General features: G+C 47.9%; 56 protein-coding genes (2 of these 56 only partly in view). 48 read left to right on the top strand and 8 right to left on the bottom strand.

Features of this window, described 5'->3' with window-relative positions:
* Together fliS and ACKKE8_RS28895 are read left to right on the top strand one after the other, a co-directional pair.
* Positions 1 to 273: the 3' portion of a flagellar export chaperone FliS gene (gene fliS, locus ACKKE8_RS28900; RefSeq protein WP_017252268.1), read on the top strand. It extends 105 nt beyond the left edge of the window; 273 of the gene's 378 nt are visible here — the last part of the coding sequence; its start codon lies off the left edge, out of view; the stop codon is at positions 271 to 273.
* Between the two features lie 5 nt (positions 274 to 278).
* Positions 279 to 638: a flagellar protein FliT gene (locus ACKKE8_RS28895; RefSeq protein WP_409176028.1), complete on the top strand. Its 360-nt coding sequence runs from the start codon at positions 279 to 281 to the stop codon at positions 636 to 638.
* A gap of 68 nt (positions 639 to 706) precedes the next feature.
* Here ACKKE8_RS28895 and ACKKE8_RS28890 read toward each other — a convergent pair whose 3' ends face one another.
* Both ACKKE8_RS28890 and ACKKE8_RS28885 read right to left on the bottom strand, forming a co-directional pair.
* Positions 707 to 1,795, bottom strand: coding sequence for a DUF2920 family protein (locus tag ACKKE8_RS28890; protein ID WP_409176027.1), 1,089 nt, complete (start codon positions 1,793 to 1,795; stop codon positions 707 to 709).
* Positions 1,796 to 1,852: 57 nt separating this feature from the next.
* Positions 1,853 to 2,029 (bottom strand): hypothetical protein, encoded by a 177-nt coding sequence (locus ACKKE8_RS28885; protein ID WP_409176026.1) that lies wholly within the window; start codon positions 2,027 to 2,029, stop codon positions 1,853 to 1,855.
* 157 nt (positions 2,030 to 2,186) lie between these two features.
* On the opposite strand from ACKKE8_RS28885, the gene ACKKE8_RS28880 reads away from it, so the two are divergent.
* From ACKKE8_RS28880 to ACKKE8_RS28860, 5 genes are all read left to right on the top strand, one after another.
* Entirely contained in the window at positions 2,187 to 2,996 is an 810-nt protein-coding gene (locus ACKKE8_RS28880) for a motility protein A (protein WP_409176025.1), read from the top strand.
* Positions 2,989 to 3,774, top strand: coding sequence for an OmpA family protein (locus ACKKE8_RS28875; protein ID WP_409176024.1), 786 nt, complete (start codon positions 2,989 to 2,991; stop codon positions 3,772 to 3,774). The genes ACKKE8_RS28880 and ACKKE8_RS28875 overlap by 8 nt, the downstream gene beginning before the upstream one ends.
* 289 nt (positions 3,775 to 4,063) lie before the next feature.
* Positions 4,064 to 4,867 carry a basic amino acid ABC transporter substrate-binding protein gene (locus tag ACKKE8_RS28870; RefSeq protein WP_069850833.1) on the top strand — a complete coding sequence of 268 codons (804 nt, stop codon included), beginning with the start codon at positions 4,064 to 4,066 and terminating at the stop codon, positions 4,865 to 4,867.
* An 88-nt stretch (positions 4,868 to 4,955) separates the two neighbouring features.
* Positions 4,956 to 5,630, top strand: coding sequence for an amino acid ABC transporter permease (locus ACKKE8_RS28865; protein ID WP_047069746.1), 675 nt, complete (start codon positions 4,956 to 4,958; stop codon positions 5,628 to 5,630).
* Between the two features lie 85 nt (positions 5,631 to 5,715).
* The gene (locus tag ACKKE8_RS28860) at positions 5,716 to 5,913 is read left to right on the top strand and encodes a cold shock domain-containing protein (protein WP_409176023.1); all 198 of its coding nucleotides are present in this window, start codon (positions 5,716 to 5,718) and stop codon (positions 5,911 to 5,913) included.
* Positions 5,914 to 5,978: 65 nt separating this feature from the next.
* On the opposite strand, the gene ACKKE8_RS28855 is transcribed toward ACKKE8_RS28860, so the two are convergent.
* Positions 5,979 to 7,031 carry an HD-GYP domain-containing protein gene (locus tag ACKKE8_RS28855; protein ID WP_409176022.1) on the bottom strand — a complete coding sequence of 351 codons (1,053 nt, stop codon included), beginning with the start codon at positions 7,029 to 7,031 and terminating at the stop codon, positions 5,979 to 5,981.
* A gap of 209 nt (positions 7,032 to 7,240) precedes the next feature.
* On the opposite strand from ACKKE8_RS28855, the gene hpf reads away from it, so the two are divergent.
* The 4 genes from hpf (at position 7,241) to prfB (ending at position 12,454) form a co-directional block, all read left to right on the top strand.
* On the top strand, positions 7,241 to 7,798 hold the full coding sequence (hpf, locus tag ACKKE8_RS28850) for a ribosome hibernation-promoting factor, HPF/YfiA family (protein ID WP_409176021.1): 558 nt from the start codon (positions 7,241 to 7,243) through the stop codon (positions 7,796 to 7,798).
* A gap of 199 nt (positions 7,799 to 7,997) precedes the next feature.
* A complete protein-coding gene (gene secA, locus ACKKE8_RS28845) occupies positions 7,998 to 10,517 on the top strand; it encodes a preprotein translocase subunit SecA (protein WP_409176020.1) in 2,520 nt (839 codons plus the stop codon).
* Positions 10,518 to 10,764: 247 nt separating this feature from the next.
* Entirely contained in the window at positions 10,765 to 11,226 is a 462-nt protein-coding gene (locus ACKKE8_RS28840; RefSeq protein ID WP_409176019.1) for a hypothetical protein, read from the top strand.
* A 114-nt stretch (positions 11,227 to 11,340) separates the two neighbouring features.
* A protein-coding gene (prfB, locus tag ACKKE8_RS28835; RefSeq protein WP_409176018.1) for a peptide chain release factor 2 occupies positions 11,341 to 12,454 on the top strand; the annotation gives its coding sequence in 2 pieces (ribosomal slippage) (positions 11,341 to 11,421 and positions 11,423 to 12,454; 1,113 coding nt in all).
* Here prfB and ACKKE8_RS28830 read toward each other — a convergent pair.
* Positions 12,444 to 13,880: a PAS domain S-box protein gene (locus ACKKE8_RS28830; protein WP_409176017.1), complete on the bottom strand. Its 1,437-nt coding sequence runs from the start codon at positions 13,878 to 13,880 to the stop codon at positions 12,444 to 12,446. The genes prfB and ACKKE8_RS28830 overlap by 11 nt on opposite strands.
* 143 nt (positions 13,881 to 14,023) lie before the next feature.
* Between ACKKE8_RS28830 and ACKKE8_RS28825 the strand changes: the two genes are divergently transcribed.
* From ACKKE8_RS28825 to ACKKE8_RS28780, 10 genes are all read left to right on the top strand, one after another.
* On the top strand, positions 14,024 to 14,293 hold the full coding sequence (locus ACKKE8_RS28825; RefSeq protein ID WP_047069739.1) for a YciI family protein: 270 nt from the start codon (positions 14,024 to 14,026) through the stop codon (positions 14,291 to 14,293).
* Between the two features lie 76 nt (positions 14,294 to 14,369).
* Complete coding sequence (cccB, locus tag ACKKE8_RS28820; RefSeq protein ID WP_409176016.1) at positions 14,370 to 14,750, top strand: cytochrome c551; 381 nt, start codon at positions 14,370 to 14,372, stop codon at positions 14,748 to 14,750.
* A gap of 135 nt (positions 14,751 to 14,885) precedes the next feature.
* A complete protein-coding gene (gene argC / locus ACKKE8_RS28815; RefSeq protein ID WP_409176015.1) occupies positions 14,886 to 15,926 on the top strand; it encodes an N-acetyl-gamma-glutamyl-phosphate reductase in 1,041 nt (346 codons plus the stop codon).
* Positions 15,927 to 15,939: 13 nt separating this feature from the next.
* A complete protein-coding gene (argB, locus tag ACKKE8_RS28810) occupies positions 15,940 to 16,737 on the top strand; it encodes an acetylglutamate kinase (protein WP_409176014.1) in 798 nt (265 codons plus the stop codon).
* A gap of 18 nt (positions 16,738 to 16,755) precedes the next feature.
* Positions 16,756 to 17,937: an aspartate aminotransferase family protein gene (locus tag ACKKE8_RS28805; RefSeq protein ID WP_409176013.1), complete on the top strand. Its 1,182-nt coding sequence runs from the start codon at positions 16,756 to 16,758 to the stop codon at positions 17,935 to 17,937.
* Positions 17,938 to 18,086: 149 nt separating this feature from the next.
* Complete coding sequence (locus ACKKE8_RS28800) at positions 18,087 to 19,193, top strand: carbamoyl phosphate synthase small subunit (protein WP_409176012.1); 1,107 nt, start codon at positions 18,087 to 18,089, stop codon at positions 19,191 to 19,193.
* Positions 19,186 to 22,428 carry a carbamoyl-phosphate synthase (glutamine-hydrolyzing) large subunit gene (gene carB, locus ACKKE8_RS28795; protein WP_409176011.1) on the top strand — a complete coding sequence of 1,081 codons (3,243 nt, stop codon included), beginning with the start codon at positions 19,186 to 19,188 and terminating at the stop codon, positions 22,426 to 22,428. Before ACKKE8_RS28800 ends, carB begins: the two co-directional genes overlap by 8 nt.
* Positions 22,373 to 23,344, top strand: coding sequence for an ornithine carbamoyltransferase (gene argF / locus ACKKE8_RS28790; protein WP_409176010.1), 972 nt, complete (start codon positions 22,373 to 22,375; stop codon positions 23,342 to 23,344). The genes carB and argF overlap by 56 nt, the downstream gene beginning before the upstream one ends.
* Before the next feature lie 431 nt (positions 23,345 to 23,775).
* Complete coding sequence (locus ACKKE8_RS28785; RefSeq protein WP_409176009.1) at positions 23,776 to 24,327, top strand: DUF5317 family protein; 552 nt, start codon at positions 23,776 to 23,778, stop codon at positions 24,325 to 24,327.
* Positions 24,311 to 25,648 (top strand): HD-GYP domain-containing protein, encoded by a 1,338-nt coding sequence (locus ACKKE8_RS28780; RefSeq protein ID WP_409176008.1) that lies wholly within the window; start codon positions 24,311 to 24,313, stop codon positions 25,646 to 25,648. The genes ACKKE8_RS28785 and ACKKE8_RS28780 overlap by 17 nt, the downstream gene beginning before the upstream one ends.
* 28 nt (positions 25,649 to 25,676) lie before the next feature.
* Here the strand turns inward: ACKKE8_RS28780 and ACKKE8_RS28775 are convergent, their stop codons facing one another.
* Positions 25,677 to 26,216, bottom strand: coding sequence for a histidine phosphatase family protein (locus ACKKE8_RS28775; RefSeq protein ID WP_409176007.1), 540 nt, complete (start codon positions 26,214 to 26,216; stop codon positions 25,677 to 25,679).
* A 276-nt stretch (positions 26,217 to 26,492) separates the two neighbouring features.
* Between ACKKE8_RS28775 and ACKKE8_RS28770 the strand changes: the two genes are divergently transcribed.
* Together ACKKE8_RS28770 and argH are read left to right on the top strand one after the other, a co-directional pair.
* Positions 26,493 to 27,752, top strand: coding sequence for an argininosuccinate synthase (locus ACKKE8_RS28770; protein WP_409176006.1), 1,260 nt, complete (start codon positions 26,493 to 26,495; stop codon positions 27,750 to 27,752).
* The gene (gene argH, locus ACKKE8_RS28765; protein ID WP_409176005.1) at positions 27,749 to 29,194 is read left to right on the top strand and encodes an argininosuccinate lyase; all 1,446 of its coding nucleotides are present in this window, start codon (positions 27,749 to 27,751) and stop codon (positions 29,192 to 29,194) included. Before ACKKE8_RS28770 ends, argH begins: the two co-directional genes overlap by 4 nt.
* Before the next feature lie 60 nt (positions 29,195 to 29,254).
* Here argH and ACKKE8_RS28760 read toward each other — a convergent pair whose 3' ends face one another.
* A complete protein-coding gene (locus tag ACKKE8_RS28760) occupies positions 29,255 to 30,166 on the bottom strand; it encodes an acetamidase/formamidase family protein (RefSeq protein ID WP_409176004.1) in 912 nt (303 codons plus the stop codon).
* A 139-nt stretch (positions 30,167 to 30,305) separates the two neighbouring features.
* On the opposite strand from ACKKE8_RS28760, the gene ACKKE8_RS28755 reads away from it, so the two are divergent.
* From ACKKE8_RS28755 to ACKKE8_RS28745, 3 genes are all read left to right on the top strand, one after another.
* Positions 30,306 to 31,406 (top strand): endospore germination permease, encoded by a 1,101-nt coding sequence (locus tag ACKKE8_RS28755; RefSeq protein WP_409176003.1) that lies wholly within the window; start codon positions 30,306 to 30,308, stop codon positions 31,404 to 31,406.
* Between the two features lie 182 nt (positions 31,407 to 31,588).
* Positions 31,589 to 31,945, top strand: a complete 357-nt coding sequence (locus tag ACKKE8_RS28750) for a hypothetical protein (RefSeq protein ID WP_409176002.1) — start codon at positions 31,589 to 31,591, stop codon at positions 31,943 to 31,945.
* A gap of 19 nt (positions 31,946 to 31,964) precedes the next feature.
* On the top strand, positions 31,965 to 32,510 hold the full coding sequence (locus ACKKE8_RS28745) for a hypothetical protein (protein ID WP_409176001.1): 546 nt from the start codon (positions 31,965 to 31,967) through the stop codon (positions 32,508 to 32,510).
* A gap of 94 nt (positions 32,511 to 32,604) precedes the next feature.
* Here the strand turns inward: ACKKE8_RS28745 and ACKKE8_RS28740 are convergent, their stop codons facing one another.
* On the bottom strand, positions 32,605 to 33,762 hold the full coding sequence (locus ACKKE8_RS28740) for an iron-containing alcohol dehydrogenase (protein WP_409176000.1): 1,158 nt from the start codon (positions 33,760 to 33,762) through the stop codon (positions 32,605 to 32,607).
* 336 nt (positions 33,763 to 34,098) lie between these two features.
* Between ACKKE8_RS28740 and ftsE the strand changes: the two genes are divergently transcribed.
* From ftsE to ACKKE8_RS28710, 6 genes are all read left to right on the top strand, one after another.
* Positions 34,099 to 34,785, top strand: a complete 687-nt coding sequence (ftsE, locus tag ACKKE8_RS28735) for a cell division ATP-binding protein FtsE (RefSeq protein ID WP_015893511.1) — start codon at positions 34,099 to 34,101, stop codon at positions 34,783 to 34,785.
* Complete coding sequence (gene ftsX / locus ACKKE8_RS28730) at positions 34,775 to 35,671, top strand: permease-like cell division protein FtsX (protein ID WP_409175999.1); 897 nt, start codon at positions 34,775 to 34,777, stop codon at positions 35,669 to 35,671. Before ftsE ends, ftsX begins: the two co-directional genes overlap by 11 nt.
* Before the next feature lie 27 nt (positions 35,672 to 35,698).
* Positions 35,699 to 36,901, top strand: a complete 1,203-nt coding sequence (locus ACKKE8_RS28725; RefSeq protein ID WP_409175998.1) for a murein hydrolase activator EnvC family protein — start codon at positions 35,699 to 35,701, stop codon at positions 36,899 to 36,901.
* Positions 36,902 to 36,993: 92 nt separating this feature from the next.
* Complete coding sequence (locus ACKKE8_RS28720; protein WP_409175997.1) at positions 36,994 to 38,463, top strand: S41 family peptidase; 1,470 nt, start codon at positions 36,994 to 36,996, stop codon at positions 38,461 to 38,463.
* Positions 38,464 to 38,570: 107 nt separating this feature from the next.
* Complete coding sequence (locus ACKKE8_RS28715) at positions 38,571 to 39,839, top strand: PDZ domain-containing protein (RefSeq protein WP_409175996.1); 1,269 nt, start codon at positions 38,571 to 38,573, stop codon at positions 39,837 to 39,839.
* Between the two features lie 121 nt (positions 39,840 to 39,960).
* Positions 39,961 to 41,670 (top strand): hypothetical protein, encoded by a 1,710-nt coding sequence (locus ACKKE8_RS28710; protein ID WP_409175995.1) that lies wholly within the window; start codon positions 39,961 to 39,963, stop codon positions 41,668 to 41,670.
* A 64-nt stretch (positions 41,671 to 41,734) separates the two neighbouring features.
* Here the strand turns inward: ACKKE8_RS28710 and ACKKE8_RS28705 are convergent, their stop codons facing one another.
* On the bottom strand, positions 41,735 to 42,667 hold the full coding sequence (locus ACKKE8_RS28705; protein WP_409175994.1) for a flagellar hook assembly protein FlgD: 933 nt from the start codon (positions 42,665 to 42,667) through the stop codon (positions 41,735 to 41,737).
* 180 nt (positions 42,668 to 42,847) lie between these two features.
* Between ACKKE8_RS28705 and uvrB the strand changes: the two genes are divergently transcribed.
* The 16 genes from uvrB to ACKKE8_RS28625 form a co-directional block, all read left to right on the top strand.
* Positions 42,848 to 44,824, top strand: coding sequence for an excinuclease ABC subunit UvrB (gene uvrB / locus ACKKE8_RS28700; protein ID WP_409175993.1), 1,977 nt, complete (start codon positions 42,848 to 42,850; stop codon positions 44,822 to 44,824).
* 15 nt (positions 44,825 to 44,839) lie between these two features.
* Positions 44,840 to 47,707, top strand: a complete 2,868-nt coding sequence (gene uvrA / locus ACKKE8_RS28695; RefSeq protein ID WP_409175992.1) for an excinuclease ABC subunit UvrA — start codon at positions 44,840 to 44,842, stop codon at positions 47,705 to 47,707.
* A gap of 66 nt (positions 47,708 to 47,773) precedes the next feature.
* Positions 47,774 to 48,403, top strand: a complete 630-nt coding sequence (locus tag ACKKE8_RS28690) for an HD domain-containing protein (protein WP_409175991.1) — start codon at positions 47,774 to 47,776, stop codon at positions 48,401 to 48,403.
* Between the two features lie 39 nt (positions 48,404 to 48,442).
* Positions 48,443 to 48,811 carry a phage holin family protein gene (locus tag ACKKE8_RS28685; RefSeq protein ID WP_409175990.1) on the top strand — a complete coding sequence of 123 codons (369 nt, stop codon included), beginning with the start codon at positions 48,443 to 48,445 and terminating at the stop codon, positions 48,809 to 48,811.
* 154 nt (positions 48,812 to 48,965) lie between these two features.
* A complete protein-coding gene (hprK, locus tag ACKKE8_RS28680; RefSeq protein ID WP_409175989.1) occupies positions 48,966 to 49,901 on the top strand; it encodes an HPr(Ser) kinase/phosphatase in 936 nt (311 codons plus the stop codon).
* Between the two features lie 15 nt (positions 49,902 to 49,916).
* Entirely contained in the window at positions 49,917 to 50,420 is a 504-nt protein-coding gene (locus ACKKE8_RS28675; RefSeq protein WP_106838105.1) for a DapH/DapD/GlmU-related protein, read from the top strand.
* Positions 50,421 to 50,601: 181 nt separating this feature from the next.
* Positions 50,602 to 51,777 carry an ATP phosphoribosyltransferase regulatory subunit gene (locus ACKKE8_RS28670; protein ID WP_409175988.1) on the top strand — a complete coding sequence of 392 codons (1,176 nt, stop codon included), beginning with the start codon at positions 50,602 to 50,604 and terminating at the stop codon, positions 51,775 to 51,777.
* A gap of 3 nt (positions 51,778 to 51,780) precedes the next feature.
* Positions 51,781 to 52,428, top strand: coding sequence for an ATP phosphoribosyltransferase (hisG, locus tag ACKKE8_RS28665; protein ID WP_409175987.1), 648 nt, complete (start codon positions 51,781 to 51,783; stop codon positions 52,426 to 52,428).
* A 19-nt stretch (positions 52,429 to 52,447) separates the two neighbouring features.
* Positions 52,448 to 53,746 (top strand): histidinol dehydrogenase, encoded by a 1,299-nt coding sequence (gene hisD / locus ACKKE8_RS28660; RefSeq protein ID WP_409175986.1) that lies wholly within the window; start codon positions 52,448 to 52,450, stop codon positions 53,744 to 53,746.
* The gene (gene hisB / locus ACKKE8_RS28655; RefSeq protein ID WP_409175985.1) at positions 53,743 to 54,342 is read left to right on the top strand and encodes an imidazoleglycerol-phosphate dehydratase HisB; all 600 of its coding nucleotides are present in this window, start codon (positions 53,743 to 53,745) and stop codon (positions 54,340 to 54,342) included. Before hisD ends, hisB begins: the two co-directional genes overlap by 4 nt.
* A 1-nt stretch (position 54,343) precedes the next feature.
* Positions 54,344 to 54,958 (top strand): imidazole glycerol phosphate synthase subunit HisH, encoded by a 615-nt coding sequence (gene hisH / locus ACKKE8_RS28650; RefSeq protein ID WP_409175984.1) that lies wholly within the window; start codon positions 54,344 to 54,346, stop codon positions 54,956 to 54,958.
* Entirely contained in the window at positions 54,955 to 55,704 is a 750-nt protein-coding gene (gene hisA / locus ACKKE8_RS28645) for a 1-(5-phosphoribosyl)-5-[(5-phosphoribosylamino)methylideneamino]imidazole-4-carboxamide isomerase (RefSeq protein WP_409175983.1), read from the top strand. The genes hisH and hisA overlap by 4 nt, the downstream gene beginning before the upstream one ends.
* Positions 55,694 to 56,452: an imidazole glycerol phosphate synthase subunit HisF gene (hisF, locus tag ACKKE8_RS28640; protein ID WP_409175982.1), complete on the top strand. Its 759-nt coding sequence runs from the start codon at positions 55,694 to 55,696 to the stop codon at positions 56,450 to 56,452. Before hisA ends, hisF begins: the two co-directional genes overlap by 11 nt.
* Positions 56,449 to 57,093 carry a bifunctional phosphoribosyl-AMP cyclohydrolase/phosphoribosyl-ATP diphosphatase HisIE gene (hisIE, locus tag ACKKE8_RS28635; protein WP_409175981.1) on the top strand — a complete coding sequence of 215 codons (645 nt, stop codon included), beginning with the start codon at positions 56,449 to 56,451 and terminating at the stop codon, positions 57,091 to 57,093. Before hisF ends, hisIE begins: the two co-directional genes overlap by 4 nt.
* A 391-nt stretch (positions 57,094 to 57,484) precedes the next feature.
* Positions 57,485 to 57,610 carry a hypothetical protein gene (locus tag ACKKE8_RS28630; protein WP_409175980.1) on the top strand — a complete coding sequence of 42 codons (126 nt, stop codon included), beginning with the start codon at positions 57,485 to 57,487 and terminating at the stop codon, positions 57,608 to 57,610.
* Positions 57,611 to 57,651: 41 nt separating this feature from the next.
* On the top strand, positions 57,652 to 57,671 hold the 5' portion of the coding sequence (locus tag ACKKE8_RS28625; RefSeq protein WP_409175979.1) for a hypothetical protein. It continues 163 nt past the right edge of the window; only the first 20 of its 183 coding nucleotides appear in the window; the start codon lies at positions 57,652 to 57,654; its stop codon lies beyond the right edge, outside the window.

Here is a 57,671-nt window from a genome sequence, read left to right as displayed (position 1 = left end):
CAGGCAAAGGTAGCTTTAGAGGAAAAGGACGTAATAAAAGCTCATGAGGCCTCATTGAAAGTTCAGAATATCCTTTATGAGCTCATGTCCACCTTAAACAGCGACTACGAGATTTCCAAGGAATTTGCCAAACTCTACGAATATATGCTTCAACGTACGATTGAGGCGAACATGCATAAAGACGTTAACATTCTAATAGAAGTAGAAGACCTGTTCATTCAATTCCGAGACACTTGGAAAGAAGCCATGCTTTTGGCGAAGAAACAAGGGTAAGGTATATGGAAATGACAGTCGATGTTCTTCTAAATAGTCTGCTAGAAACAACATTACGCTTAGAGAAAGTAGTAAGTGAAAAGGATTTTGAACCGGGTACATGGTTGTCCTTATTGGACGAACGAGAAGAAGTGATTTCTAAAATTCAGCAGATGGGTATAGAGAATGAATCTCTATCTGCAATGCAAAAGCAACAGCTGGAGCAAATGTACGAGATTAACCAACGTCTTGTTCCATTAATAGATGGAAGAATGCAAGGCGTCCAGCAACAACTAAACAACTTCCAACGCAGCAAGCTCGCAATGAATACGTACAACGAAGTAGGCCCAAACGGCTACGGTGCCTTTTTCGACCGCAAAAAGTAAAACACAGAGAAGAATAAAACGGCTGCTGACAGAAATAAATGTCATTAGCCGTTTTAAACGTATATTGGTTATAAGTGGAGTAGGGGGATACCTGAATTGTAATCGAAATGATAATTGTGTGTTTGCGTTTTTAAATGAGTGGGATTTACGTGTAATTTATCAGACTGTTCAAAGGTCATATTTTTCATAACATAATCAAATAAAGCTAAAAAATCTGAATCCAAACCATGATTTGTTGATTGAAAGATTGTCCCGTCCAGCTTTTCATCAGAGATTTCATGGTATGTACAGTTTGCTAGTGAAGTGCAAAAGCGTTGTTTTTTAATATGACTAATCAAATTATCAGTTGTACCATGAAATGATTGAATTTCACATTGATTATTAAACTTTTTGTAAAGCGTAGGTAAGTGGAGGATTTCTGCATCATAATCGATTGTAGAAGCTATGTATTTGAAGGAAATGTCTAATAGCATATTACCTATGTTAATGTATAAATGACGATCACTTTTCAAGTAAACAGGGAATAACCATGATGAGTTATCAATTAATAAATTGAAAAGGCTGGGGGCAAATGCATTGCATAAATAGCTTAGATAGGCTCCATGAGAGTGCCCATAAGTAATAATTTTTTTAGAGTTAAACTTTAGGTTATTGTCTTTTAAAATTTGGATTACGTAGAAAACGGCAGTTAAGTTATCGATGGCTTGCATGATTCCCATATCATTAAAATTTTTCTTGCTTTCATTTAGTTTTTCATCCGCAGCTACTTGGATATTGTATTTGCTCGCTATGTTTAAAAATTGAGGTAGATTAAAACCTTCTTGATTAATCATTTTAATCTCATCAGGGGTAAACACTGACTTCATATCCTGCTGAGAAAGGTTAAATTGGAGAGTTTGATAACCCTGCATGAATTCTTGACCAAAATAATCGCATTGTACAGTAACAAGGTTATATTGATCTGCAAACACTCTTCGCATTTTCTTATAGACATTAGAATTAGCGTTACCACCAAATCCGGCTATTAGTAGCAATAAACCAGTTTCTGAATTTACTCCAGCTTCTGGTTCGGAAAAGTAAAAATTAAACGTTCTTTCACTATAATTGTTGTAGATGTTAGGGTGCGCAGACCAATTCACCTGATAATCCTTTGCCATAATGAACACTCCTATTTTTAAATATAAAGAAAGACCGGAGTAACCCGGTCTAGAGGCTTAAGCTTTAATATCCAATACTTTCCCTGACGTTGGATGACTAGCCTGAGCCGCTTGAACATTTTGCTGCGTCTTAGCAAAACCCTCCAACATGATGGAAGCCTGCGCTTGCGCAGTCTCCTGCACTTGCTTCGTCAAACTAATGGTAACAGCTTGCTTTAATTGTACGGCATTCACAGATGATCACCTCTTTGCTAGAATTACTTTCTTTATCATTATCGACATTTTTTATACCAAGCTTCACTATTACCATGACTCTATTCTCTCATCTTTTTTCCACCATCTGCTATACTTTAAGAACAACTTGTTGAAAAACTAGGAAGGTGAATCACTTTTGTCCACAAAACGCCGCTCTCTCGTCTTAATCGGAGCCGTCCTCCTCATCTTCATACACGCGGTCTACCTAAACGGAACCCTATCGGACCTCCTCAACGTAACCGCCATTGAGCTAGTCGCGCTCTCCGTAGTCATGTCCTACGCAGTCAAACGCAAGCATCTCGACTTGAAAAAAATCTGGCGCCTGCTCATCCACGGCCGGCAAAGTAACGTCGAAGAAACGATCAAGCGCTTTTACTACTACGCGCTCGTCCAGAAGGAACAAGGATATATCGCGCTCGAAAAGGAACTCCAGCAAGAACCCGATTCATTTGTCCAACGCGGCTGCTTGCTGGCGATCGAGGGTGTTCCCGAAGAAGAGCTGCGCCTAATCCTGGAGAACGAGCTCAAGGGCGAACAGTATCGCTACCAACAGTCAGCAGGCTTCTTCCGCCTCATTAGCTTGTTGGCGCCGGGGATGGGGCTGGTCGGTACGCTTCTGGGGATGACGGGCGTACTGAAGTCGCTCTCTGACATGGCACTGACCGGACACAGTCTGAGCGCAGCGGTCGTAGCGACGCTGTATGGCGCGCTCTTGGCGAATCTGTTCGCGCTGCCATGCTATTACCGCCTGATGGATCTGTACGACCGGGAAATGTTTGAAAAGCGTCTTTTTATCGAAGGTTGTATTGGTCTCCAGCGCATGGAGACACCACGCTTGTTGTTTGAAAAGCTGAACTCATTCTTGCCAGGTGACCAAAAGCTGGTGCTGATTAAAGAGGCAGGCAGCATGAAGGGCACGATTGAAAGGCAGGACCGCTATGCATGACGAACGGTTATACGACGAAAAAGAGCTAGAGAAAAGCTGGCTGCTCAGTTACAGTGACCTGATTACGCTGTTGTTTGTGATTGTGATTATTATCGCGGCGACGCAGACGAAGAGCATTCAGGCACAAAAAGAAGAGGTCCAAAAGGAAAAAGCGAGCTTGGAGCAGGTGCATGAGAGTCTCGACCTGCTCAACCTGCAAAAACTGGAGTTGCAGCGCGAAGTGTACCAATTGGAGGCTCGCCAGAAGGAGCTCAAGGGCGAAAAAGAAGAAGAAGGCTCCGAAGACACTGTAAACGTGCCGAAGCCGCCAATGGGCCTGTCTGACTCGAGTGAGCGCGATATGGAGACGGTGCGCAACCAGCTATCCTCCGCTTTGGCTGAGCTGAATCTCGACTACGAGGAGACCGAAGAAGGCCTGCGTATCCGTTTGCCGGAAACGATCTTGTTTACGAGTGGTTCGGCAGACCTACAGGCCCAAGGGAAGCAAGTCGTCGGGACGGTAGCAGGGGTGTTGAAGCGCTTTGAGCACAAGGTGCGAATCGAGGGTTATACAGATGATGTGCCGATATCGCGCAGTTCCTACCAGTCCAACTGGGAGCTATCCTCGGCGCGCGCGATCTCTGTCATGCGTGAAATGGTGGATGCTCACTCCTTACCAGCGTCTCGCTTTACAGTGGCAGGCTTGGGCGAATACAAGCCGCTTGTGGACAACTCCAACGCGGAGAATCGTGCGAAGAATCGTCGGGTAGAGATCGTGATTTTGGCGGAAAAAGAATAATTCATTATTTTCAGATAAAAGCAGGATTTTTATATGCAGGATAGAACTATATCCCGTATATATGAATCCTGTTTTTTTGCTGCTATACCCACTTATTTTCCCCATTCGTTCCCCTTACTTTCCTACTAAAGTGGCAGAATATACAGGAAAATAGTTATGCCCAGCTTGTGCACAAGGTCATGTGGATAATGTGGATAACTCTGTGGAGAACGCAAAAAATCCGTAATTTCCATGTGGACATTGCTGGGGACAAAATGGGCAGATAGAGAGACACAAGGGGGATTTCGAAATGCGTATCGGGACAAATTGGTTCAAATCGCTCGCGTTGGTCGTCGGTGTAGGGGTACTCCTCGCAGGCTGTGGATCGGGTGGTCAGCAAACGTCTGGTAGTGGCGGAGCGAGTGGTGGTTCGGGTGACAAGGTGTACGTAGTCGGTACAGATGCGGCATATCCACCGTTCCAAATGCTTGAGGCTGACAAGATTAGTGGCCACGACATCGATGTGATGAACGCGATCGCGGAAGCTGGCGGATTCAAGATCGAGTGGAAAAACACCGGGTGGGACCCGCTTTTTGATGGACTGGACAAAGGGACGGTTGATATTGGAATCTCGTCTATCACGATCACGGAGAAGCGCAAGGAGAAATACGATTTTTCGGACTCATACTTTGAAGCGAACCAACTCATTCTGGTAGCGGAAGATTCTCCAGTGACGAAGCTGGCAGATTTGAAAGGCAAGAAGATCGGGGTTCAAGCTGCGACCACGGGTGAAGAAGTGGTCAAAAAAGCGTTTGGAGATACGTACGAAGGCTTGAAAGGCTATGACGACATGCCATCCTCCGTCGATGACTTCTTTAATGGTCGAGTAGATGCAGTGATTGGCGACAATGGCGTCTTGTCCTACTACGTGAATAAAGTAAAAGATAAGAAGTTTAAGCTGATTAAAGATGATTCCTTTGAAAAGGAATTTTACGGAATTATCGTGAAAAAGGGCAATACCGATGCGATGAACAAAATCAACGACGGATTGAAAAAAATAAAAGAAAATGGAAAGCTGCAGGAAATTTACACCCAGTACTTTGGCAATAAGTAGGCAGCAAAATGGCCGGGTGCGTCCCTACGACGTAGCCGGCGTTTGTTCGCAACTTGGCTTGCTGACATGAAGAAGGGAGGATTAGCCATTGGATTGGAGTGTCATCTATGACTACCGTGAACTGTTTATTCGAGGAATTATTAATACGATTTTACTAACGGCAGTGGCTACGGTTTGCGGAACATTTTTGGGGTTGTTCATCAGCTTGGGCAAAATGTCCTCCAAGCGAATCTTGCGTTGGACATGTTCGATTTACGTAGAGCTGTTTCGGGGAACTCCGATGCTAGTCCAAATTTTGCTGATTCATTTTGCGGTGATTCCGTCGATTTGGGGTATTCTGTATCCGGGAGCGAGCAGCCCGGAAGCGATTTATTCAGGCTTCGTGGCGCTTTCGCTCAACGCGGCTGCCTATATGGCGGAAATCTTTCGGGCTGGCATCCAATCCATTGATCCAGGGCAAATGGAAGCGGCACGATCACTTGGCATGAACAAGGGCCTTGCCATGCGCCAGATTATACTTCCGCAAGCGTTTACACGAATGCTGCCCGCAATCGGAAATGAGTTTATTGCTCTTTTGAAAGATTCGTCCCTTCTGGCAGTAATCGCGACACCGGAATTAAACTACGCAGCTATGAACGTGGCGAAAAGTACATTTGAGCGCTACCCCCCGTATTTAACGGAGGCGGCGGTTTACCTGGTACTTACGTTGTTCTTGTCCCGTGTAGTCGTGAGAGGACTTGAGAAAAAATATTCCACACGGTAATGAGCGAGCGTGTGGAATGAATCGCCTGAATCGGGGAAAGCTAGGCTTGATTTTATTTTCACAAAAGAAAGGGTTGTGCTGTTTCATGCAAGGCAAAGTAAAATGGTTTAACGCAGAAAAAGGTTTTGGATTTATTGAACGAGAAGACGGTGATGACGTATTCGTCCATTTTTCGGCGATTCAGACGGAAGGGTTTCGTTCGTTAGATGAGGGACAGGCTGTAGAATTCGACATTGTGGAAGGGGACCGCGGTCCACAAGCGGCGAACGTCGTGAAGTTATAAACGAAACAATAGCAAAATCCCCCTGGTTCCTTGATCGGACAGGGGGATTCGTTTTTTCAACGTGTTTAACTGATCATTCTTTGAATGCTTAGGGAACGCTGCAGTCTCAGGTCAATAAAATCATTACCTCTACGAACGAGAGGGCGCATAGGCTCATCAGTATGAATCATAATGATTTCGACGTGGTCGCCATTGCTCAAAAGAGCATGGGAACCGATGTAAAGTAAGATAATGTAATGGATAAAACGGGAGACAATCATCGGATTTAATTTGCCGGAACAAGCTAACTCCCACAGAACATTCGCGGCTTCAAAGGGAGAGGTTCCCTTCCGATACACACGATCTGCGCATATTGCATCAAATACGTCTGCGACACTGATGATTTGGCATTCCAAAGGGATGCCATCTTTTTTTCGTCCAAGGGGATATCCACTTCCATCCCAACGTTCGTGGTGCATCAGAGCGCATTGTGCCAGCAAGTTGTCGGCATCGTCCATCTTGCGCAGGAGCTCGTAGCCGTATACGGTATGCTTTTTCATAATCGTATATTCTTCGTCTGTCAAACGCTCTGGCTTGGACAGCAGCTCATCGGGAATTTTCATCTTGCCGATGTCATGGAGAAGGCCTGCTACACCTAAAAAATGAACATCACGTTGCGGCAATCCTATGATTTTTCCGATTAAGGCTGCCACGATACCTACATGCAGGGAGTGACGATACGTATAACTTTCTGTTCCTTCATTCAAATAAATGAAGCGCAGAAATCTCATGTGATGAAGAACTTGATCGAGCATAGGATGAACAGCGTCGCTAAATTGTTGCAGTCGGGGAGTATCCCCATTTGCGAGCTGGTTAAATAAATACTCGGTTTTTTGTACGGCCACCATATAGGCCTTTGCAGCCTCTGTCTCACTCCAATGAAGGAGAGGAAAGGGCATTTCGGGTGCTTCCAAGCCAGTAGTAACGTGTACGGCTTCCACCTGGTGAGCCTCTAGCAGTCGAATATCACTAAGATGAAGGATTGCACCAGCGGGTAATAAAAGTAGGCCGTACTCATTGTATACGTCTTGAGCGAGCGTTGTTCCGATAAGTGAATGGGAAGGTTTTACCTCGGCCATGAGGATTCCTCCAGTGCGATGTACGACCGCGATATAGGATTGGATGACTACCTTTCCTATTATAGCATAGGGAATCTAGTAAGTATTGGTAAAATAATGTCGGATATTGATGGTTTGTAAAAGATTTGCAAAGATTTTTTTAAGCTGAGTGGAAGGATTATTTACAGAAGTGGCGAATACGTATGTATAGACGGAAGGAGGTTGGAACCATGAAATTTAACATTCGTGGAGAAAACATTCAAGTCACCGCTGCGCTTAGAGAATATGTCGAAAAGAAAGTCGGCCGTCTGGAAAAATATTTTGAAACTCCACAGCCTACAGAAGTACAAGTCACCATGCATGTACATCGCGGAGAGGGCACGATCGAGGTAACTATCCCACTGAGTGGGGTCATTATCCGAGCGGAGGAAACGCACGAAGATATGTATGCTGCTATCGATCTGGTAGTAGAAAAGCTGGAACGTCAGATTCGCAAGCACAAAACGAAACTGATGCGGAAGCTTCGAGTGGATTCGACAGGAAGACTCGCACAGCGTGAGAGTCAGCCAGTAGCAGTCATGATCCCGGATGAGGATGATATCGACATAGACATCGATATCGTTCGAACCAAACGCTTCGATCTGAAGCCGATGGATGCCCAGGAAGCGGTCATGCAAATGGATATGCTGGGACACAGCTTCTTCGTTTTCCAAAACAGTGACACCAATGACGTCAGTGTGGTGTATCGCCGCAATGATGGGCGTTACGGATTGATTGAACCAAAATAACGAAACTTTACACATTCTCATTCGTATAAGACTAGGGAGTTGCTATTGGCAACTCCCTTTACTTGTGTAGAGGATGCTCTATTTGATAAAATATCTTTTTAGAAAGTATTATTTTCGTAGAATCGGTATCCTTTTTTATTATCTGGACTCATGCCGGCTTGTGCATTTTCGTTTGGCAGCATATGGAAGGGGTGTCCTCATGTTAGGACTCGTTAAAAAGATATTCGGCGATAGCAATGAACGTGAAGTAAAGAAAATGTTTAAGCGTGTAGAAAGTATCAACGCGCTGGAACCAACGATTAAGGCACTCTCCGATGACCAATTGCGGGAGAAGACTGCTGAGTTTAAGGCGCGCTTGGCAAATGGAGAAGAACTGGACAAAATTTTGAATGAAGCATTTGCCGTTGTACGTGAAGCATCGATCCGTGTACTGGGCATGCGTCACTTCGATGTCCAGATGATTGGTGGTATGGTTCTTCAGGAAGGCCGTATCTCCGAGATGAAGACGGGTGAAGGTAAAACGCTGGTTGCGACACTGGCGACATACCTGAATGCCTTGATGGGCAAAGGCGTCCACGTCGTTACCGTGAACGAATACTTGGCTGAGCGTGACTCGACCATCATGGGTAGGCTGTATAACTTCCTCGGACTGACAGTCGGTTTGAACAAGAATGGACTGAGCCCTGAAGAGAAACGCGAAGCATACGCGTGTGACATTACGTATGGTACGAACAACGAGTTTGGTTTTGATTATCTGCGTGACAATATGGTTCTGTACAAGGAACAAATGGTGCAACGTCCGCTATTCTTCGCTATCATCGACGAGGTGGACAGCATTTTGATTGACGAAGCACGTACGCCGTTGATCATCTCCGGTTCTGCTAACAAATCGACAGAGCTGTACTACATCTGCTCGCATTTTGTGAAACGCCTGGAAGAAGAAAAAGATTTCACAATCGATGAGAAGCTGAAAATCGTCAACCTCACAGATGAAGGTGTGAGCAAGGTCGAACAGGCATTCAACATTGATAACCTGTACGATACGGCACATATCACGTTGAACCACCACATTACGGCGGCGTTGAAGGCACAAGTGCTGTTCAAGCGCGATGTCGATTATGTCGTGCAGGAAGGCGAAGTTGTCATCGTTGACGAGTTCACCGGCCGTCTGATGGTTGGACGTCGTTACAGCGATGGCTTGCATCAAGCGATTGAAGCAAAAGAAGGTCTGCGTGTCCAAAGCGAGAGCATGACACTGGCGACCATTACCTTGCAAAACTACTTCCGTATGTACGAGAAGCTGGCGGGTATGACAGGTACAGCGAAGACGGAAGAAGAAGAGTTCAAAAAGATTTACGGTCTCGATGTTGTGGTTATTCCAACGAATAAGCCTGTACAGCGTATCGATTCACCTGACCTTGTTTTCAAAACAGAGGCAGCCAAATATCGTGCGGTTGTAAACGACATTGTCGAGCGCCACAAAAAGGGCCAACCGATCCTGGTAGGTACCATCTCCATCGAAAACTCGGAGCGCTTGTCCCAAATGCTGAAGCAAAAAGGTGTACCGCATAACGTATTGAATGCGAAGCAGCATGAGCGCGAGGCCGAAATCGTTGCACGTGCAGGTGTGTACGGAGCGGTTACGATTGCGACAAACATGGCGGGTCGTGGTACGGACATTCAGCTTGGCGAAGGTGTTGCGGATCTGGGCGGTCTTCATATTATCGGTACAGAACGTCACGAGAGCCGTCGGATTGACAATCAGCTGCGCGGTCGTGCCGGTCGTCAGGGGGACCCTGGTTCATCCCAGTTCTTCCTCTCGATGCAAGATGAGCTGATGCGTCGTTTCGGTGCGGACAATATCATGAATATGATGGATCGCCTGGGTATGGAAGAGGATATGCCGATCGAGAGCCGCCTGGTTACTCGTGCGGTAGAATCCGCGCAGAAGCGTGTAGAGGGATCGAACTTCGATGCACGTAAAGGCGTTCTCCAGTACGACGACGTGATGAACCAGCAGCGTTTGGTTGTCTACAAACAGCGTAAAGACATCCTGGAACAGGAAAATCTCAGCGATGTTGCTTTGAATATGATCTACGCAGTAATGGAGCGTGCAGTGTCTCTGCATTGTCCAAAAGAAGAGGTACCAGAGGATTGGGATCTGCAAGCAATGGCCGATGCTGCCAATAATGGATTCCTCCATGAAGAAACGATTACAGCTAAAATGCTGAAAGGCATGGAAGCAGAAGAAATTCTTGAGCTGTTGAAAGCAGAAGTCGATAAGCAGTACAAACAGCGTGAAGAAGAAATCGGCGAATCAATTCGCGAGTTTGAGAAAGTCGTCATTCTGCGTGCTGTCGACAGCAAGTGGATGGATCACATCGATGCGATGGATCAGTTGCGTCAAGGGATTCACCTGCGCGCCTACGCACAAAACGACCCGCTTCGTGAGTACCAGTTCGAAGGATACGAAATGTATCAAGGTATGCTGGCTGCTGTTCAGGAAGAAGTCGCTATGTATATCATGAAGGCCGAAGTCAGCCAAAACCTGGAGCGTCAGGATGTCATTCGCGGTCAAGGTATCGATCCGGAAAACTTGCAAACTTCCGGACCATCTGATCGTCCAGATCCGGAGACCTCCGGGGATGCTGATCCGAAGAACCGTGCACAGCGTCGCGCTCAGGAGCAAGAACGCAAACGCCAAAATAAGAAACACTAAGAAATATGACAAAACATTCTTCTCGTATCGGCAAATTCGGTACGAGGGGAATGTTTTTTTCTTGCCTATTCCTAATGCCTTGACAGTATTCGTCCTCATCTATTCTTCCTCGTCTGATATTAACGATCTATTTGTCTAACACTGGTAAATGTGATCGAACGATTCAAGTGGTAATTATCCGAAAAATAAATAGAATCGTAAGTACAACACTTTTACCAAAAATTCACGAAGACGGGGGAATGAACAAATGAGAACGTCAGTGAACGTGATGGGGATACAAACGAAGAATATAATGGAGCGCATTTCCGTTACTTTAAAAGCAGTCCTAAAGACAGGAAAAGAAAATAAAAAAGTACAGCTGATTGAAAAGGAGGAGGGAATTGAATTACCGAGAGTCATCTCTGCGCAAGACCCGGTCTTTGAGGACAAGCGACTGATAGAGGAAATTCCGGAGCCAAATTGGAATGAGGCCTTGATTGCACCGCCGAATGGCATGGTGGATCGAACGCGTGAAAGTCCGCTAGCCCAAAAATATCGAAAAACACACAACTGGAAGCGTCAAGCTATCATCAAGCAAGCATACCAGTTGAAAGCAAGCGAAGCTCGGCGCACCCATCTCTATCTGGTTACTGCACCACAGACGGAAAATAAACAACCACTTGAAATCCGAGACCTGAGATCCTCGCCATCACCACCGGTGGCAACGTGACAAAGGGTAGCAGCGAAGTCCCTTTTCTAAACGTAACATGCTGCCGTATTTGCGCATCTGGCAAATTACGTTACAATAAAACATAGCTTACGTAAAGAGAAGGTGATTCGCAACATGGCATTAATCGATATTGCGGACATCAAACAAGAGATGTCTAGCATGGCTAAGCGATTAGCGGATATCAGGGGGTCTCTTTGACCTCCCAGTAAAACAGGAACGAATCGGTGAACTGGAAGAGCGCATGCTGGCACCCGATTTTTGGGATGACAATGATGCAGCGCAGAAGACAATCAGTGAACTGAATGCAATCAAAAGCCTCGTAGAGACGATGTCCAAGCTCGATTCTCAGTACGAGGATCTCCAGGTAATGCTGGAGCTCGTCATCGAAGAGGGGGATGCGTCCCTCATTCAAGATCTGTATGACAGTACGCAGGAGTTGCGGAAGTCATTTGAGAGCTTTGAGCTGGAATTGCTTTTGAGTGATGAATACGACAAAAACAACGCCATTTTGGAGCTGCATCCGGGAGCGGGTGGGACAGAGTCTCAGGATTGGGCGTCCATGCTTCTGCGCATGTATACACGTTGGGGGGATGCCAAGGGCTTCAAGGTCGAAACATTGGACTATTTGCCTGGTGATGAAGCCGGTGTAAAAAGTGTTACTCTCCTCATTAAGGGTTACAATGCGTATGGCTACCTCAAATCAGAAAAAGGGGTTCATCGTCTTGTGCGGATATCTCCGTTTGATGCCTCTGGACGTCGTCACACATCGTTTGTGTCTTGCAACGTCCTGCCGGAGATCGAAGACGATAATGCGGTAGACATACGTACAGAAGACCTGAAAATCGATACGTATCGTTCCAGTGGTGCGGGTGGTCAGCATATCAACACGACTGACTCCGCTGTACGGATTACTCACTTGCCTTCTGGAATTGTGGTGACGTGTCAAACAGAACGCTCCCAGATTAAAAACCGGGAGCGTGCGATGAAGATGCTGACGGCACGACTGTTCGAGAAAAAACGGGAAGAACAAGAGAAAACGTTGGCCGCTATTCAAGGTGAACAAAAAGATATTGCATGGGGCAGCCAAATTCGTTCCTATGTCTTCCACCCATACAGTCTGGTAAAAGACCACCGGACGAATATGGAGACAGGAAACGTTCAAGCCGTCATGGATGGTGATATTGATTCGTTTATCGATGCCTATCTACGCGCGCAGATTAATCGGTAAACGAAACAGAAGGCTTCAAGGCTTTTGGTATGGAAATCGATACGGTGGTTCCTTTGCCGACATCACTGGTGATGTCGATTGTTCCCCCGTGATCGCGAATAATTTTTGAGCTTACCATTAACCCCAGGCCAGTTCCTGTTTCTTTTGTACTATAAAAAAGCTCTCCTAATCGGGGAAGTAGCTCGGCAGGGATGCCTTGTCCTTGATCGCTGATTCGGATGATAACATCGGAAGAGCGCTCTACAACCTTGATTGTGAGATTTCCACCTAACGGCATGGCTTCCATGCCGTTTTTTATGATGTTTATGAAGACTTGCTTGATTTGATATTCCTCACACAATATGAGAGACGTGACTTGAGGAAAATCAGTAAGAATAGATACATTTTTAAGAAGTGCTTGTGGTTCCATAAGCTTAATGACAGACGAAAGCAATGGCAAAAGGCCGTTGGGAGCAAATCGCAACGCTTGCGGCTTCGCCATTATTAAAAGCTCACTGGTAATCGAAGTGATACGGTCGATTTCGGATCGCATAATTTGCAAGTATTGCTGATTGGCGAATTCGTCCCCTTCCATGAGTTGAATAAACCCTTTCAAGGCCGTAAGTGGATTGCGAATTTCATGGGCGATTCCCGCGGCAAGCTCTCCTAGAACTGACAGCTTGTCAGAGTATCGAAGCAATTCCTCTGATTGCCGACGTTCTGTAATATCACGTGCCACAAAAACCGTGCTGAGAATATGGCCGTTCGGACAGATGTCAGGTGTTCCTTTTACATCGAACAGCAACATTCTTCCGTCTGGGTGCAGGTAATGGTACTCGGCATCGAGTGTGGTCTTCTGCTTCATCATTTGAGCAAAATCGCTCTTGGCGTTGGTTACTTGCTCAGGATGAATCAAGATTGAAAAATGCTGATTGATCACTTGATCAATCGTGAGACCAGTAACCGCCTGAACAGAAGGGGAAGCGTAGGTAATCATTCCATCCACATTTACAATAAAAATCAAATCCATAATGTTTTCGGATATTAACCGAAAGTTCTCTTGCATCTGGTGAAGAGCCTCTTCCATTTTCTTTTGCTGCGTGATGTTTTTGGCAATGGAATAGCGACTGATGATTTCGCCGTTTTGTAAAATGGGAAAGCTGGAAGCGATAATATCTACAACCTGCCCGTTTTTATGGAGCAACTGGTAATGCTTATTTTTTCTGATTCCTGCAGAGAGGATTTGTTGTTGTTTCTTACTGTCGAGACCTTCTGTAGAAGCGAGAATTTCCCAAATTTGCATGCGCAGCAGTTCTTGAGAGGTGTATCCTACCAATGCTTCACCAGCGGCGTTTACTCCTGTGAATCTGCCCTGCATGTCGAACATGAAAACAGCGTCAGGATTGTTGTGGAAGAGAGATGTATATAACTGTATCTGCGTGCCCATACCTATCCGCCTCTCTGTTGCTACTTGCTACCATTGAATCGTTCGCTGTAGAAAGGGAAAATCCTACCAGACCAAAGTCCGTATTCATAATTATGTTATACTTCATGAAAGAACAAGGTCATGAAAAGGGAGAGAAACCGTCCATGTTGTATGCCGCATTTTTGCCAATCGTGAATCAAGAGCTGAATGCTCAAGTAAGACCTGCGCATCTCACGTATATCAATGATTTGTACAAGCAGGGAAAAGTGTTCATGGCAGGACCCTTCACAGATAAGCTTGGCGGATTGGTTATTTACAAAGCGGATTCTCTGGAAGAAGCTCGCAAATTGGCTGAGGCTGATCCAGTTGTCGTGGAAGGCGCACGGACGTTGGAGTTACGTGAATGGAGTCCGTTGGAATTTCCTCTGTCCTAAATGGTTGTCGCAAGAATGAGAAGTGGTAGTCGGAGGCATACTTAGCGAAGAAATCCGAATAAAGGAGGGAACAGCCTTGAAACGTATTCCACTCGTTTTGACAGCGGCTGTACTCGCATTCTCGCTAAGTGCCTGTGGTGGCGGAAATCAGCAAACACAGCCGCCGGCCAACCAACCAGCAACAGAGGCTCCGGCTACAGAAACTCCGCCAGCCACGACACCATCTGGCAGCTATGATGCAGCAACTGCAGAAACCATGTACAAAAATACCTGTTCAGGCTGCCACGGACAGACGTTGGAAGGGGCAGTTGGACCGAACTTGCAAAAGATCGGCGGTCAGTTGAACAAAGAGCAGATCATGGGCATTTTGGAAAAAGGAAAAGGATCAATGCCCCCGGGTCTCGTCACAGGAAAAGATGCAGAAAACATCGCTGCATGGTTAGCGGACAAAAAGTAAACAGGGCAACAAACCAGCGCTCGAGCAATCGGGCGCTTTTTTCTTTGGACGGAAAAAGTTTTTTTGTTGTATTCTAAGTGGATTTTTATTATTATTCATGTATAAAAATACAGGATAGAATAAAGGGGAGAGAGCATGGTTCGGGTCGGGATTGTTGGAGCAACAGGGTATGGGGGCGCGGAGTTGATCCGTCTTTTGGCTGGGCATCCGCATGTTGAGATTGCAAATTTATATTCAAGTTCATCAGAAGGAGAAAGCTTGGAAAAATCGTTTCCACATGCAGCTGGGCTCGGGTTGCCGACATTATCACCGATTGATGCAGATAGCATGAGCGGTGTGAACGATTTGATCTTTCTTGCTACGCCTGCGGGAGTAAGTAGCGGGCTGTCTCCGAAGCTGGTCGAAAAAGGTGTAAAGGTCATTGATTTATCCGGGGATTTTCGTCTGGAAAACGGTGCGGTCTACCAAACGTGGTACAAACATGAGCCGGCCCCTTCCCAATGGGTAGAAACAGCGGTTTACGGTTTAACCGAGTGGAATCAAGAGCAAGTGGCGGGGGCCAGTCTCATAGCAAATCCAGGCTGCTATCCCACTGCTACGCTCCTCGCCCTGCTTCCGCTGGTAAAGACAGGCTGGGTACAGCCTAACAGTTGGATCGTCGATGCCAAATCAGGTGTGTCCGGCGCTGGACGTGGAGTATCGCTCGGTGTTCATTACGGTGAGATTAATGAAAGCATCCATGCTTATAAAGTTGCGAGTCATCAGCATACACCAGAGATTGAACAGGAGCTGCAAAAACAAAGCGGGGAAGAGACGCTTGTTCAATTTACACCGCATCTGGTGCCGATGACCCGAGGGATTTTAGTCACGGCTTACGGACAACTAACCACTGATGTCACACAAGCGCAACTCCAGGAGCTATACGAAGCTGCTTATGCGGATAAGCCTTTTGTGCGTGTACGTCCTGCAGGCAGTCATCCACATACGAAAGAAGTTTATGGCTCCAATTACTGCGATATCGCTATCCATGTTGATCAGCGCACGAAGCGTGTTATCTTGCTGTCGGTAATCGATAACATGATGAAGGGCGCGGCTGGTCAAGCTGTGCAAAACATGAATGTCATGTTTGATTTGCCTGAGAAAACAGGCTTGCCGCTCGTACCAGTATACCCGTAGAGGAGGAGAGCAGATGCAAGGAATTGTTGTGATCAAATGTGGCGGAAGCACCATGGATCAGCTACCTGACTCCTTCTTTCAGGCGATTGCCGGACTGCAGGCACAAGGACAAGAGATCGTCATCGTCCACGGGGGCGGACCTGCCATTAACAGTATGCTCGATCGAGTTCAGATCACTCCGCAATTTGTCGATGGGCTTCGTGTTACCTGCGAGGACACGCTGCGTGTTGTAGAGATGGTTTTGTGCGGCAGTATCAATAAGGCGCTGGTAAAAAGGCTAGCGCAGGCAGGAGCCAAGGCGTGGGGAGTTAGCGGAATCGATGGTCAGACTCTTTTGGCAACAAAAACGCCAAAACCACTCGGGTGGGTAGGAGAAATCAAGAAGGCTGATACGACCATTCCCAAAGCGATTCTTGGGCAGGGCTATGTCCCGGTGATTGCTCCCCTTTCCGTTAGTGAAGATGGCACGGAGACATTTAATGTCAATGCTGATGTGGCCGCAGGAGCGATTGCAGCAGCACTCAGCGCCGAAAAACTGATCATGGTCACAGACGTTCCGGGCATCATGCAGCCTCAGCCAGACGGAACCAAGGCAGTAGTGCCTGCTACAAGTGCAGAAGAGATACAGGAAATGATTCAGGCAGAGATTATTACTGGTGGAATGATTCCGAAGGTTCAGGCAGCTCTCGACGCTCTCGGTCAGGGTGTGGAGCAGGTAGTCATCTGCCGGGGAACCGCTGATGATCTGCTCGGTGTTTGTGCGGGGCTGGCAGTTGGGACAACCGTTCGTATGAATGTCAATTACGCTTAGGTGAGGAGGAAAATGAATATGCATATAACATCAGCGCCTGTGCATCTCATGAATAACTATGCGAGATGGCCCATCAGTTTGGTAAAAGGACAAGGAAACCAGGTGTGGGATGATCAAGGCAAGCAATATCTCGATTTTACCTCAGGAATTGCCGTGACCTCGTTAGGGCATGTCCCGCCAAAAGTAACGGCAAAGCTGCACGAACAGCTCGATACGTTGTGGCATTGCTCGAATCTGGTGCATGTTCCTCAGCAAGAGATTTTGGCGGAAAAACTGAGCCGTCTGTCTGGACTGGATCAGGCTTTTTTCTGCAACAGTGGAGCGGAGGCGAATGAAGGGTTGATCAAGCTCGCCCGCCGCTATGCACAAAAAATAAAAGGGACCGACCGTTACGAAATCATCAGCTTTGAACAGTCTTTTCATGGACGGACATTGGCTACCCTAACGGCTACTGGACAGGAAAAGGTGAAGGATGGATTCGCACCATTGCCGCAAGGATTTATCACCGTTCCTTACAACGACCTCGATGCAGTCAAGTCAGCCATTACAGACAAGACATGCGCGATCATGCTGGAGCTGGTTCAGGGAGAAGGCGGTGTACATCCAGCAGAAGAGGCATGGGTGAAGTCGCTGCGTGAATTATGCGATGCGCACGGATTGCTCCTGTTAATCGATGAGATACAGACTGGGATTGGTCGCACAGGTACATGGTTTGCCTTCCAGCACTATGACGTGAAGCCAGATGCGATTTCATTGGCAAAAGGCTTGGGCAGTGGGTTCCCGATTGGAGCGGTCGTCGCGACCAAAGAAGTAGCAGAAGCGTTTGCTCCGGGTACGCATGGCACTACTTTTGGCGGGAATCCATTGGCAGCAACTGCTGGAATCGCGACGCTTACGACGATGGAAGAGGAGCAGATTTTGGAGCGGGTAGCCCATATCCATGACGTATTGATCAAAGAACTGGAGAAGCTCAAGGCAGAGCATCCAGACAAAGTGGTTACGGTTCGGGGAAAAGGATTGCTTCTCGGTGTGGAGCTAACAATTCCTGCTGGTGAGCCGGTCGCGTATGCACGGGAAAAAGGAGTCATTCTGCTGATGGCTGGCCCACAAGTAGTGAGACTCTTGCCTTCGTTTGTAACGACCGATGATGAAGTAAAGCAGGCTATTGCCGTATTAAGCGAAGCACTGTCGCAGGTTTAGATAAAACAAACATAAAATGCAACGAGTGGAAGTGGTCAAAAAACTCGTTGCATTTTTATAATCCCAAATGTATATTAATACAAAAGGTTGCATAAATTTTCGGTAAGAGCGATCAGGCCGGTGCCTATTGGAGAGGAGTGGCTTCATAGATGGATAGAGAGAATCAATCGTTAGGAACAGGATATTTAACGCTGGAGAGCGGCGAAGTTTTTACAGGAAAGCTGTATGGTGCCCCCATTAACGGATTTGGAGAAGTGGTTTTTCATACAGGAATGACAGGATATCAAGAGGTGATGACAGACCCTTCTTTTGCAGGGCAAATCGTTACCTTCACGTATCCCTTGATCGGAAACTACGGGATCAACGAAAAGGATTATGAGGCAGTCAAGCCAGCGTTGACAGGGATGATTGTCAGCGAGCTATGCACGGAGCCAAGCCATTACGAATCAAACATGACGTTGGCCCAAGCGGCAGAAGCCTTTGGATTCCCGATCCTTGCAGGGATTGATACGCGAACGATTACAAAGCGCGTCCGCCAAGACGGTACCGTATTCGGTGTCATTTCCGATCAGCCTATGCAGGTGGAGGAAGTTGTGTCCCTGCGCTACAAGCACGCCAAAAAATCCTTAGTTGCCAACGTATCCAGACAGCAGGTAGAGCGGCATCCGGGAACAGGCGAGCATGTCGTCTTGATTGACCTCGGCATGAAGCAATCGATTTTGGATGCACTTCTCGAACAGGGCTGCCGTGTCACGGTCGTTCCATTTGATACGAGTTTTGCCCAAATCAATGCTCTCGCACCAGACGGCTTGTTGTTTTCCAATGGGCCTGGCGATCCGGAGCATTTGCTTGCGTATTGCAACGAATGGCGCAAAGCCGTGGAGCAGTACCCGACATTAGGCATTTGTTTGGGGCATCAAGTATTGGCGTTGATGTACGGCAGCAAGACAGAAAAGCTCGCATACGGTCACCGCGGCAGCAATCATCCGGTCAAGGATCTGATGACTGGAAAAGTATATATGAGTTCACAAAATCACGGGTACGTGGTCAAGGAAGAGTCTCTGGATAAACGTCAGTTAACGGTTTCCTACCGTAATGTCAATGACGGTTCAGTCGAAGGATTGCGTCACGTCAGTCTGCCTGTTTTCAGTGTGCAGTTCCATCCGGAAGCACATCCAGGCCCTAGTGATACATCCCACATTTTTCACCAATTCTTGCAGTCGATGCGTGTAGTAGGAGCGAAGAGATATGCCTAAATTGCCACACATTCATAAAGTATTGGTCATCGGTTCTGGTCCGATCGTCATCGGGCAGGCAGCGGAGTTTGATTATGCAGGTGCACAGGCTTGCCTTTCCCTAAAAGAAGCTGGCGTGCAGGTCGTGCTGGTGAATAACAATCCGGCAACGATCATGACAGACGAACAAGTAGCGGACAAAGTATATCTGGAGCCGCTCACGGTGGAATCCGTGACAGCTATTATCGCAAAAGAGCGTCCCGATGGCCTCTTGCCTACGTTAGGCGGCCAAACGGGACTTAATCTTGCTGTTTCGCTGGCAGAAGCTGGTGTGCTGGAAAAGTACAGTGTGCAATTGTTGGGTACGCCGCTGGCTGCCATTCAAAACGGGGAAGACCGTGAGCTGTTCAAGCAATTGATGCAAAAAATCGGAGAGCCTGTTCCAGAGAGCGATACAGTCGAATCTGTAGACGCAGCAATCGAGTTTGCGAACGCTATAGGCTATCCCGTTATTGTCCGTCCTGCTTATACACTCGGAGGAGCAGGTGGCGGGATTGCGGGGGATGAAGCGTCCTTGCGAAAGGTTGCAGCCGGTGGCATTGCAGCTAGCCCAATCGGCCAGGTACTGATTGAGCGCAGTGTAAAAGGCTGGAAAGAGATTGAATACGAGGTCATGCGGGACGCAAATGATACCTGCATCATCGTGTGCAATATGGAAAATTTGGACCCAGTAGGTATTCATACGGGAGACAGTATTGTCGTCGCGCCATCTCAGACGCTGACAGATCGCCAGTACCAAATGCTGCGCAGCGTATCAACGAAAGTGATTCGTTCGCTTGGGGTAGTCGGCGGTTGCAATATTCAATTTGCGCTTGATCCGAATTCCGATCAGTATGTGCTGATCGAAGTAAATCCTCGTGTAAGCCGTTCAAGTGCGTTGGCGTCTAAAGCAACAGGCTATCCAATTGCACGGATCGCCGCCAAGCTCGCACTAGGTTACGGACTGGATGAGGTACTCAATCCAATCACGGGCTATACGTACGCTAGCTTTGAACCAGCGTTGGACTACATTGTTGTCAAAATCCCACGCTTCCCGTTTGACAAATTCCCGCTGGCAGACCGCAAGCTGGGGACGCAAATGAAAGCGACTGGCGAGGTCATGTCGATCGCCCGCAATCTGGAAGCAGGACTTTTGAAGGCAGTTCGTTCCCTGGAACAGGGCTGCACACATTTGACTCGACCAGAGCTGGCATCCTGGACGCGTGAGGAGCTTGCACATTCCTTGCAGGAAGCGACTGATATCAGACTGTTTGTTTTTGCCGAGGCGATTCGCAAAGGCTTTACAGAAAGTGAGCTGCACAGTCTGACTGGTGTCGATCCGTTTTTCTTGCGGAGCTTGCGTAAAATCGTGGACTTGGAAGTAGAGCTGTCTAGCCACGATTGGAAAGCACTGACCCCAGAGCTGTTGTTGGAAGCCAAGCGTCGCGGGTTTGCCGATGAAACCATTGCTTCACTGGTGGGTACTACACCTGCCGAAATCAAATCACTTCGTCAAGAATCGGGCATTACGCCTACTTATAAAATCGTGGACACGTGTGCAGCAGAATTTGATGCCCAAACCCCTTACTACTATTCGGATTGGCAAGGAGTAGATGAGGTCGAGTCACTGTCCGGCCGCAAAGTACTGGTACTTGGCTCAGGTCCCATTCGCATCGGTCAGGGTATCGAATTTGACTACTGCTCCGTGCATGCAGCCAAAGCGCTTCAGGCAAGCGGTATTGCGGCTGTCGTTGTGAACAACAACCCAGAGACGGTCAGCACTGACTATGAAACAGCCGACCATCTTTATTTTGAACCGCTTCACGTAGAAGACGTGCTGCATATCGCAGAACGCGAACAGGTGGAGGGCGTCATGGTTCAGTTCGGCGGTCAAACCGCGATCAATCTGGCAGCCAAGCTGGAGTATGCGGGGCTGAAAGTAATGGGTACGTCGCTTACAGCCATCGAACGCGCGGAGGATCGCGAGCTGTTCTACGACATGCTGCGCAAGCTGAACATTCCGCATATCCCCGGTAAAGGAGTATCGTCCTTGGAGGATGCGACCGCGATAGCGGAGGAAATCGGCTTCCCTGTTTTGATGCGACCTTCGTACGTCATCGGCGGGCAAGGTATGGTAGTCGTCCACGATATCGACGAGCTACAAGCTACCATTCAAGACTGGTTGAACCATCCGGACATGAGCATGTTTTTCCCACTCCTTGTGGATAAATACGTTCCAGGCAAGGAAGCAGAAGTAGATGCGGTATGCGACGGACAATCTGTCATTATCCCGGGGATATTCCAGCATGTGGAGAGAGCGGGCATCCACTCAGGCGACAGTGTAGCCTTGTTCCCGGCTCCTCAGCTGACGGATGACATCAAGGACAAAATTGCGAGCTATACAGAAGCAATCGCGAGGGAAATGGAAGCGGTTGGGTTAATCAATATCCAGTTTGTCATTGATGGCGAAACGGTTTATGTACTGGAGGTAAATCCTCGTGCTTCACGGACCGTACCGATTACGAGCAAAGTGACTGGCATCCCGATGGTTCAACTGGCGGTTCGCGCACAATTGGGTGAAAAGCTGTCGGAGATGGGCTACGGTACAGGGCTTTTGCCAGAGATTCCTTTTGCAGTCGTCAAGGCACCGGTTTTCTCCACGATCAAGCTGAACGGCGTAGATCCGGTACTAGGTCCAGAGATGAAATCGACGGGCGAAGTTCTCGGCTTGGGCCATTCTTTCGAAGAGGCAGCAGGCAAAGCTTTTGCTTTCAAAGACAATTTGTACGGTGACTGGGAAAAAGGTCAGTTGGTCATGATTTCTCTGGCAGATGGAGATAAGCAGGACGGTGTAAGAGAGTCGATTGGACAAATTCAAGCAGATGGCGCCAATCTGGCGGCGACTCCGGGAACGGCCGAGTGGCTTGCAGCCGAAGGAATTGTGGTGAAGCATGTCGTGGCAGATGAAGCGGCGTGGATCGAGCTGTTGCAAAAGGAAGAAGCGGCCTTCGCTCTCATTACTGCGACGAAAGGTAATCGTCAGGGCCGGACAGGATTTGCTCTGCGAAGCCGTATGGTACAACAAGGTGTGCCATTGTTCTCCGCTGTCGATACGTTCGAGTTATACGTGAAGTCTATTATGAAGAAAAGGGGTGGCTCGCATGCAGCCAGTGAAGATATTGGAACACTTTCAAAACTTGCCGTTACAAAAGCATAAAGGAAAAGATTTCTTACGCGTCGATGAATTCAACGGGGAAGAATTGATGGAGCTGCTCCATCTGTCTGCTCACGTCAAGCAATTGCAAAAGCTGGGACAGCCATTCCAGCCTTTGCAAGGCAAGACGTTGGGAATGATCTTTGACAAGGCTTCGACCCGTACGCGCGTCTCCTTTGAAGTAGGGATGCATCAGTTGGGTGGCCTGGGGATGTTCATGAGCGGAAAAGAGCTACAGCTCGGACGCGGGGAGCCGATCAGCGACACAGCAAAGGTTCTCTCTCGGTACGTGGATGCCATCATGATTCGCACCTTTTCTCACTCATATGTAGAAGAGCTTGCTGAGCACGCGTCGATCCCGATTATCAATGGCTTGACCGATCTGTACCATCCATGTCAGGCGTTGGCTGATCTGCTGACGATCTGGGAGCACAAAGGCAAGCTGAAAGGAGTCAAGCTCGCCTATGTAGGAGACGGCAACAACGTGGCGAACTCACTGGTGCTGGGCGCAGCACTGCTAGGCCTGGATATGCGGGTCGCGACTCCAGCAGGCTACGAAATGGATGCAACAATTGTCGCAAAAGCTACAGGGTACGCGAAACAAAGCGGTGGAAAAATGATGGTGACCACCGATCCGATAGAGGCTGTCATGGGGGCAGATGCAGTATACACGGACGTTTGGACTAGTATGGGTTTTGAAGAAGAAAATGAGGTGCGATTGAAAGCATTTGCCGACTATCAAGTGAACGAAAAATTGGTAGCAGCGGCAGACCGTGATTATCTCTTCTTGCACTGCTTGCCAGCACATCGTGGGGAAGAAGTGACAACCGGGGTCATCGACGGATTGCGCTCTGTCATTTTCGATCAGGCTGAAAATAGATTGCACGCACAAAAGGCGATATTGGCGGCGCTGGTGTGAAGATAGTTCTAGTTAAATAGAACTAGCTGTAATTAAATCGAATAGACTATGAATCTATGATTGCCGAATTTTGTCACTTATGTGTAAAATAAAGGTAGGAAAGAAGCAAGGAAGTACGGACTGTATCTGGTCGCTTGGTCCGTATGGAGCCAGTAGCGAATCCAACCTTTTCCATAATGGAAAAGGAAAGGGGAGCAGGGGCTGTACTTGGTCGCTTGGCCTCTGCATCACGGACAGTAGCGAAGCCAGCTTTCTCCACTATGCCTGAAGGGGGGAAAAGAAAATGAAAAAATGGTTCGCGGCAATTATGATGGTGGTAGCAATCGTAGCAGCTACTTCTGCAAACTTCCATATTGGATAAATAAGCGTATTGGAGAAACAAACACCGCTTGGCTGAGTGGTGTTTTTTCTTCAAGCTTGGAGGAAACAACATGCTATTGGATGTAATTGCCCTATCTTTTCTCGTAGCATTGCTGCGAGGGGGAAGAATCAAGGAATTTCCCAAATTCAATCAATTAAAACTTCTTATCGTTACCATACTGCTCCAGGCTTGTGCAGTCTTCTTCCCTACAATCGGTGGCATTTTCATATCGATCGCGTATATGTTTATTTTGGCTTTCCTCGTTTTTAATCGAGAATTTGAAGATATGCGGATATTTTTAATCGGCTGGTTTCTGAATGCGATTGCAATTTGGTCTAACAATGGAAAAATGCCAATCGATTTAGTCCAAGCAGCAAAGCTACCTTATGATTTAGAGCCGGTTATAAACGGAACGAATTTCAAGCATAGTGTATTGACGGAAAGTTCAAATTTTCCGTTTTTGACGGATGTCATCTACATGCCATCTATCATTCCGCGGATTATTAGCATCGGCGATATTTTTATTATGTTAGGCGCCTTTTTACTTGTTCAGCGATTGATGAATAAACCTATTTCATTACTACAACTTCGCGAAGGTAAAAGTTATGCGACAAAAAACTGATTATGCAATTTGGATAAAGGGGATTGTTGTACAGGTTGGATTTGTCATTGCAGCAATCTATATTTTTTACACATCTTCATCTGAATGGGCTGTTCGTGAGCATTGGGGGGTATTATCTACCTATACCCTATTGACCATTTTTTCCTGTTTTGCTCCCGTGCGTATATCAAATACGATTTTAACAGTGAACAATGCTGTAATCTTTTCGGGTATCTTGTTGTACGGAGTATGGGTCGGAGTATGGGCTGCTGTTATTGAATCTTTAATTATCGCTTTCCTGGTAAGGTTTAATCCGCTAAAAGCTATTATTAACATTGGGCAATTGTTAATGACTATATGGACAGTAGCGTTTTTGAAGGATTGGATCGAAAGCTTCGGAACCGTCTCTCCTATTATTAGCGATTTGTTTTTGGCTGTTGTCTATTGGTTTGTGAACCTGACTTTATGTGGATTGGGTATCTCTTATTTTCATCAAATGACCTGGGCGCGAACCGTAAAGATGATGGCAAAAGGCTTTACCTCCACTTACTTGTTGCTTTTAATTTTAGCCGGAGTAGGTTCACGATTAGTAGAGTCATATGGCCCGCTAACACTAATTCCTATGATGATTGCGTTTATTACGATCAGCTACGTATTTCATCATTACTATGACAACCTTCAAAGGCTTCAGCAAAAAGTAGAAGAGGTCAAATCTTTTAATCACAACTTCTTAACGACGATGGCTGCTTCCATTGACGCACGAGATCGATACACAAGTGGACATTCTCAGCGTGTAGCTTACTGGGGAAGAGAAATTGCGAGAGATATTGGTTTATCCGAACGAAAAGTGGAGGATGTTTATATCGGGGGAATCCTGCACGACATTGGAAAAATTGGCATCGAAGACGAAATTCTCAATAAAAAAGGAAAGCTCACCCCGGAAGAGTACGACAAGATCAAGCAGCACACGGTCATTGGCTACGAAATTATTTTGCAAGCAGGGATGTTCAATGAATTGCTTCCTGCGATCCGCTCCCATCATGAGCGAATAGACGGAAGGGGATACCCGGATGGCTTAGCCGGGGATAAGATTCCACTGATGGCGAGAATTTTAGCCATTTCAGATGCTTTCGATGCGATGGTCGCGGACAGGCCTTATCGAAAAGGACTGCCTGTGGAGGAAGCGCTTCAAGAAATCAGACGGGGCTCCGGTACCCAATTTGATCCGATATTGGCGGAGCATTTTATCAGAATCGTTCAGCGACTGCCATACGACGAGTTGCAGAGCATTATCGGAATAGAGTCCATCCCACAAAAACAGTTACAGGAGGCAATCAGATGAGCTGCCCCTTGTAACTGTTTTTATTCGTTTACGACCATATGCGCACGAGCTCTTTGGTTTCTGAATGGCAGGTAAGCTTGAATACATCTGGATTGCTTAGTTTCTCCCAATCGTGAAAGTCAAAGCGGTCATCCATTGATTTCATGAGCAAGGCTAGCAGGCATCCGTGGCTAACAAGCACGATTTCTTTATGCGCATCTGCCAAAATCTCAGTGAGCAACGAATTTGCCCGGTTGATAGCAGTAAGGCTGGATTCGCCCCCTTCGAATTCAAGCGTCAGGTCATCGAACGTATCTCGCAGTCGCTCGAACCAATCTTCACGTGGTACTCCGCTAAGGACGCGCTCAACCAAACGCGTGTCTTCTTCAAGCACGATTCCGCGCTCCTGTGCAAGAGGCTGGATGGTAGCAATCGCCCGATGATACGGACTCGAAATGATTCGATCAATGGGGGAACCAGCGAAGAAGGTGGCAAGCTCTCGAGCTTGTACTTCTCCCTTTTCCGTGAGCGGGGCTTCGGGTTCTTGGCCAGCAGCCTGACAATGACGTACCAGATAAATTGTTTTCATAATCCCTCCAACAGACTTCTCCTATGTAATTCCTCCTTTCACTCATTCTCTATCTGGGATAAGTTTCCCTTTCAGTTGCGCAACGTTTATGCATAAACAGATGATGAGTATGCATAAAAACAAGATACTCTTTATGCGAGAAATGTATAATTTCTGTGCATCCCCGTTTTTGTCTGCGAATTCACAAGAAATACACAAGAAAAATAGTTGTATTTTTATTAGTTCGTTTGTATAATTACTCGCATAAGAGAAACTTCGAAACGGGGAGAGAGAATGATGGCAAAAGATAAAATTGTGTTGGCCTATTCAGGCGGTTTAGATACATCGGTAGCAATTAAATGGCTACAAGATACGTATAACTACGATGTCATTGCAGTTGCATTGGATGTGGGGGAAGGGAAAGACCTTGATTTCGTACAGAAAAAAGCATTGCAGGTAGGGGCATTGAAATCAATCGTAGTGGATGCAAAAGATGCATTCGCAGAGGAATTCGTATTGCCAGCTCTGAAGGCAAACGCCATGTACGAAGGGAAGTATCCGTTGGTGTCTGCACTGTCGCGTTACCTGATTTCGCGCGTGCTGGTTGAAATCGCGGAAAAAGAAGGCGCGGTAGCTGTCGCACACGGTTGCACAGGAAAAGGAAACGACCAGGTACGTTTCGATGTTTCCTTTACAGCGCTGAACCCGGATATCAAAATCGTGGCGCCGGTTCGGGAATGGGGCTGGACGCGTGACGAAGAGATTGAATATGCGAAAAAGAACAATATCCCGATCCCGATCGATCTGGACAATCCATACAGCATTGACCAAAACCTGTGGGGCAGAAGCTGCGAGTGCGGTGTTCTGGAAGATCCATGGGCTGCACCTCCAGAAGGAGCATACGATTTGACGAAGTCGATCACGGATGCACCAGAAGAGGCAGAAGAAATCGAAATCACTTTCGTGCAAGGGAAGCCAACTGCATTGAACGGCGAAGAGCTCCCACTGGCTGAGCTGATTCTCAAGCTGAACAAAATCGCTGGAAACCATGGTGTAGGCCGTATCGACCATGTGGAAAACCGTTTGGTGGGCATCAAATCTCGCGAAGTCTACGAGACACCGGCTGCGACTACTTTGATTTTGGCTCACCGTGAGCTGGAGTTCTTGACGCAACCACGTGAGGTTGCTCAATTCAAACCGATTGTCGAGCAAAAACTGGCGCAAGTGATTTACGAGGGTCTCTGGTATTCGCCAATTCGCAATGCTGTCCAGGCATTCATTGAAGAGACGCAAAAATACGTAACGGGTGTCGTACGTGTGAAGCTGCACAAAGGACATGCGATCGTTGTAGGCCGTACCTCTGCATCGTCTCTCTACAGCCATGAGCTGGCGACTTACAATGCAGGTGATCAATTCGACCACAAAGCAGCACTCGGTTTTATCAAGCTGTGGGGTCTGCCTACAAAGGTATACGCACAGGTAAACGAGGGTGTACTGCACGAGAATAAAAACACTGCCATTAAGATTTTGGATGAAAAGGATGCGATCAAGCAATGAAACTCTGGGGAGGACGCTTCACGAAGCCGACGAATCAACTCGTAGAAGAGTATACCGCTTCTATTTCTTTCGACCAGAAAATGTGGCGACAGGACATCGTCGGAAGCCTAGCTCATGTTGCCATGTTGGGCAAGTGCGGCATCCTGCCGATGGAGGAAGTAAGACAGATCATCGCTGGCTTGAAAAAGGTAAAAGAGAAAATTGAGCGCGGGCAAGCAGAGTTTCTCGTTGCACACGAAGATGTGCATATGAATATTGAAAAGATGCTGATTGAAGAGATCGGTCCGGTGGGGGGCAAACTCCACACCGGCCGCAGCCGCAATGATCAGGTTGCGTTGGATATGCACCTGTACCTCAGAGAAAAGCTGATGGAGATTATCCAATTGGCGATGTATTTGCAAGAGGCATTGCTTGAGCAAGCGAGCCAGCATCTCGATACCGTCATGCCAGGCTATACACATTTGCAGCGTGCGCAACCAGTATTGTTTGGCTATCACCTGATGGCGTATGTGTCCATGCTGCAACGCGATATCGAACGGATGACCGAGACGTGGAAGCGTGTGAATGTGCTGCCGCTCGGAGCAGGTGCTCTCGCAGGTACGACATTCCCGATCGACCGCACGTTTGTAGCGGAATTGCTGCAATTTGACGGTATCTATCAAAACAGCATGGATGCAGTGAGTGATCGTGATTTCATCGTCGAATTTTTGGCGGACGCTTCTTTGGTCATGACCCATCTTTCCCGTTTGTGCGAAGAGCTCGTCATCTGGAGCAGTCAGGAATTCTCCTTTGTGGAACTAGACGATGCATTTTGCACGGGGTCCAGTATCATGCCACAAAAGAAAAATCCTGATGTAGCAGAACTGGTTCGCGGAAAAACAGGGCGTGTTTACGGCAACCTGTTTGGATTGTTGACCGTATTGAAAGGTTTGCCGCTGGCGTACAACAAGGACATGCAAGAAGATAAAGAAGGCATGTTCGATACGGTAGCGACCATTCATGGTGCGCTAGCTTTGCTCACGCCGATGATCAAGACGATGCAAGTCAAAGCAGATCGCATGCGTCAAGCAGTTACCAACGATTTTTCCAATGCGACAGACTTGGCAGATTACTTGGTTCGTAAAGACATGCCGTTCCGTCAAGCGCATGAAGTCGTAGGGAGAACCGTCTTGTACTGCATCGAGCAGCAAAAATATCTTCTCGATCTGACCTTGGAAGAATTCCAGAGCTTCTCAGAGGATATTGGGGCAGATGTGTATGAAGCTCTAGCTGTTGAGACAGTTGTCAATGCACGCAACGTGCTGGGTGGGACCGCTCGTAATCAGGTAGAAGTACAAATTGATTGGTACCGCAAGCAACTGGTAGAAACACATGCCTGGGTAGACAAAAACAGTCAAAAGGTCATGATTGAATCCCTAATCGATGTCGGTTCACCTGCATAAATACGTACATGTAGGAAAAGCAAAAACCCCAAAGCTTTGGGGTTTTTTTGCGTTCCATCCTTATCTACCGGCTATTTTCAAATCAAAGCCTAATGAAGTTGCGTACGCAAGAGGCAACTCCATGCGGGCTGTTTTTAAAGGATCGACGACCTGACAGATACGCAAATCTCCCGCAGCGGAGAGCAGGAAGGTGGCTTCGGCCTTTTCTACGCCCAGCTCTTCGTGTAGAAATTGTACCATGTTGATGACCGCTCGATCCGCAGCCTTGTCCAGCTCTTTTTCCGACGCAATTGTGATCAGGTGCTCTTGGTTAATTGCCATCGGTAACGGCCACTGCTTTCCTTTTATCACATCGAGCTTTACAGTTACTTCTCCTGCAATTTCCACACCACATACAGCTACTTCACCGTCAGCCATTGCAGCATGAAGGTCACCCAGGGCAAATAATGCGCCGGGAACATTTACGGGTAAAAGCAATGTCGTACCTTCACGCATTTGCTTGCAGTCCATGTTGCCGCCGTGATCGCCCGGCGTACCGCATGAAATGGCTTCTTTGGCAGGAGCTGTTCCAATTACGCCAATCATGGGATTGATCGGAACCTGAAGCTTGTCTGACAATACAGCTTTTCCATCTTGGATCGGAATCATTTTAATCACATTTTCTTGCAGGTCGAATCCCATTACACCCAGTTCTGGACCAGTAACCATTACGCCTTGGTTTTTAATCCCAATTTTCTGAATATGAACAGCCAAAATATCGCCTGGTTCTGTTCCTTCTATATAAATAGGACCGGAAGCAGGGTTGATCCGATTCCAATCAAGCTCCTGAAACACGGTGTCAGCCGATTGGATTTGGTCCTCGAAGCAATCGCAGGTTTCAAATGTTACGATACTGCCTGCTTCCACCTTCAAGACCGGCTGATTCTCAGGAGACATGGCGTAAATCACGTCCTGCTTTTTTACTCTGTACATGTTTGCAGTCCTCCAGTCCATTTCGGAATTTACATATATTTCTTTATCATAGCATGAAATGCCTATGTGTTTAGCGCCGAATCATGGAGGAAATAATTGTACAAAGGGATCGAAGGCCTAAAGAGAGCAGGGAGCAATCATGCAAGAGAGCTACAAGATCAGTCCCCGTCAACTATTGATGCTCGTCACCCTTGTTACGATTGGTGACTCCGTTCTCGTCCTGCCTGGCATGACGGCTACATTCGCTAAACAGGATGCGTGGATATCCGTCCTGGTCGGGCTTGTGGTGGGACTGCTCAATATTGTCTTACTCATAGCTGTGGGGAAGCTTTATCCGAATCAAAGCTTTTTCACCTTCGTTGATGAAACTGTCGGGAGAGTACTGGGAACAATCATTATTCTTTCGTTTATAAGCTATACCTTGTTTTCAGCAGGGGCGCATGTGATGGAAATTGGCGACTTTGTTGGCACGCATCTATTGGTCTCTACTCCAAGATTTGCGATACAGCTATTATTTGTCATTGTGATTATGTTTGGCGTCAGATTGGGACTGCAAACCGTAGCTCAATCGGCAGAGATCTACTTTGTCTGGTTCTTTTTCTTTTTTGGTTTACTCATGATTACTTTACTTCCACAGGCGGAAATGTCGAGAATTCAACCTGTATTTGAAAATGGGTGGAGGCCAATTTTGCAGGGAGCTACTGCGGCAATTGCCTTTCCTTTTTCAGAGCTGGTCGTTTTTATGGCGGTTCTTCCGTTTGTCTCGCCCATCCAAAAACGGATGAGATCTTTTTTTCTGGGGACGTTGCTTGGGGGAATTGTGCTGTTCATCATCATGTTGATGTGCATCCTTGTTTTGGGGGCAGATCAAACCGCGCGGCATTTTTATCCGACCTATGTCCTGATCAAACAGCTGAAGCTCGGGGATTTCATTCAGCGGCTAGAGGCGATTATCGCGGTGATCTGGTTTATCGCGGTGAGCGTCAAAATTACACTGTATTGCCTGTTTTTTCATTTGGGAATCCGTCACGTCTTTCGAATCGACAACTTCAGGGTTCTAATCTTTCCGTACATCGTTTTGCTCATGGTGATGTCCACGATTTTCTCACCCAATATTGTCGTCTTTGGCGCCATCATTACAAAGTATTGGCCATTCTATGATTTTACCTACAGCATCGGTGTACCGTTGGTGCTGCTATGCGGAAATCTTATTCGGAAAAAATGGCTGAATCAAAACTGACGATGTCTAAAGAAAGCCGCACTCCTTAAGGGAGTGCGGCTTTCTTGGGTCGTTTTACAGGCGAGAATTATATGAAATAGAGTAATGTTGGTAAAATATTACATTTACAATAATCGCAACATGATATAAAATGTAAATTAAGGTAAAAAATGTAAAAAGGAGAGAATTAGATAAAAAGAAAATTGTTTTTTACAGTTGCTTCCTCTCTGTTAGCTGTTACCGCAGTATCTTCAGTTGCATTTGCTGCCTTAGGGTTTAAATCGAGTCAGACTTTTACAGTAGTATCTGCAACATATGATGACAAATATATGAGTGCATTAGGAAGAACAGAAGGGAATTCCGATACAGTTAAGGCGAAGGTCTATGTAGAGATTTATAAAGATGGTAAGTTTCAAGATAGTGCTGTAGATGAAAGAGATGGAGAATGGGCAGAAGCCCAAGTTGATGTAACTTACGGAAAAGGTAAATATACTGCAAAGTCTAACCACAAAATTTGGGACGCAGCAGGAAAAACCAAGACGACCACTACTAAAGGGTAAAACAATATGAAATAGAGATATGGAAAAGGAAAAATTATTTGGGTGGAATGTATTCACTCTCTCTGTATGTATTACTCTTGCTGCTGTTGCATCTTTAATTTTTCTCCATGTAAATTCTTTGAGCGTAGAAGAGGCTCTTATTACACAAGAAAAAAAGACATATATGAGGGACAAGCGATCTAAAGAAATTAATGATATGCTTGAGCAATCTTGGCAGAATGCGATCAATATTTTTGCGTTGAATAAGGATGATTTTGGAAAATTTGATTGGTTCGATACCGATCATATAACTATGAATCTGCAGGAACCAGAGAGTACTTATTTTTCCGAAGATTTAACTAATGCGCTTAATAGTGTACGGAAACCAGGTGATCTTGTTCCAGTGGTGTTGACCACATCTAGTCTATCAGAGGTATATATTCTTTTTCAGAGAGAAGAAGGAAATGGAAATTTTGTTAAGATGAAATTAGTTTCATATATTGAGAAAGAGAAAATTAAACAGGATCAGTTGAATGCTAGAAACTGGAGGATATCTTCAATAGAAGAAAAATATCCAAGTGGATAGTAATAAACATAGAAAATTTATGAAGCCTTAGTTCTGTCTTATACTGGACTAAGGCTTCTTTATATATTTTTAAAACCGAAATACGATACTAGATTTACAAACTTAATCGAAGAATCTGTGCCACATCGTCACTCGTCAACGTCTTAAACTGACCGATCGGACCAAACGGAGTGGCTTTTTCGGCCATGAGCTGCAAGTGCTCGTCGGTGATGTCGTAATCAGCCAATCGGGTCGGGGCACCGATACGCGCAAAGAACGCTTCTGTAGCGGCAATCCCTTCTAAGGCGATCTCATCATCTGTCTTGCCGGAAGGATCGACATTCCATACCTCTGTTGCGAAGCGCATGAAGCGAGCGACGTTTTCACGGTACACATAGCGCATCCATTTGGGGAAGATGATAGCCAGACCGCCACCGTGCGGGATGTCGTAAACAGCACTGACAGCATGCTCAATGGAGTGGGTTGCCCAGTCTGTTGTGACGCCAACAGGCAGAGTGCCGTTCAATGCCATTGTTCCGCAGTACAGGATGTTGGCGCGGGCATCGTAGTCTTCCGGATTGGTAAGGACGCGTTCTGCATTTTCGATGACGGTCTTCATGATCGACTCAGCAAAACGTGTTTGCAGTGGAATTTCGGTTGTATGCGTGAAATACTGCTCGAATACATGGGACAAAATGTCGCTGATTCCGTAGATCGTTTGGTCGCGAGGTACGCTAAACGTATGCTCAGGATCCAGAATCGAAAACGCCGGAAACGTCGTGCCAGCTCCATGCTTTTCTTGTGTCTCCCAGTTGGTGACGACACTTCCGCGGTTCATTTCAGAACCAGTAGCAGCAAGTGTCAGTACGGTACCGAGGGGCAGAGCTTCTTGTGCGATCGCTTTACGAGCATAAAAATCCCATACATCTCCCTCGTAAGGCACACCAATCGCGACTGCTTTGGCCGCGTCGATTACACTGCCTCCACCAACTGCGAGTATCCAATTGACACCCTCTTGGCGGCATAGCTCAATTCCTTTGTTCACGGTACTCAGACGTGGATTTGGCTCCACTCCTGCCAACTCATGTACGCGGCAGCCGGCAGACTGGAGGAAAGAAATCACTTTGTCGTAGAGTCCGGTTCGTTTTATACTGCCACCACCATATACCAAAAGAACAGTGGGACCTAGCTGTCTTGCTTTTTCCTCGAGCTGGGCCAATTGACCCCGTCCAAAAATCAGCTGTGTCGGGTTATGGTAAACAAAATTTTCCACGTTATATCCAGCTCCTTCTACATGAATACCCTCTTGTCACACTCATTGTAGCCAACTGTTTTCCATGAAGCTAGGCGGGAATGTGCAATCTTATTTTCTCCCTAATTCGTGACAGTTGTTAACAATCGAAGCTGTTTCGACAAGAAATGAGAGATTTAGTGGATACCATCCTTGAATCGTGGTGGTATAATGGATAAGATGGGGAATCCCGCTGTTTTTCAACAAGGTATGGCAGCGGTTGCTAGTGGGTAGAGGGGTTTTGTCGATTTTACCGTTAACAAAAAATCAGGATCAAGATACATAAAGAAGGATCTGACGAAGTAGGATGTGATTTGCTTGATCGAAATGTTCGATGTGTGGAAAACATACCCGAATGGTACGAATGCTTTGAAAGGTATCAACATTCGAATCGAGAAGGGTGAATTTGTGTACGTAGTTGGCCCTAGTGGAGCGGGTAAATCTACGTTTATCAAATTGATGTACCGTGAAGAGAAGCCGACGAAGGGACAAATCTTTTTGGGTGGCTTCAATGTCAGCAGAATCAAAGAGCGTCAAATTCCATTAGTCCGCCGCAGTATCGGTGTCGTGTTCCAGGACTTCAAGCTGCTGCCGACGTTGACTGTTTTCGAAAATGTCGCATTTGCGATGGAAGTAATCGAGAGCAATCCGAAACAAATCAAGCCGCGCGTGATGGATGTTCTGGGACTCGTAAAGCTCAAGCATAAAGCAAAAATGCTGCCAAGCGAGCTGTCCGGTGGTGAGCAGCAACGTGTTGCCTTGGCGCGAGCACTGGTAAATAGTCCGGGAATTATTATCGCGGACGAGCCGACGGGGAACTTGGACCCTGAGACCTCTTGGGAAATCATGAAGCTGTTTGAAGAAATCAATCAGCGAGGAACGACGGTCGTCATGGCGACTCACAACAGAGAAATTGTAAACACCATGAGAAAACGGGTGGTTGCGATCGAAGCAGGCCAAATCGCCCGTGATGAGCAGAGAGGGGAATACGGTTATGAAGATTAGGACGCTGGGGCGCCATGTCCGTGAAGGGGTCAAAAACCTCGGGCGGAACGGCTGGATGTCGTTCGCTTCTATTAGTGCCGTGACCATTACCCTCTTTATCTTGGGCGTTTTCCTCGTCCTGGCGATGAACGTCAATTACTTTGCACAATCCGTCGAAAAACAAGTGGAAATTCGCGTTTTCATGGACTTGCTGGCGACAAAAGAAAACATCACGCAGGTTGAGAATAACATCAAGAAGCTTCCGCAAGTGGAGTCTGTTTCATTTATACCGAAAGACCAGGGGCTGAAGCAGTTTAAAGAGAGCCTTGGTGAAAAAGCGTACTTGTTTGAAGGGCTGGAGGAAAGCAATCCCCTGCCGGATGCGTTTGCAGTAAAAACAAAACAACCACAAGACACTGCTACGGTGGCAGCGCAAATCAAAAATTTCCAGTATGTTAAGAGCCTGACCTACGGGGAAGGCACTGTAGATAAGTTGTTTTCATTGACCGAAGCAGTCCGTAATGTCGGGATTGTCTTTATTATCGGTCTCGGTTTTACAGCAATGTTCTTGATTGCCAACACGATTAAGCTGACGATTGTCGCACGTCGCAGAGAGATTGAAATCATGAAGCTGGTAGGTGCCACGAACTGGTTTATCCGTTGGCCATTTTTTGTGGAAGGGCTCTTGATGGGTGTGGCAGGGGCATTGATTCCGACCATTATGTTAACGGTTGGGTATTACTACCTCCTGGATGCCATTCACTCCAGCTTTGAAGCTTCCCAACTGTTTAAGCTGTTGCCGCTATTCCCGCTCGTGTATCAAGTGGCGCTGGCTTTGCTGGCGATTGGTGCATTCATCGGGATTTGGGGAAGTTTGGTGTCCGTACGTCGTTTCTTGCGAGTTTAATAATTTGAAGAGCGTGGGAGGAGTAACATGAGAAAGAGAATCCTGCTAGCACTCGTAATCACTGGGCTTGTGGTCGGTACTGTGCTCCCGACGAATGTGAGCTTGGCAGCGCCTAGTAAGGCCTCTTTGGACAAGATTAATCGAGAGCTAAAAGAAATCCAAAAGAAGAAGAAAAACCAGCAGCAGCAATTGAAGAAGACCGAAGAACAGATCAATGTCGTGCAAAAAGAGAAAAAAGGCTTGGAGACGCAATTGATGCAAATTGATTTGCGTCGCAACGATACACAGAAAAAGCTGGACAAGCTTGAGCAGCAAATGGATGATACCAAGGAAAAAGCAGCACACGCTCAGGATCAGCTGGATGAAGCAAAAGACCGCGTAGCGAAAAGGGATGCCTTGCTCAGAACGCGTGTGACTTCCATGTATGAACGCGGTACGATCTCCTATTTGGATGTACTTCTCGGTTCCTCTGACTTTGGGGACTTTTTGACGCGTATGCAGGCCTTGCAGCTTATTTTGGAGCAGGATACACGTATTTTAGAGGATAACATTCGCGATAAGGAAACAATCGAGACCAAAAAGAAAGAAATTGATCATCAACTGACTGTGTACGCCGGGATGTTCGATGAGGCTGAGGAGCTCAAAGTCGAATTGGACAAGCAGTACAAGCAAAGTCTAGTGGTCAAGGCTGAACTGGATAAGAAAGAATCTGCACTGGAAGTGGATTTGGAGCAGTATGGACAGGAGCTTTTGGCTAGCACCAAACTGGAAGCAGCAAAATACGCGGAACGAGTACGTGCGATGAGCGCTTCCAGTACAGGCTACAAGGGTGGAAAGTTTGCCTTGCCAGTCGCAAGTGGACAATTCCGCTTCTCTTCGGGCTTCGGAATGCGGAAAGATCCGTTTACAGGCCGTTCAGCTGGGCATAATGGTTTAGATATGGCAGCACGGAAAGGAACGCCAATTATGGCTGCGGCTGACGGGATCGTTCTCTTTGCAGGATATAACGGCGGCTACGGGAATACAGTAATGATCAAGCATAACGCAGAATATACCACTCTGTACGGACATATTCGTGAGGGTGGGATCAAGGTTTCTGTTGGGCAATCCGTATCGAGGGGTCAAAAGATCGCAGAGGTAGGATCAACAGGTCGCTCAACCGGGAATCACGTGCACTTTACCGTCTATAAAAATGACGTAGCAGTCAACCCAATGCCGTATTTGAAGTAGACCCTCGTGCGACCAGACAAATATTGTTAACGGAACATGCATAAACTAGCAGCATATCTTTTTCCGGAAGCACAAAGGATGGTGACGTAACAGTGAGATGGAAAGGACGTACCGTAATCGCGCTTGTACTCATCTCGATGGTAGCCAGCAGTTTTATTACGATGGCGATCATGAAGACATCGGCTAGCGCCAGTTCAAGTCAAGGTGGGGCTTTAACAGCATCCAGCATGGCGCTGTTTTCTGGGAACGGAGATTATCCAAAAGAGTTCCAGAAGCTGTACGAGGCGTTTTCCGCGATTAAGAAAGATTACATCCAAAATGTCACCAATGAGCAGTTAGTAGAAGGTGCAATTGGCGGAATGGTCGGGTCGCTCGAAGATCCGTACAGTGATTACATGGACCCTCGTTCTGCTGAGGAGTTCACATCTACCCTACACTCGACATTCCAAGGGATCGGGACAGAAGTAACGATGCAAAATGGTCGGGTAACGGTTGTTTCGCCATTCAAAAACTCCCCAGCAGAGCGTGCAGGGCTGCGGCCAAACGACCAAATTTTGAGTGTAAATGATGAATCCCTTGAAGGATTGGATCTGCATCAGGCAGTGACGAAGATTCGTGGTCCAAAAGGAACGAAGGCGGTTCTCAAAGTAGTGAGGGCCGGAGTGCCGGAGCCTCTTACTATCGTGTGTGTGCGTGACGATATTCCGATTGAGACGGTAAACAGTCAGATCATCGAGAAGAACGGTGTTAAAGTAGGGGTGATCAACCTTACCCAATTCTCGACAGACACAGCTAAGCACTTCAAAGAACAGCTGGCTGCTCTTGAGCAGAAGGGGATTGGTGGTCTGGTTATTGACGTTCGAGGCAATCCGGGCGGGTATTTGCTGGCTGTGAAAGAAATCGGAGAAATCCTCGTACCGAATAAAGGCAAGATCGTGCAAATCGAGTATGGAAATGGCGGACAGCAAAAAGAAGAGTATTTCTCGACTACAGAAACTGCTAAGCCTTATCCAATCTCGGTACTGATTAATGGTGGAAGCGCCAGTGCTTCGGAGATTCTCGCAGGTGCTCTGCGGGATAGCGGCAACTACAAGCTGGTCGGTGAGAAGACCTTTGGTAAAGGAACCGTTCAGAGTACAATGGAAATGAACGACAAGAGCCAATTGAAGCTGACGATTGCCAAATGGGTCACGCCGAAGGGCGAATGGGTCCATAAAAAAGGCATTACGCCAGACTTTGCAGTCAAGCAACCCGACTATTTCAACGCAACTCTGTTACCGGCGGATACAGTATTGCAGCGCGATATGGCTGGCACTGACGTGAAAAACCTGCAACTCATCCTGAAGGGCTTGAATCTGTCCCCAGGACGAGAAGATGGCTATTTTGATGAAAAGACAGAGGATGCAATCAAGCAGTTCCAAACCTCCAACAAACTTGAGGTAACTGGCAAAGTAGACGCGAAGACACGTTCTTCTCTGGAAGAAAGTCTCCGTAAAACGATGACGAAGCCAGAAAATGACCTGCAATTGCAAAAAGCTCTGGATGTAGTCACGGGAAAGTAATGAATAATCAAGAAAATGGAAGAAGGTAATTACCTTCTATTCGTAGAAATGATAACCACGGCAAATCAAATGCCGTGGTTTTCTTTCTTTTAGTTGAGGTGAGGCAATTGGCGATACAGGCAGATATGCTTACCATTGCATATGGCTTTGCCGCATTTTTTATCAATCCTGTTTTCTATCTCTTTCTGGTTTTTATTTATTTGCATTATCGCAGACAGATGAACCTGGAAAGACAGCTTTTTTCTGCACGCATTCAGTCCCCCTTGCTCTCGACGATACGGGCTGTAGGGATGGGCTTGGTGGGAGGCTTGCTTATTTCTCTTCTTAGTGCAGGACTCGGCGTGGTCGTACAAGCACAGGATTTGTGGATACTATGGGGATTGGCGCTCATCTTGGCGCTGATTCGTTTACGGTTTCTCTGTTTCGCATATGCTGCAGGGATTTTGGCGATTTTACACGCGATCACACAGGTCATTCCACCGGTTACGGATGTTCCTGGATTGAGCTATGTCTGGGAAATGATTCGTCAGGCGAAACCTTTGCCGTTGCTTGCGTTAGTTGCGGTCATGCATCTGATTGAAGCGATGCTCGTACGCTGGAATGGCGGGCGGGACGCTTCTCCGCTATTCGTGGAAGGGCAGCGTGGTCGGATTGTCGGTGCCTATTTGCTTCATTCTTTTTGGCTGACGCCAGCCGTGCTGTTCGTACAGATGGAGCCAGGTGCTATCAGTGGTGCGTTGTATCCGGGATGGCCGTTCTTTTCGCCGGAAGCCGCTTCATTCGGACTGATGCTTTTGCCGACGGTGACTGGATTCTCGGATATGACGCAAACGATGACTCCGTATAGAAAAGCAGCACAGGTTGCGAAAAATTTGACGCTGTATGCGCTCATTTTGTTGGGGTTGTGCGCTCTGGTAGTATGGTTTTATCCGTTGATCTTGCTGGCCGCGATCTTTGCACTATTCGGTCATGAGGCGCTGTTTTTCTGGAGTCAGTATCAAGAAAGAAAACGTTCGCCTTATTTCATCCAATCTTCGCGCGGTGTAAAAGTAATGGGTGTCATTCCGGGTACGAGAGCAGAGGAGATCGGCATCACACCCGGTGAGATTATCGTGAAAGTAAATGGCATTTCGGTCCGGGAAAAAGAAGATTTATATCCGGCGCTACAAGCCAATCCTGCCTTTTGCAAAATGGAAGTACTCACGCATGAAGGCGAGCTGAAGTTCGTACAGTGTGCGGTCTATGCCGGCAATCATCACCAACTGGGGATCATTGTGGTTCCGGATGCAAATACCCGTGCATTTGTTGATTTGAAACGCGCCAGTGTAGTCGAGCTGATCAAGCAAAAGCTGGAGAAGCTGAATGTAGGAGCATAAGGATAGTTGGGGAGAAGGTATGCAGACAAAAGTGCATACCTTCTTTTTTTCGAGAAAAGCTTGTCCATTCGGTAACTTACTGGTGGCAGTTGCGTCTCAATGTAGGAGGAAAAAAGAGGGAGTGGGTCCGGTGTTCAAAGTGAAAAGAACGGTCTCGTGGTTTTTGTCGGGTACATTAGCTGCCGCCACAGTTTTTGCCGCCCCCTTATCAGGAGTAGGCGCAACGAGTCCTGTGACCGTAGCGCAGGCTCAATCGGTTGTGGCTGTGCCGATGCATGTGACGAAAGGTGTCCAAAAGCTAGTCAAGCTTTTACCGGAGCTGTCTTCGCGCTATGTCGTTTACGGTGGCGATGTGGATGGACCTGGTGTTAGCGGGGTGGTGGTCACGTTTGCACAGTCTGCTGCTGAGGCTGAGTCGGCCATGGATGATGCGATTTTTGACGGACAGACAGGTGAGTTGCTCAGGCTGAATCTTACCTCGAAAGCAGCAACAAAGCCTGCGTACCCGACTGAGCAGCAGGCCAAAACACGTGCGCTGGCTTTTGTCGCTGGTTTGCAGGGAACAGGTACAGGTAACACCTATCAAGCGAGAGAGGTTTATAAAAATAAGGACCTATTGACGGTTCGACTGGTGCGAGTCCTAAATAATGTGGTGCTCGATGACGATTATGATTGTCTTGTCAGTTTTGATGCCTCGGGAAGAATCGTTTGGTTTTCCACGTTTGATGGTAGGTTATACGAAAAAGTAAGTCCCTCTTCACTCCCATCTCCGCAGCGCGTCATCTCCGTCGAACAAGCTGTACGAAATTGGCAAGAAAGCCGTCCATTGGAACTCGTTTATTTATTGCCCATTCATAATCATAGCGATCAGGTAGAAGCGAAGCTCGCTTATGTCCTGAAAAATGGAATCATAACGCAACAACATACTGGTAGTGCGTTGGATGCTTTTAGTGGCAAACGATTGGTAACAAAGAATACCCAAGCGACAACCAACCCGTCTCAGACCATCAATGTGACTGGAACAGGTGAGAAGTGGGTAGCGCAAACAGAGCCGCAAGCACGTGATTTGTTACGCATGTTGTTTCGAATCGAAACAGAAAAGCTGCCGCTGTTCATCTACGAGGCGAGTTACAATGATGGTCCAGCCCTTCGTTATTTCATATGGGGAAATTTTGGTGAAGGGGTTCCCGATGCCGACAAAATATCTCGAATGGCTACCTTTCCTGAGGGAAGCAGTAATGGTGAGCAACGGCATCTCCTCGTGACGGATGCAAAGACTGGTGAACTGCTGGAATTTTCCACAAAGGTGAACAATCCACAATGGTCTAACGTGAAAACGAATAAGAAGCGGGATCGAATGGAAGCGGATAAGCTTTTGAAAAGACTGGCTCCGTCTGGAAGCAATCAGATACAAGTAACGGAGGATGGAGATGAAAGATACACCTCGATCATAGCTGATCCCCTTGTGAACGGCATCCCGGTATATGGGATCAATCAGAGTGTGGAACAGGGGATGTATTCGATTCGGATCGATTCATGGACGGGTACATGGGAGCAGGTGAGCATAAATAAACCGGCCAGTGTCAAATACCCGGCCCGTTCCAACGCGCTTAAAGAACAAGTGGCTATGACCCGTTTACTGCAAACCTATCCACTTGAGTTGACCTACATCCACCAGCCAGATTATAAAAAAGACACGATTACCTGGAAGCTCGGCTACGACCTTTCGTTTCGCCAAACTCGCTCGCATTGCTTCTGCGGGGGAGAATTTAAAGTAGATGATACGTTTTATGTGGATGCGATAACCGGAAAAGTGATCGTAAACGAATAGGAACCTGAAAAAGAAAAAGCCGCCTTCTCCGATTTCGAAGATGTGCGGCTTTTTGTATAGGATACTAGGCAGTTGCTTCGAATCCTGTGATTTGATTGAGACCGACTTTCTTATCATCCTGGAGGACGAATTCGACTACTCCGTTTTTCATGCTGACAGCTTTGACCACTCCGGTAAGAGGAGTATTGGTAGTAGTGCCGTCCGGATTCGTTTGGGACTGGTTGTACGTGATGTTGTAGCCGATCATTTGCGCGTAGGCAAGGGAGTTACCCATTGTTCTGTTTTCAGGCTTCACCGTCATGCCTACGATTTCTTCGGCTTTTACGGTTGAACCATTATCCAGTTGGAACTGTGCGGTACCGTTTTTGGTGGTAAAGCCAGTGATGACGCCATTCAAGATTTCATCAACCTTGGAAATGTCATTTGTGGTAGCTGGATTGCCATCCCGGTCGACTTCCTTGGTTACTTTATAGGAAATCTCTCGACCGATCATTTCCATGTACTTCACACTGTTATCGAGCGTATTACCAGCCAGACCTTGCGATTCCAGTCCGGAGACGTCTGCCAGCGGAATCGGTGTCGATTCACCTGCGATACGGAAGTAGATTTTGCCTTGATCCATGTAGACGGCATCAAGTACGCCTTCTTTCTGCTCCGTCGAAGTTTCTCCCGTCATCTCGTCTTTTGTGGTAATAGAATACGAAGCTGTACGACCTACCAGCTTTTCATACTTTTCCAAAGTGACCATGCTGTTGTTCGATTGCTCCATCAGCGTGGTCATTTTCGTGATTTTTTCTACCATAGTCAGCATACTTGTTTGCTGGATGAACTGAGAGTTGTCCATTGGGGACATAGGGTCTTGATGCTTTAACTGCTCCAGCATGAGCTTCATAAAGGCATTTTGGTCGAGCTCGGTGGTGAATTCTTTTTTGCCTTTATAGCTCATATGCGGTTGTATATAAGGGTTATTTTTGACGGTTGTTCCGGTATCTGACATGTCTATCCTCCCTGAAGGTGGCGAGTCTATCTGTGCATGTTTGTACTTCCTTCATCTTATATCGGAAAAATCGGTGGAAAGATAAAGACAAACGTTTGTTCGAATTTTGGGCTTAAACTAGCCGGAATTGTGTTATAATGGAAGTAGAAACAGTCATGCTATGAGGAGATGAACGAGGGAATGGAGCGTTTTGAATTGGTATCGGAGTTTCAACCGTCCGGTGACCAGCCGACCGCCATTGCCGAGCTGGTGGCAGGGTTACAGGCTGGCAAGCGACACCAGACATTGCTGGGTGCGACGGGAACGGGAAAGACTTATACGGCTGCCCAGGTAATTGCTCAGGTGAACAGGCCAACACTCGTGATGGCACACAACAAAACTCTGGCAGCTCAGCTTTGTGCAGAGTTTAAGGAGTTTTTCCCGAACAACGCGGTGGAATACTTCGTCAGCTACTACGATTACTATCAACCCGAAGCATACATTCCCCAATCGGATACGTTTATTGAAAAAGACTCGAGCATTAACGACGAGATCGACAAGCTCCGTCACTCGGCTACCAGTGCTTTGTTTGAACGCCGAGATGTTATCATTGTTGCCTCCGTCTCCTGCATTTATGGATTAGGTTCGCCCGAGGAGTATCGGGAGTTGCTCTTGTCTTTACGTGTTGGCATGGAAACAGGACGGGACGAGATTTTGCATCGTCTGGTCGATATCCAGTACACACGCAACGACATCAACTTCACGCGCGGTACGTTCCGTGTACGGGGTGACGTCGTGGAGATTTTCCCTGCCTCAGAGAGTGAGCAGGCGATTCGCGTTGAGTTTTTTGGAGATGAAATAGAGCGGATTACTTCAATTGACGTACTGACCGGCGAGATTTTGGGACAGCGTGATCACATTGCCATCTTCCCTAAATCCCACTATGTGACGCGTGAGGAGAAAATGAAGCTGGCTGTCCAAAGCATCGAGGCCGAGCTGGAAGAAAGATTGAAAGAATTCCGTGAAGCGGGCAAGCTCTTGGAAGCACAGCGACTGGAGCAACGAACACGGTATGATATTGAGATGATGATGGAGATGGGCTTTTGCTCCGGTATTGAAAACTACTCGCGCCATCTGACAGGACTGCCTGCCGGGCATGCTCCGTATACCTTGTTGGATTACTTCCCAGAAGATTTTATCGTCATGATGGATGAGTCGCATATGACCTTGCCGCAGGTTCGGGGGATGTATAACGGTGACCGCGCAAGGAAGGACGTACTGGTCGATCACGGATTCCGTCTGCCTTCTGCACGCGATAACCGCCCACTCAAGTTCGAGGAGTTTGAAGGAAAGCTGAAACAAGCGATCTACATTTCAGCTACACCTGGCCCTTATGAGCTGGAGCACAGCCCGGAAATGGTGCAGCAGGTGATTCGTCCGACAGGCTTGATTGACCCAACGGTAACGGTACGTCCGATCAAGGGACAGATTGACGATTTGATTGGCGAAATTCAAGCCACGATTGCGAAAAATGAGCGGGTTCTCGTTACGACTTTGACGAAGAAAATGTCTGAGGATTTGACGGACTATCTGAAAGAAATCGGAATCAAGGTCCGCTATCTGCACTCGGATATTAAAACGATCGAGCGGATGCAGATTTTACGTTCATTGCGCTTGGGTGAGTTTGACGTGCTGGTCGGGATCAACCTCTTGCGGGAAGGCTTGGACTTGCCGGAAGTATCCCTTGTGGCGATTTTGGATGCAGACAAGGAAGGCTTCCTTCGCAATGAGCGCTCGCTGATTCAGACGATTGGTCGGGCTGCGCGGAACTCAGAGGGACGCGTTATCATGTACGCGGACAAAATGACTGATTCGATGACTTCTGCCATTCGGGAGACGGAGCGTCGCCGGGCTATCCAGGTCGCTTACAACGAAAAGCACGGCATCACGCCGCAAACCGTGAAAAAGTCAGTCCGCCAAGTGATCGAGGCGACCAAGGTAGCGGAGGAAAAAGCAGATTACTTGCCACATGCAGACTTCAAAAAAATGCCGAAGAAGGATCGCGTGGCTGTCATAGAACGTATGGAAGAAGAAATGAAAGAAGCGGCACGCAACCTCATGTTCGAGCGTGCGGCCGAATTGCGTGATTTGATTCTTGAGCTGAAGGCGGAACTCTAAGGAGAGGTTTTTTTCATGCCATTAGAACATATTGTTGTAAAGGGTGCACGTGCCCACAACCTGAAAAATATTGATGTAGTCATTCCGCGGGACAAATTCGTCGTTTTGACGGGTTTGTCTGGATCGGGTAAGTCCTCGCTCGCTTTTGACACGATTTACGCAGAAGGACAACGGCGTTATGTCGAGTCTCTGTCTGCATACGCCCGTCAATTTCTCGGGCAAATGGACAAGCCGGACGTGGATTCGATTGAGGGACTTTCCCCTGCGATTTCGATTGACCAGAAAACGACGAGCCGCAACCCTCGCTCTACGGTAGGTACGGTTACGGAAATCTACGATTATTTGCGCCTTTTGTATGCGCGTGTTGGTAGAGCAGTTTGCCCGGAGCATGGCATCGAGATTCAATCCCAGACCATTGAACAAATGGTCGATCGACTGATGGAGTATCCCGAGCGTACGCGAATGCAGATTCTCGCGCCTATGGTACAAGGACGCAAGGGAGAGCACGTCAAGCTGCTGGAGGACATCCGCAAGCAAGGCTTCGTCCGTGTGCGGGTCAATGGTGAAATTACCGATCTGTCCGAAGACATCAAGCTGGAAAAGAACAAGAAGCATAACATTGAGGTTGTCGTTGACCGGATCGTCGTGAAGCCGGATGCACAGGCGCGTCTCGCAGACTCCTTGGAAACGGCACTTCGTCTAGCAGATGGCAAGGTCATCGTCGATGTCATGGAGCAAGAAGAGCTGCTGTTCAGTGAAAAGCATGCTTGCGCGATATGTGGATTCTCCATCGGGGAGCTGGAGCCGCGGATTTTCTCTTTTAACAGCCCGTTTGGTGCTTGCTCGGAGTGTGATGGTCTGGGTGTCAAGCTGGAGGTAGACCCAGATATGGTCGTTCCCGATGCGACGAAGACGCTCGATGACGGGGCGATTGGCGCATGGGAGCCGAAGACTTCTACTTACTATCAACAATTGTTAGAATCAGCTTGCCGTCATTTTAACATTCGGATGGATGTGCCATATGAGGAGCTTACGGCAGCGCACCGACAAATCTTGATGTACGGCAGTGAAGGCGAAAAAATTCACTTCCGCTACGAGAATGAGTTTGGGCAAGTGCGTGAGGCAGTCGTACCGTTCGAAGGTGTCGTTATTAACCTGCAACGACGTCATCTGGAGACGAGCTCGGATTACATCCGCGAGCAGATCGAAGGCTTCATGAGCCAAAAGGCGTGTCCTGTCTGCAAAGGTCAACGTTTGCGTCAAGAGAGCTTGGCGGTAAAGGTCGGGGAGCGCAGCATTTCTGAGCTGACTACCCTGTCGATTCTCGATGCGCATCAGTTTGTCGATGGGCTGGAACTGACAGAGCGGGAAACGAAGATCGCGAACCTGATCGTAAAAGAAATCAAGGCGCGACTGAACTTCTTGATTGATGTTGGACTGGATTACCTGACCCTGAGCCGTGCGGCGGGAACACTGTCCGGAGGAGAAGCGCAGCGGATTCGACTGGCTACGCAGATCGGTTCTAGCCTGATGGGCGTTCTCTACATTTTGGATGAGCCGAGTATCGGACTGCATCAGCGGGATAACGCACGTCTGATCAAGACGTTGGAGCATATGACCAAGCTGGGGAATACATTGATCGTCGTCGAGCATGACGAGGATACGATGATGGCCTGCGATTATATTATCGATATTGGACCGGGCGCTGGCATACATGGTGGTCAAATCGTCGCGGCAGGAACTCCGGAAGAAGTCATGAAGGACCCTAACTCCTTGACTGGTGCTTATTTGAGCGGGCGCAAATTCATCCCTGTACCGATGGAGCGTCGCAAGCCTTCGGACAAATGGATCAAGATTGAGGGCGCGAAGGAAAACAACCTGAAAAACGTCACTGCGAAGCTTCCTCTAGGCGTTTTTGTTGCCGTAACCGGTGTATCTGGCTCAGGGAAAAGTACACTGATCAATGAAATTTTGCAAAAGACACTGGCTCGCGATTTGAATAAGGCAAAGGTGAAGCCAGGGGAGCATCGCCGTATTCTGGGGTTGGAGCATTTGGACAAGGTGATCGACATCGACCAATCTCCAATTGGACGTACACCACGTTCCAATCCGGCGACATATACAGGTGTCTTTGATGATATTCGGGACCTGTTTGCTTCCACCAACGAAGCCAAAGTGCGCGGCTATAAAAAAGGTCGTTTCAGCTTTAACGTCAAAGGCGGACGTTGTGAAGCGTGCAGCGGTGACGGGATCATTAAAATTGAGATGCACTTTTTGCCGGATGTGTATGTGCCTTGCGAAGTTTGCCATGGCAAACGCTACAACCGCGAGACGCTTGATGTAAAATACAAAGGCAAGAACATTGCGGATGTGCTGGAAATGACCATTGAGGATGGCGTAGAGTTTTTCCGCAACCTGCCAAAGATTGAGCGCAAACTACAGACGATTGTAGACGTAGGGCTAGGATACGTAAAGCTTGGGCAGCCTGCTACGACGCTCTCAGGCGGGGAAGCGCAACGTGTCAAGCTCGCATCTGAGCTGTATCGACGCAGCACAGGGCGTACGCTTTACATTCTGGATGAGCCGACAACTGGTCTGCATACGGATGACATTGATCGTTTGTTGAAGGTACTGCAACGATTGGTGGAAAACGGGGAGACGGTGCTAGTCATTGAGCACAATCTCGATGTGATCAAGACGGTGGACTACATTGTAGATTTAGGTCCAGAGGGCGGTACCCGCGGCGGAGAGATTATCGGAACGGGTACACCGGAAGAAGTGGCACAATTGGAAGGCTCGTACACGGGTATCTATTTGAAGCCGATTTTGGAACGCGACAAAGAACGGACGAATGCCAAGCTAGAGCAATTCGTTTCGAAGTAATCGATAGACAGCCTCCCTGATTCAGGGAGGCATCTTTGCTAGGTGGACGCAAAGGGGGAGGAAAAGATGGATTACGTGAAGGAATCGCTTGCCGCACTACCTGCCGATCTGGTGGCAGAAGCACAGAGGCGCTTTGATGGACAAGATCCAGCACACGATTGGCAGCATAATTTGCGTGTGATGGCGATTTGTGAGCGGATTGGCCGCGAGGAAGGGGCAGACATGGAAGTGCTGCGCCTCGCTGCATTGCTGCATGACATCGGGAGAGCAGAAGAACGGCAAACAGGAGAGTGCCATGCCGAAATCAGCGCAAGACTAGCAGGGGAATGGCTCTCCGAACGCAGTATAACGGAAGCATTCATCTCACGTGTACAGTCTGCAATTCTCGCCCATCGTTTTCGCAAAGAACGACCTCCACATACCTTGGAAGAAAAGGTCTTGTTTGATGCCGACAAGCTGGATTCGATTGGGGCTATTGGAGTGGCTCGGGTTTTTGCTTATACTGGGGTTATTGGGCAACCCATACAATCGGATGACCCCAATCAGCATACACCTTACAAGGAATACACTTGGAAGCTGCAGCGCATCAAAGACAAGCTTTTCACCAAGACTGCCCAGAAAATCGCCGAAGACAGGCATCGATTCATGATAACGTTTTTTGAGCAATGGGAATGGGAAGTAACGGGGATTCGTTAATCGTTGCGCGAAGGCAAGACTGTATAGGGGGAATGCACCATGAGCCGCTGGATAATCAAAATGCTTTTAAATGGGGCTGCGCTGCTTCTGATCAGTAATTGGTTCCATTCCATTTATGTCGCGAATTTCACAGTAGCACTATGGGCTACGTTGATTTTGGGGATGGTCAACACAGTGATTCGGCCGATTATGCTGTTTTTTACTTTTCCCTTGCAGGTATTGACGATCGGTTTGTTCTGGTTTGTCATTAATGCCGTGACGTTTGCGTTGACTGCCTACTTTATCGATGGATTTGAAGTGGGGCCATGGCCTGACAACATTGGCACTGTCATCGTGGCAGCAGCACTGATGAGTATTTTTGGCTACCTCATTGAAGTTGTGGTAGGGATGAGAAAAGAAAAGAGGTAGTATGTTCGAAAAAGCCCCGTATTCTCTCAAATGAGTCGCGGGGTTTTTGCCTAATAAGGATGCTCGGTCCTATTAGGTTGTCGTAAGTACAGAGGTTTCGATACAATAGAGAACAACCATAGGGACGGAAAATCCCATGTGAGGGGGAAGCTTCATGCGTAAGACGAATGTGAGCCATTTAGTGGACCATTTCAATATGACGATCTTGAGCGGGGAAGAGGGCTTGGGGCGTGAGATTACCGTAACAGATTTGAGTCGTCCCGGCCTGCAGTTAGCCGGTTACTATTCGTATTATGCGGAAGAGCGGATTCAATTGTTCGGCTTGACGGAAATCAACTTTTTCCAGACGCTGACCCCAGAGGAACGGCTGGAACGGATGAATTTTCTCATGCAAAGTCAGGTTCCTTGCTTCTGTGTGACCCGTAATCAGATGGTGCCTGAAGAGATGACTGACGTTTCCAATCGGTTGGGGGTACCTGTACTTCAGTCCCCGCTGGCAACGACGACGCTAGTCGGGAAAGTGACCAACTTCCTGGAGAATCGTCTTGCACCAACGACGACGATACATGGGGTACTCACAGACATTTACGGGGTCGGCGTTTTGATTATGGGATCGAGCGGGATCGGGAAGAGTGAAGCAGCACTTGAGCTTGTAAAGCGCGGACACCGACTCGTAGCAGATGACGCAGTGGAGATTAAGCAGACACAGGGCGGGCAGCTAAGTGGTAGCGCTCCTGAGCTGATTCAGCATCTCTTGGAAATCCGCGGTGTGGGGATTATCAACATTATGACGATGTTTGGTGCAGGTGCCGTGCGCAATGTAAAGAACATCGAGATGGTTGTTCAGCTAGAGTTGTGGGAGCCACATAAAATGTACGAGCGGTTGGGGCTCGATGAGGAAACATTGAAGATCATGGATACAGAAATTCCGATTATTACCGTTCCTGTTCGACCAGGACGAAACTTGGCAGTCATTATTGAGGTTGCAGCGATGAACTTCCGTCTGAAACGGATGGGTTACAACGCAGCGATGCACTTCACACGCAAACAGTCGAATGCCATTTTAGAAGATGCCGATTCTGACTTGTAGGAGAAAGAGACGCATATGAGGAAGACAACACGTTATCCCGTAAATGGGGTAAACCCGCTTTGGCACATGTATCGAACGGTAAGCTTCTGGAAAGTCATGAAAAATTTCATCGTTATCCAACTCTCCAGATATACGCCGATTGTTTCATGGAAGAACTGGATGTACCGCACATTTTTGCGAATGGAAGTAGGGCAGCATAGTGCGGTTGCGTTGATGGTGATGATGGATATCATGTTTCCCGAGAAAATCAAGATCGGTCGTAATTGCGTGATCGGGTACAATACGACCATACTTGCGCATGAATATTTAATAGATGAATACCGTTTGGGAGAAGTGATTATTGAGGATGCTGTCCTGGTGGGGGCAAACACTACCATTTTGCCGGGAGTAACGATCGGCAAAGGGGCCATTGTCGCAGCGGGAACGGTTGTTCATAAAGATGTCCCGCCTGGTGCCTTTGTGGGTGGGAACCCCATGCAGCTCATTCGAACGAAAGCTTCAGAGGAAGAAGTCATGTAGCGTCTCTTCCCTTGTGATCAGCCGTCAGGTGTTTATCCTGGCGGTTTTTTGTTTTGTGTTAAATTTTCCGACTATTCTCATCTCGGTTGACCTAAGATTCTCGACGTGGTAATCTTCTTCATAATACTTTAGTTTGTTACCATATTAGCAGAGTAAAGCGAATGTGATGGAGGGAACAAGGATGGCAAAACCCTTGGGATTCGAAAAGCCGCTCGGGATGCGGGACATACTGCCGGAGTCACTGGCGAAACAACGGCACTTGGAGCGGGAGCTACGGCAGTGTATCGAGAGATGGGGCTATGACGAAATATCCACACCCTCTTTGGAATACTTCGATACGGTAGGAGCAGCAAGTGCGACACTAACAGACCGGATGTTTCGCCTCCTGGATAAACAAGGCCACACCGTGGTCCTCCGTCCGGATATGACAACGCCAATTGCAAGGGTTGTTTCCTCCCTTTATAAAGATGTTCCATTGCCGATTCGGTTGTATTACCAGGCAAATGTGTTTCGGGCACAAGAAAAGGAAGCGGGACGGAATGCAGAGTTTTCACAAACCGGGATCGAGCTGATTGGAGATGCTTCTGTCGATGCGGATGCGGAAGCCATTGCACTTGCTGTGTTTTGCTTGCGAGCAGCCGGTGTGGAAACATTTCGCATTGCCATTGGGCATGTCGATTTCGTAGACGGTCTTTTGGAGGAAGAGATTGAGGATGAGCATGTTCGCAATCAATTCCGCCAGTTTTTGTACGAGCGGGACTTCGTTGGCTTCCGGCAGCTACTCGCGACAGTAGACATCCCTTCGGAGGCAAAAAGCCGATTGGAATCCTTGTTGCGCCTGCAAGGGGGAAAAGGGAAGATTGAGGTCGCCCGCGAATTGGCAGGCAACGGAAAGGCAGGGAGGGCAGTCGAGACGATTGCTTCCTTGTGGGAGTCGTTAGAAGCCTACGGAGTAACGGAAGATTTGTTGATCGATTTCAATCTGATCATCAATTTGAACTACTATACAGGCATCGTTTTCGAAGGGTACGCTGCAGACTTGGGCTCCCCGCTATTGGGCGGAGGACGCTACGATCAATTGCTCTCCCAATTTGGGCGTGCTGCATCCGCCACAGGCTTTGCGATCAAGATGGATCGGCTGCTTCAGGTCACTCCATTCGTAAAAGGGCAAGCACCCGTGCGAGTTTTGCTTGTTTACACGGAGGATTGCCGCGGCACCGCTTTGACAGAGGCACAGCAATTGCGTGAGGACGGGCTCGTAGTAGTGACACGTCTCGTCTCCAGAATAGATGAGAAACAGGTTGGACAAGAAGCAGGATATACCAAGGTCATTTGCATGACACAACAGGAGGAGTAGGAGATGGCACTCACGAAAAACGAACAAAAGCTGACGATCGCCATGCCGAAAGGGCGGATTTTTGAAGAGGCCGTCCACTTCCTTCAGCAGGCTGGCTTGCAGGTCACTGCGGATCTACAAGATTCTCGTAAACTGATCATCCCTGTGGAGAATGCCAAGCTCGAATTCATTATGGCGAAGCCTACCGATGTTCCTACTTATGTAGAGTATGGGGTGGCTGACGTTGGAGTGGTCGGCAAGGATGTTTTAATGGAAGAAGAACGAGATGTTTACGAGCTGCTGGATTTGCATATCGGCTACTGTCGCATGATGGTAGCGGGTCTGCCAGATTGGAAACCGACTGAAGCGCTGCGTGTTGCGACGAAATATCCGAAGATTGCGTCACGTTATTTTCGTGAGCAGGGACAGCAGGTTGAGGTTATCAAGCTGAATGGTTCAGTAGAGCTTGCACCGATGATTGGACTGGCTGATCGTATTGTGGATATTGTCTCGACTGGTAGGACATTGCGGGAAAATGGCTTGGTCGAACTGGAGAGCATTTGTGAAATTACGACGAGGCTGATTGCCAATCGAGCCAGCTATCGGATGAAAAGTGAAGCGGTGGATGAGATCGCCGGAAAATTTTTAGAGGTTATTCCTCGCGGGAACTAGAGAAAAAGGGGAGACAGCCATGCGTATCATGTCAGCCAGCCAGTATGACGGGAAACGATCGGTAGACGCAGGGACGAGAGAACAGCAAGAAGCGGTGAAGGCGATCCTCACCTCGGTTCGCCAGCAAGGGGACGAAGCGCTGCGCTATTACACGGAACGATTTGATCGTGTGCTGCTACAAAACTTCCGTGTGAGCGAAGGTGAATTTGCAGAAGCAAGTGAGCTCGTTTCTACACAAGTAAAGGCAGCGTTGAAGGAAGCAGCCGAAAATATTCGGGCGTTTCACGAGCGACAAGTGCGTCAGTCCTGGTTTACCACCAAAGAGAGTGGCACATTGCTGGGCCAACTGATACGTCCGTTGCAGCGCGTAGGATTGTATGTACCAGGCGGAACGGCAGCTTATCCTTCTAGCGTTTTGATGAATGCCATCCCTGCCAAAATCGCAGGTGTTCCACAAGTCGCCATTACGACACCACCAGGAGCGGATGGGAAAATCAACCCTGCGATACTAGTTGCGGCCCAAATTGCAGGAGTAACTGAGATATACAAGGTAGGTGGGGCACAGGCAATCGCGGCACTGACCTACGGAACGGAGCAAATCAAAGCGGTTGACAAAATTGTAGGGCCCGGCAATATTTTCGTGGCACTGGCAAAGCGAGAAGTATTCGGATTGGTCAGTATCGACATGGTGGCAGGGCCTAGTGAAATTGCGGTGATCGCAGATGAAACGGCCAACCCGCGTTACGTCGCAGCTGACCTGCTGTCTCAAGCCGAGCATGATCCGATGTCAGCCGCTATATTGGTTACGTCATCGCAAGCGCTGGCGGAGCAGGTGTCACAGGAAGTCGAGCGACAGCTTGCCGATCTTCCACGCAAATCGATTGCGGAAGTGGCGATACGCGACTACGGCGCCATTTTACTCGTCGACGATTTGGACGAAGGGTTTGCCGTCATCAACCGTATCGCACCCGAGCATTTGGAAATCATGATGGCAGAGCCGTTTGAGCATCTCGGAAAAGTGGAAAACGCAGGTGCGATTTTCCTCGGCCCATACAGCTCAGAGCCAGTCGGCGATTATTTTGCCGGTACCAATCATGTGATTCCTACGAATGGAACGGCACGTTTTTCCTCGCCATTATCCGTCGATGATTTTATCAAGAAGTCGAGTGTCGTTTCCTACAGCAAACGAGATTTGCAGGAAAATGGACATAAAATCGTGGCACTGGCAGAGCAGGAAGGATTGTCTGGGCACGGTCGAGCTATCCTTGCGAGATTACGAGATTTTGAGACCGAAGAGCAGGAGAGTGAAAAGAGATGAGTGAAGGGAAACAACGTGCAGCACAGATCGAACGCAATACGAATGAGACGCAGATCGCGCTTTCCTTTGGTGTAGACGGCGCGGGGGAGAGCGAGCAAAACTCAGGTGTTCCATTTCTGGATCATATGCTAGACCTGTTTACCCGACACGGACATTTTGACCTGACTGTCAAGGCAAAGGGAGATATCGAAATCGATTATCACCACACGGTGGAGGATATCGGGATTTGTCTTGGGCATGCTCTGCGGGAAGCCTTGGGAGACAAAAAAGGCATCAAGCGTTATGGAAATGCGTTTGTCCCGATGGATGACGCGCTCGCACAGGTCGTCATTGACATTAGCAACCGCCCTCATCTGGAATATCGCGCTACGTATCCTACGAATATGGTTGGTCAGTTTCCGACGGAGCTGGTGCACGAATTTTTATGGAAGCTCGCACTGGAGGCGCGGATCAATCTGCATGTGATCCTGCACTACGGTCACAATACGCACCACATGATCGAGGCGATTTTCAAAGCGCTGGGTCGTGCATTGGATGAAGCGACGACGATCGATCCGCGTGTAAAAGGGGTCCCGTCAACAAAAGGGGTTTTGTAACATGATCGGCATCATCGATTACGGCATGGGGAATTTGTACAGTATGAGCAAGGCTTTGGAAAGGCTGGGCTATTCGTACGAGTTCGTCTCTCAAGCAGAGCGTCTTCAAGAATATAGCGGGTTGATTTTGCCGGGAGTTGGGGCGTTCGGGGATGCTATCACCAACATACGCGAGCTTGGATTAGAGCATGCGATCAAGGGATACGCAGCAGCAGGTCGTCCGATCTTGGGCATTTGCCTCGGCATGCAGCTCTTGTTCGAGAAAAGTGCAGAACATGGCGAGCATACGGGCTTGGGACTGCTCGGTGGTGAGGTCGTTCGTTTTCGCGGGGATTACAAGGTACCGCATATGGGCTGGAACCAACTGAAGATAAAGCAAAAGCAACCGTTACTAAACGGTGTGCAGGAGGGCGATTACGTTTATTTTGTTCATTCGTATCATGTCCTGTGCCAGTCTGATGTCTTGCTTGCGACGAGTGACTATCACCAGGAGGTCACAGCCATTGTGAATCGTGACAACGTATACGGTATGCAGTTTCACCCGGAAAAGAGCGGAGAGACAGGAATGCTGCTGCTACGTAACTTTGCCGTTCAATGCGAGGGGGTTTTGACATGAGCTTTATCGTTTATCCGGCGATCGATATTCGCGGAGGCAAGTGTGTTCGACTTTTCCAAGGAGATTACGGGAAAGAGACAGTGTACGCTGATTCACCGCTCGCGATGGCGAAGAGCTGGGTAGAGCAAGGTGCGTCATGGATTCATCTCGTCGATTTGGACGGGGCAAAGGAAGGCAAGCCTGCAAATGCAGCGCTCATCAAAGAGATAGCGCGCTCGATCCCTGTACCCGTGCAGGTTGGAGGCGGCATTCGAACAGAAGAGCAGATCGCGGACTATTTGGAAGCGGGTGTCGCGCGAGTGATCGTCGGGACTGCTGCTATCGAAGACGAGCCTTTTACGAAGCGAATTCTTCAAAACTATGGGGACAAAATCGCAATTGGTTTGGACTGCCGGAATGGGCTGGTGGCTACCAGAGGCTGGTTGACCACGACAGATGTCCAAGCGACAGAGCTTGCCAAACGGTTGGTTACGTATGGTGCTGAGACGTTTATTTACACCGATATCGCCCGTGATGGCACGATGACAGGACCCAATGTAGAAGAAATTGCAGCCTTGGCGATGGCTACAGGAAAATCGGTGATTGCCTCGGGAGGCGTCAGCCAACTGGACGACTTGTTGACGCTGGCTGCCCATGCTTCGGACGGAGTCTCTGGTGCCATTGTTGGCAAAGCACTCTACACGGACGCTTTTACATTGGAAGAAGCGCTCCAGCGTATGGAGGGGCGTGAATCGCATGCTGGCTAAACGAATTATCCCGTGTCTTGATGTAAAAGACGGACGTGTGGTAAAAGGTGTGCAGTTCGTCGGCCTGCGCGATGCAGGGGACCCGGTTGAACTGGCAAAAAAGTATAGCGATGAGAGAGCGGACGAGCTGATCTTTCTCGATATTTCTGCGTCCCACGAAGGGCGCAAGACGATGGTGGATGTCATCGAAAAAACGGCCGCAAACATTACGATTCCTTTCACGGTTGGTGGTGGCATTAACAGCGTCGACGATATGAAAAGGATATTGCGTGCGGGCGCGGACAAAATCTCGTTGAATACAGCGGCTGTTTTGCGTCCGGAATTGATCCGCGACGGAGCCACGGTCTTCGGCTCACAATGTATCGTCGTGGCGATCGACGCGAGAAGTGTCGGGGAAGATCGCTGGGAAGTGTATACCCACGGTGGACGGAATGCGACGGGGAGGGATGTCATCCGTTGGGCGCAGGAGGCAGAAGCGCTCGGAGCGGGCGAAATCCTTTTGACCAGCATGGACGACGACGGGGAAAAGAAAGGCTTTGGGCTCGAATTGACCAAGCGGGTATCAGAAGCGGTCGGGATTCCGGTCATTGCTTCTGGTGGAGCGGGCTCAAGGGAGCATTTTTACGATGTGCTAACGCAAGGAAAAGCAGATGCCGCGTTGGCCGCTTCCATTTTTCACTATGACGAGACGTCGATTCACTCGGTCAAAGAGTATTTGCAAACCAAAGGAGTTGTCGTACGACCATGACAGGAGCAGAAGTGTTTGCAGTGGGAAAATTGCGTTTTGACGAAAAGGGCTTGATCCCTGTCATCGTGCAGGATGCCGGAAGCAAGACAGTCTTGACGCTTGCCTATATGAATGAGGAATCGCTACAAAAGTCATTGGCGACCAAAGAAACATGGTTTTGGAGCCGTTCCCGACAACAATTGTGGCACAAGGGTGAGACCTCGGGTCATACACAGCGGATCGTCTCTATGCGGTATGATTGCGACGGAGATGCACTGGTTGTGATGGTCGAGCCGAATGGGCCTGCTTGTCATACGGGAGCTTACAGCTGTTTCTCACAGGAAGTTCTCACCGATACAGATGATGAATCGGTACAAGCAGATCGGTTTGCGATCCTGAGTGAGCTCGAAGAACTGATTGCTGCGCGGGAGGCAGAGCGACCGGAAGGCTCCTACACCACGTACCTGTTCGAAAAAGGCGTAGACAAAATCCTGAAAAAGGTCGGGGAAGAGGCTGCCGAGGTCATTATTGCAGCGAAAAATCGAAGTCGTGAGGAGCTACGGTATGAGGCATCTGATCTGATCTTTCACTTGATGGTTTTGTTGCGGGAGCAAAAGCTGCCGCTGGGTGAAGTGCTGACGGAGCTTCAGAGGCGTCGTTAACAAATGAAGTAATAACCACCTCTGTTTCCAGAGCGTGGTTTTTTTGTTAGAATAATCGGTATCTTACTGCGAAAGGTGTGGTGACCATGAACAAATTCAAGCTCACTTTAAACCAAAGAGACGCCATTTTCCAACACCAATCGAAGGGTAGGATACCAAATGATCAAAGGGAGTTTAGTAGAATTACGACCAGTTATTGCTGAGGATATGGAGAGACTGTTCCATTGGGCAACGATGAAGAAGCGGCCAAATGGGCAGCGGGCTCAGGTAAGGTAACCTATAGTTATGTTTCACTCGACTCATTGAAAGCTATGTATGAGGAAAACGTTCGTGCCCTTAAATCGGGTGCAGCTGGATACGTGGAGCGGAAATACACGAGCCATTCGCGCTTATGAAAAATCAGGCTTTGTGTATAGAAGGACGACTGCGCCAAAATGAATATGTAGATGGGCAGTATTACGACACCATCACGATGGGGCTGCTGCGCGAAGAGTTTTACCAGCGAGCAAAGGAATAGTCCTCCTAAAGCTTTTTCGCTAGCGGCAATTGCATAGGGGGATGGAAAGATTTTTGTTCGC

Source organism: Brevibacillus fortis, from assembly GCF_046196545.1.
In the GTDB taxonomy this organism is placed as follows: Bacteria; Bacillota; Bacilli; order Brevibacillales; family Brevibacillaceae; genus Brevibacillus; species Brevibacillus fortis_A.
Note: the sequence above shows the minus strand (reverse complement) of the source record. Positions and strands in the feature narration are given on the sequence as shown.

Bases quoted from the DNA above. Each gene is read 5' to 3' on its own strand.
- argF (WP_409176010.1), top strand. From the start codon at position 22,373: ATGCAGCCAGTGAAGATATTGGAACACTTTCAAAACTTGCCGTTACAA.
- ACKKE8_RS28675 (WP_106838105.1), top strand. From the start codon at position 49,917: ATGAGGAAGACAACACGTTATCCCGTAAATGGGGTAAACCCGCTTTGG.
- hisA (WP_409175983.1), top strand. From the start codon at position 54,955: ATGAGCTTTATCGTTTATCCGGCGATCGATATTCGCGGAGGCAAGTGT.
- ACKKE8_RS28690 (WP_409175991.1), top strand. From the start codon at position 47,774: ATGGATTACGTGAAGGAATCGCTTGCCGCACTACCTGCCGATCTGGTG.
- hisG (WP_409175987.1), top strand. From the start codon at position 51,781: ATGGCACTCACGAAAAACGAACAAAAGCTGACGATCGCCATGCCGAAA.
- ACKKE8_RS28745 (WP_409176001.1), top strand. From the start codon at position 31,965: ATGGAAAAGGAAAAATTATTTGGGTGGAATGTATTCACTCTCTCTGTA.
- ftsX (WP_409175999.1), top strand. From the start codon at position 34,775: ATGAAGATTAGGACGCTGGGGCGCCATGTCCGTGAAGGGGTCAAAAAC.
- secA (WP_409176020.1), top strand. From the start codon at position 7,998: ATGTTAGGACTCGTTAAAAAGATATTCGGCGATAGCAATGAACGTGAA.
- carB (WP_409176011.1), top strand. From the start codon at position 19,186: ATGCCTAAATTGCCACACATTCATAAAGTATTGGTCATCGGTTCTGGT.
- hisH (WP_409175984.1), top strand. From the start codon at position 54,344: ATGATCGGCATCATCGATTACGGCATGGGGAATTTGTACAGTATGAGC.
- ACKKE8_RS28670 (WP_409175988.1), top strand. From the start codon at position 50,602: ATGGCAAAACCCTTGGGATTCGAAAAGCCGCTCGGGATGCGGGACATA.
- ACKKE8_RS28685 (WP_409175990.1), top strand. From the start codon at position 48,443: ATGAGCCGCTGGATAATCAAAATGCTTTTAAATGGGGCTGCGCTGCTT.
- ACKKE8_RS28875 (WP_409176024.1), top strand. From the start codon at position 2,989: ATGCATGACGAACGGTTATACGACGAAAAAGAGCTAGAGAAAAGCTGG.
- ACKKE8_RS28830 (WP_409176017.1), bottom strand. From the start codon at position 13,880: ATGGGCACGCAGATACAGTTATATACATCTCTCTTCCACAACAATCCT.
- ACKKE8_RS28780 (WP_409176008.1), top strand. From the start codon at position 24,311: ATGCGACAAAAAACTGATTATGCAATTTGGATAAAGGGGATTGTTGTA.
- ACKKE8_RS28840 (WP_409176019.1), top strand. From the start codon at position 10,765: ATGAGAACGTCAGTGAACGTGATGGGGATACAAACGAAGAATATAATG.
- argH (WP_409176005.1), top strand. From the start codon at position 27,749: ATGAAACTCTGGGGAGGACGCTTCACGAAGCCGACGAATCAACTCGTA.
- ACKKE8_RS28870 (WP_069850833.1), top strand. From the start codon at position 4,064: ATGCGTATCGGGACAAATTGGTTCAAATCGCTCGCGTTGGTCGTCGGT.
- ACKKE8_RS28860 (WP_409176023.1), top strand. From the start codon at position 5,716: ATGCAAGGCAAAGTAAAATGGTTTAACGCAGAAAAAGGTTTTGGATTT.
- hprK (WP_409175989.1), top strand. From the start codon at position 48,966: ATGCGTAAGACGAATGTGAGCCATTTAGTGGACCATTTCAATATGACG.
- ACKKE8_RS28800 (WP_409176012.1), top strand. From the start codon at position 18,087: ATGGATAGAGAGAATCAATCGTTAGGAACAGGATATTTAACGCTGGAG.
- argC (WP_409176015.1), top strand. From the start codon at position 14,886: ATGGTTCGGGTCGGGATTGTTGGAGCAACAGGGTATGGGGGCGCGGAG.
- ACKKE8_RS28725 (WP_409175998.1), top strand. From the start codon at position 35,699: ATGAGAAAGAGAATCCTGCTAGCACTCGTAATCACTGGGCTTGTGGTC.
- ACKKE8_RS28895 (WP_409176028.1), top strand. From the start codon at position 279: ATGGAAATGACAGTCGATGTTCTTCTAAATAGTCTGCTAGAAACAACA.
- ACKKE8_RS28825 (WP_047069739.1), top strand. From the start codon at position 14,024: ATGTTGTATGCCGCATTTTTGCCAATCGTGAATCAAGAGCTGAATGCT.
- ACKKE8_RS28775 (WP_409176007.1), bottom strand. From the start codon at position 26,216: ATGAAAACAATTTATCTGGTACGTCATTGTCAGGCTGCTGGCCAAGAA.
- ACKKE8_RS28770 (WP_409176006.1), top strand. From the start codon at position 26,493: ATGGCAAAAGATAAAATTGTGTTGGCCTATTCAGGCGGTTTAGATACA.
- ACKKE8_RS28890 (WP_409176027.1), bottom strand. From the start codon at position 1,795: ATGGCAAAGGATTATCAGGTGAATTGGTCTGCGCACCCTAACATCTAC.
- hisIE (WP_409175981.1), top strand. From the start codon at position 56,449: ATGACAGGAGCAGAAGTGTTTGCAGTGGGAAAATTGCGTTTTGACGAA.
- hisD (WP_409175986.1), top strand. From the start codon at position 52,448: ATGCGTATCATGTCAGCCAGCCAGTATGACGGGAAACGATCGGTAGAC.
- ACKKE8_RS28630 (WP_409175980.1), top strand. From the start codon at position 57,485: ATGAAAAATCAGGCTTTGTGTATAGAAGGACGACTGCGCCAAAATGAA.
- ACKKE8_RS28755 (WP_409176003.1), top strand. From the start codon at position 30,306: ATGCAAGAGAGCTACAAGATCAGTCCCCGTCAACTATTGATGCTCGTC.
- hisF (WP_409175982.1), top strand. From the start codon at position 55,694: ATGCTGGCTAAACGAATTATCCCGTGTCTTGATGTAAAAGACGGACGT.
- ACKKE8_RS28760 (WP_409176004.1), bottom strand. From the start codon at position 30,166: ATGTACAGAGTAAAAAAGCAGGACGTGATTTACGCCATGTCTCCTGAG.
- uvrA (WP_409175992.1), top strand. From the start codon at position 44,840: ATGCCATTAGAACATATTGTTGTAAAGGGTGCACGTGCCCACAACCTG.
- hpf (WP_409176021.1), top strand. From the start codon at position 7,241: ATGAAATTTAACATTCGTGGAGAAAACATTCAAGTCACCGCTGCGCTT.
- argB (WP_409176014.1), top strand. From the start codon at position 15,940: ATGCAAGGAATTGTTGTGATCAAATGTGGCGGAAGCACCATGGATCAG.
- uvrB (WP_409175993.1), top strand. From the start codon at position 42,848: ATGGAGCGTTTTGAATTGGTATCGGAGTTTCAACCGTCCGGTGACCAG.
- hisB (WP_409175985.1), top strand. From the start codon at position 53,743: ATGAGTGAAGGGAAACAACGTGCAGCACAGATCGAACGCAATACGAAT.
- ACKKE8_RS28785 (WP_409176009.1), top strand. From the start codon at position 23,776: ATGCTATTGGATGTAATTGCCCTATCTTTTCTCGTAGCATTGCTGCGA.
- ACKKE8_RS28705 (WP_409175994.1), bottom strand. From the start codon at position 42,667: ATGTCAGATACCGGAACAACCGTCAAAAATAACCCTTATATACAACCG.
- ACKKE8_RS28855 (WP_409176022.1), bottom strand. From the start codon at position 7,031: ATGGCCGAGGTAAAACCTTCCCATTCACTTATCGGAACAACGCTCGCT.
- ACKKE8_RS28805 (WP_409176013.1), top strand. From the start codon at position 16,756: ATGCATATAACATCAGCGCCTGTGCATCTCATGAATAACTATGCGAGA.